This is a genomic window from Pseudomonas helleri (genome assembly GCF_009600315.1).
Classification (GTDB): domain Bacteria; phylum Pseudomonadota; class Gammaproteobacteria; order Pseudomonadales; family Pseudomonadaceae; genus Aquipseudomonas; species Aquipseudomonas helleri_A.
The window spans coordinates 1-56103 of sequence record NZ_WIWC01000009.1 but is presented as its reverse complement, the minus strand read 5'-3'; the positions used below and the strand labels follow the sequence as shown (position 1 = coordinate 56103).

Below are 56103 nucleotides of genomic sequence, written 5' to 3'. Positions count from 1 at the left end.
CTAACGCCGCACCGGGCCAGTCTGCCCATGACATCGTTTCTGATACGACCACCCGGCTGCTGGCCGACCTGGCGGCTAATAAAGAGCAATACAAGCAAAGTCCTGCCAAGTTTTACGATGCGCTGAATAACATCGTTGGCCCGGTTGTGGATGTTGACGGTATTTCGCGAAGCATCATGACCGTTAAATATTCGCGTAACGCCACCCCTGCGCAAATGCAGCGCTTTCAAGAGAACTTCAAGCGCAGCCTGATGCAGTTTTATGGCAACGCCTTGCTTGAGTTCAAGAACGAAGGCATCACTGTTTCTCCTGCCAAGGATGAAAGTGGCGATCGCACCAGCGTTGATATGACCGTGAAAGGTGAGAAGGGCGCTATCTACCCGTTGTCCTATACCCTTAATAAGGTAAATGGCGAGTGGAAGGTGCGTAACGTCATCATCAACGGTATCAACATCGGCAAGTTGTTCCGCGATCAGTTCGCTGATGCCATGAGCCGTAACGGCAACAATCTGGACAAGACCATCGATAACTGGGCGGGCGAAGTCGCCAAAGCCAAGGAAAAAACCGATGAGAAGTTGAGCCAATGAGTGACGCCGCCATCACCCTGGCCGGCGAAAGCGAATTGCGCCTCAGTGGCGTGCTCGACTATCAGACCGGTCCTCGTTTGCGCAAGGAAGGTCAGGCGTTGATCAAAAAAGCACTGGCCAAAGCCTTGGTGGTGGATTGCTCTGCGGTCAGCAAGTCCAGCAGCGTGGGTTTATCGCTGCTGTTGTGTTTTATCCGGGACGCAGACGCCCAGAACAAGTCATTAAGCATTCGTGGATTACCCGAAGACATGCGCGAAATCGCTCAGGTTTCGGGTTTGACCGAGTTGTTGGCACACCATTAATCGCCATATACAGCAAAGCCCCCCGTCAGAGTCCTGCTAAGTGGGGTTCGCAGGCGCGGGGCTTTTTTGTATGATGGCCGACCCGCGCGCGTTAGGCGCCGATTGAGGTTGAGCATGCAGGCCGTAGAAGTGAAGAGCTTTCTTGAGGGAAAGCTGCCTGGAATCCAGGTAGAAGTTGAGGGCGAAGGCTGCAACTTTCAGCTGAACGTGATTAGTGACGAACTGGCGGCCTTGAGCCCGGTTAAACGTCAACAAAGCATCTATGCCCATTTGAACCCTTGGATTGCTGATGGCAGCATCCACGCGGTCACTATGAAATTCTTCAGCAGCGCGGCCTGGGCCGAGCGCACCTGAGCCCCCTGAGCCCATTGGCGTCGAGATTGTTATGGATAAATTGATTATTACCGGCGGTGCCCGTCTTGATGGCGAAATCCGTATTTCCGGTGCGAAGAACTCTGCTCTGCCTATCCTGGCAGCGACCTTGCTGTGTAATGGCCCGGTCACCGTTGCCAACCTGCCGCATTTGCATGACATCACCACCATGATCGAGCTGTTCGGTCGCATGGGCATTGAGCCGGTGATTGATGAAAAGCTCAGCGTCGAAATCAACCCGAACACCATCAAAACCCTGGTTGCGCCGTACGAACTGGTTAAAACCATGCGTGCGTCGATTCTGGTGTTGGGCCCGATGGTTGCTCGCTTCGGTTACGCCGAAGTTGCATTGCCAGGCGGTTGCGCCATTGGTTCGCGTCCGGTCGACCTGCACATCCGCGGTCTTGAAGCCATGGGCGCGGTGATTGATGTTGAAGGCGGCTACATCAAGGCCAAGGCGCCTGAAGGCGGCTTGAACGGTGCCAACTTCTTCTTCGATACCGTGAGCGTGACCGGTACCGAAAACATCATGATGGCTGCAGCACTGGCCAATGGCCGCAGTGTATTGCAGAACTCTGCTCGCGAGCCTGAAGTCGTCGACCTTGCCAACTTCCTTAACGCCATGGGCGCCAAGGTCAGCGGTGCTGGCACTGACACCATCATCATCGATGGCGTTAAAGAGCTGCATCCTGCCACTTACCGCGTAATGCCGGACCGTATTGAAACTGGTACTTATCTGGTGGCTGCTGCCGTGACCGGTGGCCGCGTTAAGGTCAAGGACACCGATCCGACCATCCTTGAAGCCGTCCTTGAAAAACTCAAGGAGGCGGGTGCAGAAGTCACCACCGGTGAAGACTGGATCGAACTGAACATGCACGGCAAGCGCCCTAAAGCGGTGAATGTGCGTACGGCTCCGTACCCGGCATTCCCGACTGACATGCAAGCGCAGTTCATCTCGCTCAACGCCATTGCCGAAGGCACGGGTGCAGTGATCGAGACCATCTTTGAAAACCGTTTCATGCACGTGTATGAACTGCACCGCATGGGCGCCAAAATTCAGGTTGAAGGCAATACCGCCATCGTAACCGGTACTGAAACGCTGAAAGGCGCGCCAGTGATGGCCACGGACCTGCGTGCTTCGGCCAGCCTGGTCATTTCGGCACTGGTTGCAGAAGGCGACACCCTGATCGACCGCATCTACCACATAGACCGTGGTTACGAGTGCATCGAAGAAAAACTGCAAATGCTGGGTGCCAAAATTCGCCGCGTTCCGGGCTAGTTTTTGGCGTTTGGCCTCATGGGCACACGGATCGTGTCCAGCCGCCAGGTGACGTAATGGCGCTCACGCGTTATCTTGCCTGGCCTTGAATCGTTCAAGTCGAGCCTGATCATCAGGCTCGAAGCTTGTCCGGCGCCGATTGCGCACGGGCAAAAGTACCCTGATAAGGACTTACGTTTCCCATGTTGACCATTGCACTGTCCAAGGGCCGTATCCTTGACGACACCCTGCCGCTTCTGGCTGAAGCGGGCATTGTGCCGACCGAGAATCCGGACAAAAGCCGCAAGTTGATCATCCCGACCTCACAGCCAGACGTCCGCCTGCTGATCGTACGTGCCACCGATGTGCCGACTTACGTTGAACATGGTGCTGCCGACCTCGGTGTGGCCGGTAAAGACGTGCTGATGGAATACGGCGGCCAGGGCCTTTACGAGCCACTCGACCTTCAGATTGCCCAGTGCAAGCTGATGACCGCCGGCGCCATCGGTGTTGCTGAGCCTAAAGGCCGCCTGCGCATTGCCACCAAATTCGTCAATGTTGCCAAGCGCTATTACGCCGAACAAGGCCGTCAGGTCGACATCATCAAGCTGTATGGCTCGATGGAACTGGCGCCTTTGATTGGCCTGGCCGACAAAATCATCGACGTGGTCGATACCGGCAACACCTTGCGCGCCAATGGCCTGGAACCCCAGGAATTCATTGCCGCCATCAGCTCCCGTCTGGTGGTTAACAAGGCTTCGATGAAAATGCAGCACGCCCGTATTCAAGCCCTGATCGACACCCTGCGCAAAGCAGTGGAGTCGCGACACCGCAGCTGACGCACTTGCGCGACAAGGGGCTGATCCCTGATGTCGCGCCCATCTATCCGCGTAATAACCAGAAATTTCAGGTACCCACGCGGATGGCTTGGTAGTCTTGCCGTGCCTGATCCTTGCAAAAAACCATTCCCAGCAAACGCCCATTACCGAGGCCCTCGCTATGACCGCTCCCACTGCAATTCGCCGACTCAACGCTGCTGACCCGGATTTCGCGCAGCATCTGGATCATCTGCTGAGCTGGGAAAGTGTGTCAGACGACTCGGTCAATCAGCGCGTACTCGACATTATCAAAGCGGTGCGCGAGCGTGGAGACGCGGCGCTGGTTGAATTTACTCAGCGCTTTGACGGGTTGACTGTTAACTCAATGGCGGACTTGATCCTGCCGCGTGAGCGTCTGGAACTCGCCTTGACCCGCATCACTGTGCCTCAGCGTGAAGCCTTGGAAAAAGCGGCTCAGCGCGTACGCAGCTATCACGAAAAACAGAAGCAGGATTCCTGGAGCTACACCGAAGCCGATGGCACGGTGCTGGGCCAGAAAGTCACGCCGCTGGACCGTGCGGGCCTTTACGTGCCGGGTGGTAAAGCCTCATATCCGTCCTCGGTATTGATGAACGCCATTCCGGCCAAAGTGGCCGGTGTCACTGAAGTGGTCATGGTTGTTCCAACACCGCGCGGTGAACTCAACGAGCTGGTATTGGCGGCGGCGTGCATCGCCGGGGTTGATCGGGTGTTCACCATCGGCGGTGCCCAAGCGGTTGCTGCACTGGCGTACGGCACCGAAAGCGTACCCAAAGTCGACAAAGTGGTTGGCCCGGGCAATATCTATGTGGCCACAGCCAAGCGCCACGTATTCGGCCAAGTGGGGATCGACATGATTGCCGGGCCATCGGAAATTCTGGTGGTGTGTGACGGTCAGACTGATCCGGACTGGATCGCCATGGACCTATTTTCTCAAGCCGAGCATGACGAAGATGCGCAAGCTATTCTGGTCAGCCCGGATGCCGAGTTCCTCGACAAAGTTGCGGCCAGTATTGCCAAGCTGCTGCCGACCATGGAACGTGCCGAGATTATCGAAACCTCGATCAAAGGCCGCGGCGCGTTGATTCTGGTGAAGGACATGCAGCAAGCGATTGACGTGTCCAACCGCATCGCGCCGGAGCATCTGGAACTTTCAGTGGCTGACCCGCAAGCCTGGTTGCCGCAAATTCGCCATGCGGGCGCCATCTTTATGGGTCGTCACACCTCTGAAGCTTTGGGGGATTATTGCGCCGGGCCTAACCATGTACTCCCGACATCTGGCACTGCACGCTTCTCCTCGCCGCTGGGCGTGTACGACTTCCAGAAACGCTCGTCTATCATCTTCTGCTCCGAACAAGGCGCATCGGAGCTGGGTAAAACCGCCTCAATTCTGGCGCGTGGCGAATCGCTGACCGGGCATGCCCGCAGCGCTGAATACCGAATCATGGCTGACACCGAGCAGGGGCAATAAGCATGAGTAAATTCTGGAGTCCGTTCGTTAAAGAACTGGTGCCTTATGTGCCGGGTGAACAACCGAAGTTGACCAAACTGGTCAAACTCAACACCAACGAAAACCCTTACGGGCCTTCGCCTAAAGCGTTGGCCGCGATGCAGGCCGAGATCAACGACGACCTGCGTTTATACCCGGACCCCAACAGCGACTTGCTCAAGCAGGCGGTGGCTGAGTATTACGGCGTACAGACCGATCAGGTGTTTCTGGGGAACGGGTCTGACGAAGTGCTGGCCCATGTGTTTAACGGATTGTTCCAGCACGACAAACCGCTGTTGTTTCCCGACATCAGCTACAGCTTTTATCCGGTTTACTGTGGTTTGTACGGCATTGAATTTGATGCGGTGCCGCTGGATGAGCAGTTCCAGATTCAGCCTGCGGACTATGCCAAAGCCAATGGCGGGATCATTTTTCCCAACCCCAACGCGCCGACGGGTTGCTTGTTGGCGTTGGAAGCCATTGAGCAGATTCTGGTGGCTAATCCAGACTCTGTGGTCGTGGTGGATGAAGCCTACATCGACTTTGGAGGGGAGACGGCCATCGGCCTGGTGGATCGTTACCCGAACTTGCTGGTGACACAAACCTTGTCCAAGTCGCGTTCGTTGGCCGGGCTGCGAGTGGGGCTGGCAGTTGGGCACCCTGATCTGATTGAAGCGTTGGAACGGATCAAGAACAGCTTCAACTCCTACCCGCTGGATCGCATCGCGATTGCCGGTGCGGCGGCAGCGTTTGCCGACCGTGAGTATTTTGAGCAGACGTGCCAACGGGTTATTGAGAGCCGCGAGCATGTTGTAGGTCAGTTGCAGGCGTTGGGTTTTGAGGTGTTGCCGTCGGCAGCCAACTTTATCTTTGCTCGTCATCCGGAGCATGATGCCGCGGCGCTGGCTGCGAAGTTGCGGGGGCAGGGTGTGATCGTGCGTCACTTCAAGCAACTGCGTATTGCGCAGTTCTTGCGTATCAGCATTGGGACGCCGGAGCAGAATGCGGCGTTGATTGAAGGGTTGTCAGCGCTGTAATCGCGCCCTCACCCTAACCCTCTCCCAGAGGGAGAGGGGACTAAGTCAAAAGCAGATTTACGTGACGACACCCATCCAGCTCCCTCTCCCAGAGGGAGAGGGGACTAAAGTCATAAGAAGATTTACGTTACGACACCCATCAAGCCCCCTCTCCCTCTGGGAGAGGGTTGGGGGTGAGGGTTGGCCTGCTTACTTGTCTTTCTGCGGCGGCTGCTCTTGCGGTGGACGCAGGCCTACTTCAGCGGTCAACTTCAACTCTTTGCCATTGCGCATGACCTGAATCGAGATTTTGTCCGATGGCTTGATTCGAGCCACCTGATTCATTGAGCGGCGCCCGTCGCTTGCCGGTGCGCCATCAATGCTCAAAATCACATCGCCCAATTGCAGTCCCGCTTTCTGCGCCGGGCCATCACGGAAAATACCCGCCACTACAATCCCCGGGCGGCCGCTCAAACCAAACGATTCGGCCAGATCCGCCGTCAACGGCTGCACTTCAATCCCCAACCAGCCACGAATCACTTGCCCGTGCTCAATGATGGCCTTCATGACTTCCATGGCCAGGTTGATCGGAATCGCAAAGCCAATACCCTGTGATCCGCCTGATTTGGAGAAAATGGCCGTGTTGATCCCGGTCAGATTGCCATTGGCATCCACCAGCGCACCGCCTGAGTTACCGGGGTTAATGGCAGCGTCGGTCTGGATAAAATCTTCGTAGTTGTTCAAGCCCAATTGATTGCGGCCTGTGGCGCTGATGATGCCCATGGTGGTGGTTTGGCCAACCCCGAACGGGTTACCGATGGCCAGGGCAATATCGCCGATACGTAGGGTGTCCGAACGACCGATGGTGATCGATGGCAGGTTCTTCAGGTCGATCTTGAGCACCGCAAGGTCAGTTTCCGGGTCACTACCAATCACCCTGGCCAGGGTTTCCCGACCATCCTTGAGGGCTACCACAATTTGATCCGCACCAGTGACCACGTGGTTATTGGTGAGCAGATAGCCTTCTGGGCTCATCAGCACTGCCGAGCCGAGGCTCGATTCCATGCGCTTTTGCTTGGGCGCGTTGTCGCCGAAGAAGTGCCGGAACTGCGGGTCTTCAAACAAGGGCCGGGCGTTTTTGTTCACCACCTTAGTGGTGTACAGGTTGGCCACGGCGGGTGCTGCACGGGTCACGGCGTCGGCATAGGTGACGGGACCCTGTTGCACATAATTGGTTTGTGGCGCTTGTTGCAGGTTGACGTCAAGGCTCGGCAGCCCGACCCACTGCGGGTAACGCTGAATAATCAGCATCGCGATAAGCACGCCAGCCAGTAGTGGCCAGCCAAAAAAACGCAAAGCCTTAAACATTGAACTCAGTCCTGAAGGTTGCAGAGCCATCTCGACGGCCCATAATGGCGGCCATTATACGAGGGCCGCACGGCTCTGAACGCTATATTTAGGAGTCTTTTATGGCTGTAGCCCTGAGCACGCTGGTAGAAGAAGCAAATCGTTACCTGAACTGCGCGGCAATCAGTGATTATTGCCCCAACGGCCTGCAAGTCGAAGGGCGCCCTCAGGTGATGCGAATCGTCAGCGGCGTGACGGCCAGTCAGGCGCTGCTCGATGCAGCCGTTGAAGCCCAGGCGGATCTGGTGTTGGTGCATCACGGTTATTTCTGGAAGGGCGAAGACCCGTGCGTCACCGGCATGAAGCAGCGTCGATTGAAAACCTTGCTTAAACACGACATCAGTCTGCTGGCGTATCACCTTCCCCTCGACGTGCATCCCGAGGTGGGCAATAACGTGCAGTTGGCGCGCCAGTTGGACATCACGGTCGAAGGCCCGCTGGACCCGACAAATGCCAAGGTAGTTGGGCTCGTAGGCTCACTGGCTGAGCCCATGACTGCCCGTGATTTTGCCCGCAAGGTGCAAGAAGCACTGGGGCGTGAGCCGCTGGTGATTGAAGGCAGTGAAATGATTCGCCGGGTGGGCTGGTGCACAGGGGGCGGGCAGGGGTACATCGATCAAGCGGTGCTGGCGGGGGTCGATTTGTACCTGAGTGGTGAAGCCTCTGAACAAACCTTTCACAGCGCGCGAGAAAACGACATCAGCTTTATTGCCGCCGGGCACCACGCCACCGAGCGTTATGGTGTGCAGGCATTGGGTGACTATCTGGCCCGACGTTTTGCCCTTGAACATCTTTTTATAGACTGCCCGAACCCGATTTAATTTGAAGCTGTTCAAAGATGACAGATTGAAAATCTACAGCGTCGAATTTCAATCTGTTTCCCTTCGCGTTTAGTGGTCGTTTATTGACGATCCAACAGTGTCACATGATGAAGATATTGCACTTAGGATCGCTTCCATTGCTTCTGTCGAATATGAATTCTACGTTTCCAGTTATTGTCCCTTGAGCATTGGCTACAGCGAGTCCCGTCAGGCCGAGCTGACGCCAGTTGTTATCTTGTTTCATTGCGTCAGGAGAGTGTACGGTTTGGGAAGTTTGCGATGAGGCAAAGGCATTGATATTAGCCTTATGTCCCAGAGTTTCATTGTCGGATTTTCCGCTGTACAAAATCTTGTACTTATTCACCATGTACCCGACGATGTTGTCGTGGCGAAACGCAGAAAGTTCAACCCAGCCTTGAAAGTCACCAGCCCTGCACTCAGCGGTGGTCGCACGTCCATCGAATCTTACCTGGGTATTGTTTTTCGTATCAGAGGCATTGGCCATGGAAGCATGAGCGGAAAGAGCAAGTGCCAAATGTGCAACAAGTACAGTTTTAGATAATGTATTAATCATAATGGTCTCGAAAAGTATTATTGCCTCAATCCCTGTGGCTTAAGGTGATTTTTTACGGCTTCAAAAATTGCGAATGTTACATAGTTAGGGAACGGTCCAATCATGCAGTCGAGTCATTAGAAAATGACAATACTGTGATGACCGATCGGGTGAAGCACGCAAGGCTTATAATCCGCACTACTCAAAAAACAATCTACTGGCTGAACTAATTGGAGTAGGTACTTAAATAAAGAAATTACAGAGTGGGTAAGGGGTGGGAAAGGAATGTGTCCGAGTGCATCACGCTGAGAGTGAAGTAAGAAAAAAAGGCGTCACACGGTGTGCGGGAGACGCCGTGGGGCCAAACCCACCGATCTATTCTTAGACCGTTTCGATCTAGTTGGCGCCCTCAATATAAGAAGGTGCTGTGCTAGGATTCGCCCCTCGAACACGGCCCGCAGGCCGTTCATAAGATAGCTTTCGTGAGTAGCCATGGTCGACAAACTGACGCACCTTAAACAGCTGGAGGCGGAAAGCATCCACATCATCCGCGAGGTGGCCGCCGAGTTCGATAACCCGGTGATGCTGTACTCGATCGGTAAAGATTCCGCCGTGATGCTGCACCTTGCCCGCAAGGCATTTTTCCCCGGCAAGCTGCCGTTTCCGGTGATGCATGTCGACACTCGCTGGAAATTCCAGGAGATGTACAGCTTTCGCGACAAGATGGTCGCAGAGCTGGGCCTGGATCTGATCACTCACGTCAACCCCGATGGCGTGGCGCAGGACATCAATCCCTTCACTCACGGCAGTGCCAAGCACACCGACATCATGAAAACCGAGGGCCTGAAGCAGGCTCTGGACAAGTATGGTTTTGATGCTGCCTTTGGTGGTGCCCGCCGTGACGAAGAGAAGTCGCGTGCCAAAGAGCGCGTGTATTCCTTCCGCGACAGCAAGCACCGTTGGGACCCGAAAAACCAGCGTCCTGAGCTGTGGAACGTTTATAACGGCAACGTTAATAAGGGCGAGTCGATCCGCGTATTCCCGCTGTCGAACTGGACCGAACTCGACATCTGGCAGTACATCTACCTGGAAGGCATCCCGATTGTGCCGCTGTACTTCGCGGCTGAACGCGACGTCATCGAGAAAAACGGCACGCTGATCATGATTGATGACGAGCGCATCCTTGAGCACCTGTCTGACGAAGACAAGTCTCGCATCGTCAAAAAGAAGGTCCGTTTCCGTACGCTAGGTTGCTACCCGCTGACCGGTGCGGTGGAGTCAGAGGCTGAAACCCTGACCGACATCATTCAGGAAATGCTCCTGACGCGAACTTCCGAGCGCCAGGGCCGAGTCATCGATCACGATGGTGCCGGCTCAATGGAAGATAAAAAACGTCAGGGTTATTTCTAAGGGGTTGTCATGTCGCACGTATCTGATTTGATCAGCGAGGACATCCTCGCCTACCTGGGCCAGCACGAACGCAAGGAAATGCTGCGTTTTCTGACCTGCGGCAATGTCGATGACGGCAAGAGCACCCTGATCGGGCGCCTGCTGCACGACTCCAAGATGATCTATGAAGACCATCTGGAAGCGATCACCCGTGACTCGAAGAAAAGCGGCACCACGGGCGATGATATCGACCTTGCGCTGTTGGTAGACGGCCTGCAAGCAGAGCGCGAGCAGGGCATCACCATCGACGTGGCGTATCGCTACTTTTCCACCGCCAAACGCAAATTCATCATTGCCGACACCCCCGGCCATGAGCAGTACACCCGCAACATGGCCACCGGTGCGTCGACCTGTGATCTGGCGATCATTCTGGTAGATGCCCGTTACGGCGTGCAGACCCAAACCCGTCGTCACAGCTTTATTGCGTCTTTGCTGGGTATCAAGCATATCGTTGTGGCCATCAACAAAATGGACCTCAAGGGCTTCGACGAAGGCGTATTCGAGTCGATCAAGGCCGATTACCTGAAGTTCGCAGAAGGTTTGAAACTCAAGCCCACCAGCCTGCACTTTGTGCCGATGTCGGCCCTCAAAGGCGACAACGTGGTGAACAAGAGCGAGCGTTCGCCCTGGTACACCGGCCAGTCACTGATGGAAATTCTTGAAACCGTCGAAGTGGCGGCTGACCGCAACCTCACCGACTTGCGTTTCCCGGTGCAATACGTGAACCGCCCGAACCTGAATTTCCGTGGTTTTGCTGGCACCTTGGCCAGCGGTATCGTGCGCAAGGGCGACGAAGTTGTCGTGCTGCCTTCAGGCAAAAGCAGCCGGGTCAAATCCATTGTCACCTTTGAAGGTGAGCTGGAGCATGCGGGGCCGGGTCAGGCGATTACCCTGACCATGGAAGACGAGATCGACATCTCCCGTGGTGATCTGTTGGTGCATGCCGACAACGTGCCCGTGGTGACCGACAGTTTTGAAGCCATGTTGGTGTGGATGGCTGAAGAACCCATGTTGCCAGGCAAGAAATACGACATCAAACGTGCGACAAGCTACGTACCGGGCTCGATCGCCAGTATCGTCAACAAAGTGGACGTGAACACCCTGGAAGAAGGGCCCGCCAGCGCTTTGCAGCTGAACGAAATCGGCAAGGTCAAGATCAGCCTGGATGCTCCGATTGCCCTGGATGGTTATGACAGCAATCGCACCACGGGTTCGTTCATCATCATCGACCGCCTGACCAATGGCACGGTAGGCGCTGGCATGATCATCGCTCAGCCATTGAGTCATGGCGGTGCCAGCCATCACGGCGACCTGGCCCACGTGACCACAGAAGAGCGCGCTCAGCGCTTTGGCCAACAACCGGCAACGGTCTTGTTCAGCGGCTTGTCGGGCGCGGGTAAAAGTACGCTGGCGTATGCGGTTGAGCGCAAGTTGTTCGACATGGGCCGAGCGGTGTTTGTGCTCGATGGCCAGAACTTGCGCCATGACCTGAACAAGGGTTTGCCGCAGGACCGTGCAGGGCGGACTGAAAACTGGCGTCGTGCTGCGCATGTGGCGCGCCAGTTCAACGAAGCAGGCCTGCTGACGCTGGCTGCGTTTGTGGCGCCGGATGCTGAAGGTCGCGAACAGGCTAAAGCGCTGATTGGTGATGACCGACTGCTGACGGTGTATGTTCAGGCTTCGCCAGCCGTGTGCGCCGAGCGCGATCCGCAGGGCTTATACGCGGCGGGCGGTGACAATATTCCGGGTGAGTCCTTCCCGTATGATGTGCCGTTAAATGCCGATCTGGTGGTTAACACGCAATCGTTGTCACTCGATGAAAGTGTGAAATTGGTGCTGGATTTGTTGCGTCAACGCGGCGCGATTTGAAAAAGGCAGCCGTAAGCGTTTTGCTTTAAACGACAAGCAAAAGCCCGCCACTGAGAGATCGGTGGTGGGCTTTTTTGCGGGTGTGTCCCGTATTCGCTGTCTAGGAACGAAGGCTGGGAGCTTTATTCAATCCAATCGTGCTGAAAATTTAAGGGTTGGTAAATCACTGTGTCGACGACTATACGTCTGATCCACAAGTAATCACCTCATTCTGATAGATCGAACCAAGTTTGATACCGGACGAACCTCTGCAGAGGTAGTTTTCGAACAGTCTGTTAAGCCAATATTCAGCCAGCTCGAAATAGTTGTAGGTAAACCCTTGTTAACCTTGGATTACGGCATGGTCATCCGCAGTATCTGTGAAAACATTAAATTACTCCCGGTGCTGTTCCGCTTAATTGAGTAATTGATTAAGACCTCTTTTCCAGCGTTCTCGGCTAGCCAGTCGCTGGGGATTGAGAACGTATTGGGTTTCCCAGGGATCACGTTTTGGGTTGCCGTGTCATGGGTGGTTGTACCTGCCCAGCGAAGTTTAATAGTATCGCCTGTTTCTCCAGCATAGTTCGTGGATACAGTTGAATCGGAATAGGTAGGGGGCGGCAATGGATCAACAGCTTGTGGGTCGATGTATAAAATCAAACTGGCAGATTCTTTGGTGTCTCCGATTCCGTTTTCTTTGACTGAATACTTTACATTCACGGACCTCCCAATATTATCAATCACCTCAGAGCGGGGTATTAAAATCTCTGTTTTTGCGGGAGGATTTGCGGCCGTGATAATGCTGCTGATGTAGTTAACTCTGCCAGTCCAGTACACTCGAATTGTATCTTTGCCGCCGTTGATTCCTTCGTATTCTGGTATTTCCACGGTGATATGGGTGGCATCATAAATATCACTCATACGCAGGTGATCACCCTCGATATTATACGTTTCGAGAACCGATGGTTTTATTTTATCGTCGGTGGGGAATTCGATTTGATCCGATTCTCGATATTCAAAAGTTGCATTTTTCTCAGGGGAACTTGGCAGTGTAATAAATATAATGGGTGCTGTAATTCCAGTGACATCATAGAAATCTCTTTGTTCAAATTGAGCATCTGCCAGTCCGTCATTTAGATAAAAAAAGGCTTCTATAGGTAGAGAGTTACCAATGTCTTGGTCCCACGTCGCCAAACGTAATTCGTTTTGCGTACTAAAGGATTCTGCCGCGTTCAAGGCCATGCCCTGCAAGCTGGCATTGAACGCGTCGGCTTGATTGGCCAATCCTGATCTTACATTAAAGCCACATTCGTGACTCCGTCGATCTGTAGGGACAGAAGTATAATGACTCATCCATTGGGAAGCAGTAGTGATACCTTGGCTTTGGCACTCTTGGCTGTTAGTCGGGAATGCAGTGTGAAAATCGCATCCTTGTTTGTCGGGTCGAGCACTGGTACCTGCATCAATGGGGAATGAACAGAGTACAGGGACATTAATTTTGCCCTCGGGAACATATTCCTTTGGGTAAAAAATAAAGCCATTGTTGTAACCGTATGCTAATTTGTCATATTTAGAGTCGGCGCGTAAGTAGGAGAAAGAAATGCCGCCGCTTTTGACGGAAGCAGGGCTTGGGTTCCAGGAGTGATACTCTGTTGATACTCCTGAAGTACCTCTCAATATCACACCGGAGCACTGGAACGCCGCGGCGCTGGACGTGCCGCAGTTAGAGACTGTATTGTTGTAGCGATCCGTTAAGTGACGGGCTGTATTCTCACCCTTCAGTTCGCGCGCACTGTAAGGGGCCATGTTTATATCAAAGGGAGGTGCTTTTAATGCGCAGCCAGCGAGTGCGACAAATAGGAGAGTCGTCAATGAGAAGGTTTTGAGCGTTGTATTGAAAATTAACTTGGCAATGGTCATTTTTTAATCCTTGGTTTTGTTAAAGGGTGTACGCAGTCAGCCACGGCAATTATGACTGTCTGCGAACAGCCTTAAGCAGGGCGCTCGCCAGGACGTTGAAAGTTGTTTAGGTTGGCTATAGATTGATTCTCAATACGCGTGAGAACATAAGTCGTTCGCTATCCCTATCTGTTAATACGCTGTAGTTAATAAGTACCGCTGTTCCTTCGCTCTCGGAAAACCAAGCGCTGGGTATATTGAATTCCTCAACTCTGCCAGCTTCGAGATATTGCTCTTGGGTGTCATGAACCACTACGCCTGACCATCGAACGCGGCCTTTATCGCCATCTGTAATATCAGGATAATACACAGTTACTTTGAGATCGTTAATTCGGGGGGCGGGCAAGTCAATAGGGTATGCATCTAAATGTAATATCAATTCGTCGGATTCGTACGCTGTTTTGTCAAGATGGTAAAGTGTGTAGGTAATGCGGGCCGACCGACCAATTATATCGATAACTTCAAGTCGGGGGATCGTGAATGTTAAGGTGTCAGGCTCATTAATGGTTATTGTGTCACTGTGATAAATAACACTTCCTTCCCACGTAAGCCTAACTTTGTCATCTGGGAGCATGTGAGTGGAATACGGGACTTCGACAGCAAGGAATATATCGTTATACATATCGTCGAAGTTCAATCTGTCAAGATCGGCACCATAGGCCAGCGGGACGTTTGGTTTTATTAGTGCCCTTTGTTTAACGTCATAGGTGACTGGCGCTGAAGAGCGTAATCCCTCGCTGAGGGCAAAGATAACGATGTAAAAGAAGGTAAGTTTAGTTGCGTCACCTAAAAGTAATAATTCACTTTTGTCAATGGTAAAAATAAAGGTTGTGCCGACATCAGAATCTTCCAATGTCTGGTCATCACTGCCGTGCAGTGGCTCACCTTTGCTGTTCAGGCCCTTCCAAGAAAGAATAATGCGGTCGTCTGCCGCCATGCCCGGATAAGGCGGCAGGGAAATGAGGGCACCGGTACTCGGCAAGGTGACAGGCTCAAATACACCGCCCACCAAACCGTTCTCCAGTTGGGGGGCAGGCAAGTTTAACTGAGTGCCGATCACGGCAAACATAAGGCTGCGGGAAACCTCCAGCTCACCTGTAAAACTTGACGCCAAGGTGTAAGACACCGAGGTCACAGAACCGCCGATAAACAGTGCAACGTCCGCGTTGGGCACTTTGAATTGAAGCCTGCCGGTTGTACTGGTCACGCCCAGTTCGTAGCTTTTCTCAATCGCGGCGCCTTGTGCGTTGGTGCCTTTCCAATAGAGGGTGACCGCATCACATACAGAGAATGTCGGAGCCGGTGTTTCAATGATGGTAATGCTGACTTTGCCTTCTAAGGCGTCGAAGTCCAGTTTGCCTGCATCGACATCAATCACATCTGGCGCATCAAGCAAGTTCAGGTCGGTGTTGACGTCTACCAGTGTGGCAGGTGAGTTCAGCGACCAATTGTTTACCAGGTCACGAATCTCATAACTGACCTGCACCTCTGCTGAGTTGCCAGCCGCGCGTATATCCTCTTCAGAGACCTTGATGACTAACGGTTGACCGGGTTGAGTGTCGCTCAGAGCCGGCTGTTTGATGGTGTAACCACCCCAGTTAAGGGTGAGAATGTCCCCCTCAAACATGTTGGTCCAAGCAGCAATGGTGACTGTCGCGCCGAATCCTACGTTCTCTTGATCAATTGCTAATGGGACGACGGTCGGTGCCAGCATGGCTTCGTTGATGTAGAAGGTCTCCGGCAGATTGGGGGCGCTGTAGGGATTACCGGGCACCGTGGTTTTTATGAGGCATTCCAGCGGTTCTGCAGGGTAAGTGGCAGCCGAATCCGTGTAGGTGTAACGAATTTCTCCGGGCCCTTCTTGTGCCTGCAACGCCACAGCAACAGGAATGGGGAAGGACGCCATAATTTCCCCAACATTAAAGGTTCGAGATGCAACTTTCCGTTCAATGCCATCACTGCCTTTCCAATACAAATCAATACGATCTCCGGTCACTGCCGGCAAGAAGGGGCCGCAATTGACTATCACCTCAAGGGTTGGGTCGGCTTTCAATGCGAGGTAATTGAGTCCTCCGTTAATAGATACATCGTCAATGAAGGGCAGCGGATAACCACTTATGCTATTAACCCGCAAACCGGAAGGACGTTTTTTTTGCGTTTTAAATGACATGCTATTGACTCCAAAAATGGAGGGCTTCCACCCATCGTGCCCTTAACCCAATACAACTACTCTCCGAACTACAGATCTATCTCGTCAAACATTGCCGTGCGAGCATCTTCTGAGGGATTAATCACAGAGATTGGCTGGGTAGTCTCTTCAAATAAATTAAATGCTAAACACCTCAATCCGAAAAGCTGTCAACTTTTACACTGGACAAAAGATTGATTATGATCATTGTGTTGTGCAGTATATAATTGAGTTCAAAAAACAAGGCTAACCCATTGATATAAGAATCTTTCGAATTCAGTCGGCATAAATCGGCCAGGACGTATTAATAAAAAAAGACTCGGAACTCTGGAAAGTTATCGCGTTTTAATTTGAGCAAGAGTTATAGATTGCCGTAGCAAAACTATTGATTCTGCTCCCAGTCATGCCTTCACTTTCGGATATGTGTGGGTCGCGTAGATGTCAACGACCCAAATCAGCTGATGCGATTTTGGCGTTTCGCGATTGATTTTGTTGAGAAAACCCAACCATCCATGATGTCGGTGCTGCCCCGTAGTGCTGTGGAAGGAGCGAAGGCTGTGAGCTGTTTAAATATGCAGACAATTCAACCCTTGGCACAAAGACCCGCTCTCTCCAGAATGCTTTTTTGCCTTGCAACGACCTGAAAGAGAGCCTGTATGACCTGCATCAATTACAGCCAAATCATCGATCTCAGCCACGTCATTACCCCATCCATTCCCTTGTGGCCTGACGACCCCGCTGTGTCATTTGAAGTAGTGGCGTCACAAGAGCAGGATGGTTATTACCTTCGCCGTTTCAGCATGGGCGAACACAGCGCAACGCATATGAATGCGCCGAATACGTTTTATCCGGATGGCATTGCTATAGATGGCTATTGCCCTGAGTCATTGGTGCGGCCTGCGGTTGTGATTGATGTGCAAGACAAGGTGCTGGAAAACGCTGACTATGTGATCACCGTTGAGGATGTCATGGGCTGGGAGCAAGTACATGGCCGAATTGAGGCGGGGTCAATCGTCGTCTTTTATACCGGCTGGCAACGGCTCTGGCACGATCCCGAGCAGTTCATTAATGAGGACGAGCACGGTCTGCATTTCCCCGGGGTAGGGGCCAGGGCTGCACAGTTTTTGTTGGATGAGCGTCAAATAGCAGGTATCGGAATTGATACTCACGGCGTTGATCCAGGCCAGGACACCACCTTTGCCAGTAACCATTTGGTGTTGGCCAAGGCGGGCATCATCCTTGAGTGCCTTACCCGGCTAGACCAACTGCCTCCAAAAGGGAGCACCCTAGTTATCGGCATACTGCGATTGGAGGCTGGTTCCGGTTCACCAGTCAGTGTGTTGGCGTTTGTGCCCTGACAGGTGATCAGGTTTGAGTGTCACCGCAATCCAGTCCCCTCTCCCTCTGGGAGAGGGCTAGGGTGAGGGGGCTTCTAATATTCGCGATGCAACTGTTCCAACAAACGATCCTTGTCTTCCCAAAGCCGATTGATCCAGCCTTGGAATGCTAATCGGTACTCGGCATCCTGGTCGTAGTTTTTGCCCAAAAACTCATGCGGGATATGCAGTTCTTCAAATACCACAACCACGTCCTTCACATTGCCACACAACAAATCCCAGTACCCAGGACGCCCCCCAGGGTAATGGATGGTCACGTTAACGATGGATTTCAGTTGTTCGCCCATCGCGTCCAGCACAAAGGCAATCCCACCCGCCTTTGGCTTGAGCAGGTAGCGAAACGGTGATTGCTGTTGCGCGTGTTTAGCCTCGGTAAAACGCGTGCCTTCGACGAAGTTGAAAATGGCCACGGACTGGTTTTTAAACTTGGCACAGGTTTTACGCGTGGTCGCCAGATCGGCGCCTTTCTTTTCCGGGTGCTTGGCCAGATACGCCTTGGAGTAGCGCTTCATAAACGGGAAGCCCAGTGCCCACCAGGCCAAGCCAATAACCGGCACCCAAATCAACTCTTGCTTGAGAAAAAACTTCAACGGGCGAATACGTTTGTTGAGTACGTATTGCAGCACCATGATGTCGACCCAACTCTGGTGGTTGCTGGTCACAAGGTAGGAGTGCTCGTAGTCCAGGCCTTCAAGGCCTTTGACGTGCCAACGGGTTTTACGGATCAAGTCCATCCAGCGCGAGTTATTGCTGACCCACGCTTCGTGAATACGGCGCATCAACTCGTCAGTTACCCGCTGCGCGGCCGGGAAGGGCAGGCACAGCTTGAAAATGGCCACGATGAATAACGGCGTGCAACACACGATGGTGTTGATCGCCAGCAACAGCGATGCAATAACGCCACGAACTGGCGCAGGCAGAGAATCCAGCATTTACACATCCATAGGTCGGTTGGCCGCTTGAATCGCCGTAAGGGCGATGGTGTAGACGATGTCGTCCACTTGCGCGCCGCGGGGCAAATCATTCACCGGTTTACGCAGGCCTTGTAGCATTGGCCCCAGGCTGACGCAATCGGCGCTGCGCTGCACGGCCTTGAGCGTGGTATTGCCGGTGTTCAGGTCAGGGAAAACAAACACCGTGGCCCGGCCTGCCACTTGGCTGTCAGGGGCCAGTTGTCGGGCGATCTTGTCGTTGGCGGCCGCGTCGTATTGCAAGGGGCCGTCGATTAACAACGCATGTTGCGCTTCATGGGCCAGCAAGGTGGCTTCTCGCACTTTTTCAACCTCTTCACCGCTGGCAGAATCGCCGCTGGAATAGCTGATCATGGCCACGCGCGGGGTGATCCCGAACGCGGCAGCCGAGTCGGCACTTTGCAGGGCAATTTCGGCCAGCTCGGTGGCTGACGGGTGCGGGTTCATGATGCAGTCGCCGTAAACCAGTACTTGCTCCGGGAAGAGCATAAAGAACACAGAGGACACCAGGGTGCAGCCGGGCGCGGTTTTGATCAGCTGCAAGGCCGGGCGAATGGTGTTGGCTGTGGAGTGCACGACGCCTGATACCAAGCCGTCGACTTCGTCCAGCGCCAGCATCATGGTGCCGATCACTACCGGGTCTTCCAGTTGCTGCTCGGCCATTGGTGCGTTAATGCTTTTGCTCTTGCGCAGCGCCACCATCGGTTCAACGTAGCGTTCGCGAATCAGGTCCGGGTCTAGAATCTCCAGACCTTCAGGAAGTTCGAAGCCATGCGCCTTGGCTACCGCGTGAACGTCATCGGGCTTTGCCAGCAAGACACAGCGAGCAATTCCACGGGCATGACAAATAGCCGCTGCTTGTACGGTTAATGGTTCATTGCCCTCGGGTAGCACGATCCGTTTATTGGCTTGCTGGGCGCGCTGTATCAGTTGGTAGCGGAATACCGCCGGGGTCAGGCGCATTTCCCGCGGAGTGCCACAGCGCTGATGAAGCCAGTTGGCGTCCAGATGGCTGGCGACAAAATCGGTGATGATCTGCGCCCGTTCGCGGTCATCAATGGGGATTTCCTTGTTTAACTGATTAAGCTGGTTGGCCGTGTCATAAGAACCCGTGCTCACCGACAGCACCGGCAGTCCGGCTTGTAAGGCTCCGCGGCACAGCTCCATCAACCGTGGATCAGGTGTGGTGCCGCTGGTCAGCAGCAAGCCGGCCAGCGGAACGCCGTTCATCGCCGCCAGACTAACGGCGAGGATGATGTCGTCTCGATCGCCGGGGGTTACCACCAGCACGCCGGGTTTAAGCAGTTGCAGGGTGTTGAGCACGGTACGCGCGCACAGGATTATTTTGGACATGCGCCGAGTCTCGTAGTCTCCGGCGTTCAGCACCTGAGCACCGAGCAATTCGGCCACATCGCGGGTGCGCGGTGCATTGAGTTCGGGTTGGTACGGAATACAGCCCAGCAGCCTGAAATCCCCACTGCGCAGCAAGGGCGAATGCTCTTTAAGTCGCGCAGCAAACACGTCCATGCTTTCGTCGGTGCGCACTTTGTTGAGGATGACACCCAGTACCTTCGGGTCTTTAGGGCCGCCAAACAACTGAGCCTGCAATTCAACACGACCCGACAGTTCGGTCAGCACTTCATTTTCAGGGGCCGAGACCAGAATCACCTCGGCATCCAGGCTCTTGGCCAGGTGCAAGTTGACGCGTGCGGCATAACTGGCAGTGCGAGTGGGCACCATGCCTTCAACGATCAGCACATCTTTGCCAATGGCCGCCTCTTGATAAAGACGGATGATTTCTTCGAGCAGTTCATCCAGTTGGCCATCCCCCAGCATTCGCTCCACGTGGGCCAAACCCAATGGCGTCGGCGGTGTGAGACCGTGGGTGCGGGCCACGAGTTCGGTCGAGCGCTCGGGGCCGACATCACCGGGATGAGGCTGAGCAATCGGTTTGAAAAAACCGACTTTCAAACCCGCGCGCTCCAGTGTGCGAACGAGACCAAGGCTGATAGAGGTCAAGCCCACACCAAAGTCAGTGGGGGCGATAAAGAAAGTTTGCATGCTAGCTTCCTGACGTGGCAGTACTCAGGCAATCCCTTTAAAACGGAGGGCGTGTGTCTGAGTCAATGGTGCAGATTAGCGCTATCTGCCGCTTGAGCACACCAGCCACAGTCAAAGGGCTGGCCTATTTTTTTACGTCGTAGTTCGGGGTCAAGTACCCAAGGGCGTGATTGCCACGGTGGTTGGTGTCGATGATGCTGAGTGTGGCCGCAAGAAAGGATGGCAACCCAATGTTGCTCCTCGTCCTGACGCCAGCCAATGATCATTGATGTTTTCAAAATTATCCGTTGGTCTTGGTTGTGTTCGCTTTCGGGCGTTTGCTTGGTTAGACTTGCGCACTCTTTATTATTTTGCAAAAGGTCTCGCCCCATGACGATCGCCACCAACAAGGCAGTCTCCATCGAATATACCCTGACCAACGACGCCGGTGATGTCATCGACAGCTCTGCTGGCGGTGCTCCACTGGTTTACCTGCAAGGCGCAGGTAACATCATTCCAGGTCTGGAAAAGGCACTGGAAGGCAAGGCTGTTGGCGATGAGCTGGACGTGACCGTTGAACCGGAAGACGCTTACGGCGAATACTCGGCTGAACTGGTCAGCACTTTGAACAAAAGCATGTTCGAAGGCGTTGACCAACTGGAAGTGGGCATGCAGTTCCACGCTTCTGCGCCAGACGGCCAAATGCAAATCGTGACCATCCGTGATCTGGACGGCGACGACGTCACTGTAGACGGCAACCACCCGTTGGCAGGCCAGCGTCTGAACTTCAAAGTCAAGGTTGTTGCTATACGTGACGCCAGCGAAGAAGAACAGGCCCACGGCCACGTTCACGGTGAAGGCGGTCACCAGCACTGATAAGTGCTGCTACGCTCATTTTCGAGCTAGCCAGAAAAAGGCGCCTACGGGCGCCTTTTTCATTTTTGGTCATTACCGCAGTCGGCGTATCGTGCGATTGCTTGAATGTTGGAATGCGAATTGCGGAGTCGGTCATGAGTGCTTTTCACGAACTTACCTTGGACGCGCTGGATGGCAAGTCTCTGCCTCTGGATACCTTTAAGGGCAAGGTGGTACTGGTGGTGAACGTCGCCTCCAAGTGTGGCTTGACCCCTCAGTACGCCGCACTGGAAAACCTCTACCAGCAATTCAAGGACAAGGGTTTTAGTGTTCTGGGCGTGCCCTGCAATCAGTTCGCAGGCCAGGAGCCAGGAACCGAACAGGATATTCAGGATTTTTGCAGCCTCAACTACGGGGTGACTTTCCCTTTGAGCCGCAAACTGGAGGTCAACGGGCCTGATCGTCATCAGCTGTACCGTTTGCTGGCGGGTGAAGGTGCCGAGTTCCCGGGCGACATCACCTGGAATTTCGAGAAGTTTTTGATGGGCAAGGACGGCCGGGTGCTGGCGCGCTTTTCACCCCGTACGGCGCCGGATGACCCATCGGTTATTCAAGCCATTGAAAAAGCGCTGGCTTAAGGCCCTATCTGAGCCGGTATTTCCTCAGCATCGCCTTCACGATGACAGACTCGCCGTAATTGAGATTCAAATTGCTCAATGCTCTGTGCCCAGTTCTGACGACTGGCGTGTCTGCGGGCATTGAGTCGTATGGTGCGCAAAGTCTCCGGGGCTTCCAGCAACCAGCAGGCGGCCTCGATCCAGGCGTCTTCATCCCCCGGCATGGCCAACACCCCGCTGTAGCCATGGCGGATATGCTGCCCGGCTGCGGCTTCGTCATAGGCCACCACGCCCAAACCAGAGGCTTGCGCTTCAAGCACGGCATTGCCAAACGTCTCGAACAGGCCTGGAAATAAAAACACATCGGCGCTGGCGTAATGATTGGCCAACGCATCGCCGCTCTGTGCCCCGCAAAATAGTGCTTCGGGCAGAGAGGCCTCCAGCGTGACGCGTTTCGATCCTTCACCGACCACAATCAACTTGAAACGTCGGGAGGGATAGCGGGCTTCAAGCGCATCAAGACCTCGCCTGAGGGCCCCCAGATTTTTTTCCGGGGCCAAACGTCCCACATAGAGCAATGCAATGTCGTGTTCTCGCAGGCCCCAGCTTTGACGCAAGGCTGTTTGCCGTCGACAGGGATTGAACAGTTGGCTGTCGACCCCGCGCGAGAGCAGTTCCAGGCGCTCAAAGTGACGTCGTGCAAGCTCTACGCGCTGGCTGGCGCTGGGCACCAGCGTCATGAGCGAGCGGTTATGGAACCAGCGTAAATAATGCGTCAGCGCACGAGAAAAGAGCCCGAGACCGTGTTGGTTCACGTACTGCTGAAAGTTGGTATGGAAACCGCTGACCACAGCAATGCCCAAACGTCGTGCGACACGCAGGGCGCATAACCCCAACGGCCCTTCGGTAGCGATGTACACCACATCCGGGCGCTGTTGCTGCCAGCGCCTGCTCAGGCGTTGTGTTGAGGCCATGCCCCATTGCAGACCCGGATAACCCGGTAAAGGCCAGCCTCGGCATAACATCAGTTCTGGGGTGCTGCGCTGGCTGCCATCGTCCGATTGACGTGGGCGCACCAGTTCGACGAAATGCTTGCGTGCGCGCAAACCTTCGAATAAATGGCCAAGGGTATTGGCCACGCCATTGTTTTCGGGGGCGAAGGTGTCGCTGATCAGGGTTATGTGCAGGGCTGTTGTCATGGTCCCAGTATCGGCTGGAGCCATGACGAAGCTGTTTCACCGACATGATGGATTGATGAACCCGTCAGCCACGGCTTGAGGCGGCCAGCGCCTCTTCACCGCGCTCTCGAACCCAGAACAATGTGGCGCCCGCCACGGCGGCAGGCATCATCAGGATATTGACCACCGGAATGAGCAGCGCCAGGTATACCACGCCGCCGAAGCTCATGCTCTGCCAGCGCTTTTCGCGCAACCAGGCGAGCATTTCGTTCCAGCCCAGCTTGTGGTTGTCCGCCGGGTAGTCGATGTACTGAATGGCCATCATCCAGATCCCGAAAATCAGCCACAGTGGAGCTGCAATCAGGTTGAGCACCGGGATAAATGACAGGATCAGCAAGGCAATGGCCCGGGGTAGAAAGTAGCCCAGTTTGCGCATTTCACGTGCCAGCGTACGCGGCACCATCGCCACCAGCTCGCCCCAGCTAAAAGGGGGGGCATTGTCGGCGCCGCGCACCACCGCTTCGACTTTTTCCGAGAGGAAGCCGTTAAAAGGGGCCGCAATGATATTAGCCAGCATGGTGAAAGTGAAAAACACCATCAAGGCGACCAGCACTACAAACAAGGGCCATAGCACGTAGTTGAGAAAACTCAGCCAGCTGGGCAGCGTTGGCATCAGAGTGTCGACCCACAGGCTGAACTGATGGCCGGCGAAGTAGATCAGCCCGACGAACAGCACCAGATTAATCAGCAATGGCAGGAGTACGAACAGGCGAAGTCCGGGGCTGAGGACTAACGTCAACCCTTCACGCAGGTACTGCGGGCCAGAAAGAACGGGGGCGGGCATAGTGTGCTCCGAGCAGTGGTAAACGGGGCGACCTTAACGGCTTTATCTGTAGGACGAAAGCCTTGAGTCCGGATCGACAATTACTGTAACAAAGACGCTTAAACATCACGTTGCCTGCATAGAGACCTGCTATGAGCTGGATTGTTATTGCGTATTTCCTTACTCTCTGCGGCCTCTATACGCTGCACCTACTTTTCCAGGATCTGCGGATTTCAGGCACAGCCTGAGCAGATATGCGGTTTTTTTTTATTCCCGCCGCCTACGCGGCGTTCCGACCCGGTGTCGATACGGGCGGTCATAGGAGTGAGTCATGTCTGAAGTACGTCATTCGCGAGTGATTATTCTGGGTTCCGGCCCTGCCGGTTACAGCGCTGCAGTCTACGCGGCCCGCGCCAACCTCAAGCCACTGCTGATTACGGGCATGCAGGCGGGTGGTCAATTGACCACGACCACTGAAGTCGACAACTGGCCGGGTGATGTTCACGGCCTGACCGGCCCTGTGTTGATGGAGCGTATGCGTGAGCACGCCGAGCGTTTCGAAACCGAGATTGTGTTTGATCACATCAACGCTGTTGATCTGAAAAATAAACCGTTCAGCCTGACCGGCGACAGCGGCACTTACACCTGTGACGCGCTGATCATTGCCACGGGTGCGAGCGCTCGTTATCTGGGCCTGCCTTCTGAAGAAGCATTCATGGGCAAAGGCGTTTCGGCCTGTGCGACCTGTGACGGTTTTTTCTACCGCAACAAACCTGTTGCCGTGGTCGGTGGTGGTAACACCGCTGTTGAAGAGGCGTTGTACCTGGCCAATATCGCCAGCAAAGTGACGTTGGTTCACCGTCGTGAAACCTTCCGCGCCGAGAAAATCCTGATCGACAAGCTGCACGCTCGTGTTGCTGAAGGCAAGATCGAGCTGAAGCTGAACGCGACCCTGGACGAAGTGTTGGGCGACAACATGGGTGTGACCGGCGCCCGTCTGAAAAACAACGACGGCAGCTTCGATGAGCTGAAAGTCGACGGCGTGTTCATTGCCATTGGCCACACACCGAACACCTCGTTGTTTGAAGGCCAGCTGGCGCTCAAAGACGGTTACATGGTTGTGCAGGGCGGCCGCGAAGGCAATGCGACGGCGACCAGCATCGAAGGCGTGTTTGCCGCGGGCGACGTGGCTGACCACGTTTACCGTCAGGCCATCACCTCGGCGGGTGCCGGCTGCATGGCCGCATTGGATGCCGAACGTTACCTGGACGGCCTGCAGAACGCCGAATTCAAGTAAGCATTAGTCCAAAAAAAAACCGGCTTCGGCCGGTTTTTTTATGCTTGGCAATCTGAGGTTTCGTAGCAGCTGACGAGTAATGCGAGGCTGCGTTCGACGATGCAATCGTCGCAAACGCTATGTACGCGACGTATCTATTACGACACAGGCGGGCATTTTGTCGTGCCTGATGTACTGACTTGAATGGTTTTGCGACGGCTTCGCCGCCGATCGCAGCCTCGCAGAGCTCGACAGCTGCTACGAGGGCATAGACTCAGGCTTTACGCGTCAACGGCTGGGCGTCGAATTTTACCCCGGCCAGGCCGTGAGCAATCAGGGCGCGAATATTGCTGTGATCCGTGCCTTCGGGGGTCGCCAGCACTGAGCGGTAGTACTCGCCAAAAGCCAGCAGGGCCTCTTGATCACTCAAGCCTTCGAGCAATGCCATACCTAATGTTTTGCACGAGCCTTCATTTTGCCCGGCTGCGTTTTCAACACCACCGTTGGTGAACGCTTGTGGCTGGTAATCATAGTTCGCCGCAATAAAGGCCAGAGTGTCTGCGAACAGGTGCTCGCCGCTGATAAGGCTGGCGCGCAGGGTATTGAAATCAGTCATGCTTTTTTCCTTGGGCAAACGCTTGTGCTTGTTCGGCGCTGGCCTCTTTCTGGTAGAGGGATTTCCATTCGGCGTACGGCATGCCGTACACCGCTTCACGGGCGTCATCGAGGCTCAGCTCAATGTGACGCTCGTCGGCTTCGGCTTTGTACCACTTGGACAGGCAATTGCGGCAAAACCCGGCGAGGTTCATCAAGTCGATGTTTTGCACGTCTTTACGGCTGTCCAGATGCGCGACGAGGCGACGAAAGGCGGCGGCTTCGAGTTCCAGTTGTTCTTGAGGCGTCATGGTGTTCACCGATGTTTAGAGAGTTGCAGCCTGGCGGCTGGCCGCCAGCGTAATCGACACCGATTCGGCAAAGCGCAGGGCATGCGGTTTGTCGACTTCGACTTCGGCATACAGCACAGCCGTGTTGGTCATCACCAAATCCAGCAGTTCCTGGGTCAGGCGTTCCAGCAAGGCAAAACGGTTTTCCTCGACATGCTGAATGACCGCTTTGGTAATCGTGCGGTAGTTCAAGGCGTGGTCGATGTCGTTATCGCGCACGGCCTCTTGGGCGGCATAGAGGATGGTCAGGTTGATCAGCACATCCTGCTTGTTGAGGATTTCGTCTTCATTAATCCCGATATAGGTGCGAAGGCACAGGTCCTTGACGCGGATGCGGGCCATTCCTGGCTCAAGCTGTGGCATTACGACTTGCTCCGTCCAATCAATTGCAGAAACTCCATGCGGGTGCTCGGCTCGCGGAACGCGCCCAGCATGACCGAGGTGTTCATGGTCGAATTCTGTTTTTCTACGCCGCGCATCATCATGCACATGTGCTGGGCTTCAATCACCACAGCAACCCCGGCAGCCTGGGTAATGCCCTGAATCGCATCGGCGATTTCACGGGTGAGGTTCTCCTGAATTTGCAGGCGGCGGGCAAACATGTCGACGATGCGAGCCACTTTTGACAGGCCCAGTACTTTGCCGGTCGGTATATAAGCCACATGGGCCTTGCCGATAAATGGCAACAGATGGTGCTCGCACAGCGAATACAGCTCGATATTGGCCACGATCACCATTTCGTCACTGTCAGAGGCAAAGAGTGCGCCGTTGACGATCTCTTCCACACTTTGCTCATAGCCGTGACACAGGTATTGCATGGCTTTGGCGGCACGCTTGGGGGTGTCGAGCAAGCCTTCGCGGTCGGGGTCTTCGCCAAGTCCCAGAAGAATCTCGCGGTAATGTTCAGGCAGTGTAGTGCTCATGAAAGGGTTTCCTCGCGGACGACTTACTTAAGGTGGCGTCCGCCGTTGACGGTCAGGGTGGTACCGGTCACATACGGGTTGTCCAGCAGGTAGCGCAGGCTTTGGTAAATCACCTCGGCGCCCGGCTCGATGCCCAGTGCAGACTTGGCCAAGGCTGTGGCGCGATACGCCGCGTCGTCGTCGGGGTTGAACATCAGCAAGGCCGGGGCGATGCCGTTGACTTTAATATGTGGCGCCAGTTTAGCTGCGAATGACAGGGTCAGGCTGTCCAGACCAGCCTTCGTGGCGCAGTAAGCAATGTGTTTGCGGCTGCCCTTGCGCGTGACATCGTCGCTGATATGGATGATATCCGCGGGTGTCGAACGCATCAGCAACTCGCTGCAATGCAGGTTGATCAAGTAGGGGGCGAGCATATGCACGCTGAACATTTGCGTGAAAGCACAGGCTTGGGTGTCAGCGGTTTCAGCTAGCCATGCTGAAGCATTGTGGACAATCGCACGCAGGCAGTCGGTGTGGGTTTTGAGCTGTTGAATAAAATCGAGAATGCCGTTTTCGCTGGAAAAGTCCGCAAACAGTCCGATGGCGCCCTGTTCGCGCAGTGCCTGAACACCGGGTTTTTCACTGCGATAGCTGAAAATGACCGGATAGCCGTCAGCCAACAGTTGTTGGGCACACTGCAGACCAACGCGTTGGCCTGCACCTGTGATCAGAATAGGGGCAGATGAAGAGGGCATGACGGACTCGGTGCTGGTAAGGCGCTAACAGTCGCGGCGCAATGGCAAAACTATACCAGCGTCCGCGACCTCACGGCCAAGTCCGAGTTTAGTGACGATGGCTCACTAAGGTATTTCGCACAGTTTTCCCGGGAGCGCTGTGCAGCCAGCCGGAGAGCATATGGGTAGAAAGTGGAATAAACAGATAAACCATCAAAGGTGTCAGGGCTAGCGTGCTGACCAATACCCGTGGCAATAAGCTCAAGTCGTTCAGTAACGGGCTCAGAATAAAGTTGAATAAGAGCGAGACCGGGAAAAAGGCCAGCCAGATGGCGACGGCTTGTTTCCAGCGGGGTGGACGTTGCCCGGCAGCGCCAAACCAACCGTCAATACCGCTGACACGGTGCTCTGAAGGGTGAGCAAACAAATCACTGCCGCGCAGTAACCAGGCCTTGCGCGAGACGGAATGCTCCCAGCTGAGCAGGGTGGTTTCATCGGCAAAGCGAAAAATAATCTGAAATTCATCGTCGCCGGGAGGCGGGGCCAAGACACCGGAACCCAGATAGCCGGGAAAATCCGTGGCCAATTGTTCGCCCTCGTGCAGCCAGGCGATCAGTTCCTGATAGCGGCCTTTGGTGACACGGCGCGCAACGAGCAAGGTGACAGGGGAGGTAGACATTGTGTATCTCCATGAGGCGGATGCTGTCCGGGTAGGCCAGGCATTAAACACAGCTCCGGGGTGATGGGCTGTGTGGCAATAAACAAGCAAGGATTGTTCCTGGGATGGTCATCCGACGAGGTGGATGGATGTTGAGCAGGGCGCGCGCTAATCTCACAACGCGTAGAATGCCCCCATCCCCTTATAGGTACGTGCCCTCCCATGCCCGTGATTATTGATATCGAGTCCGTAGCGGTGAACGTTGATACCACTGAATCGAACGGTTTGTACCCGATCAGAGAAGTGTCTCGTCTCACCGGCATCAACCCCGTGACATTGCGTGCCTGGGAGCGGCGGTATGGCTTTATCGAGCCAAAACGCACCAATAGTGGGCACAGGCTGTATTCCTTGACCGATATTGAAACGGTCCGCCGCGTACAAGGCTGGATCGAACGGGGTGTTTCCGTCAGCAAAGTGGGTGAACTGCTCGCTCGCGGCACGCCAGCCATTTCGCAGCATGAGGGGGTCCAGTCAACTGAATACCGCGAATGGCAATTGCAGATCAGCGCAGCACTCAGCGCCTTCAATGAGGCGCAACTGGAGCGTCTGTACGGGCAGATTTTTTCCAGTTACCCACCTGAAGTCGTGTTTCAAGACATCCTCATGCCGCTATGGCATCAACTCTCCAAAACGCGTGATGAGTTTGGCCGCACCAGTGAGTGGCTGCTGCTGGATGGGTTCTTGCGGGGAAGGGTGCTGCATCGGCTCCAATTTCAGTTGCAGGGGGCTTCTGCATCGACGTGTGTCGTGGTCGTTGCGCTGCCTGACTTGTGCCGTGAACTGGAGTTGTTGGTCACAGGTCTGCTGCTCAGCCGCGCGGACCGTGTCATCCGCGTGTTACCGATGGGGCAGCCGTTGGATGAACTGGCTCTGGTCTGTGAAAAAATCCAGCCTGCCGGCGTTGTTGTTTTTGCCCAGCGTGCGTTGAGCACGGCTCACCATCGACGTCTACTGAAGCTTGGGCAGACCTTGGACTGTCCAACGTTATTGGCAGGGGAGGCTGCGAATGTCGCCCAACCTGCGCTGTGCGACTCTTCTATTGGCTGTCTGGGGCACGACGCCCGCGTGATGAGCCAAAGGCTCGACGCCGAACTCAAAGGGCATGTGGCTTTTTAGACCCGGTCAGGCGTGCAGGGCGGGGTGCGCCAAGCGATGCTGTTGCAAGATGAATTGGCGCAAGCGCTCGGTTTCGTCCACGTCACGTTGGCTGAGGCGGTAGGCATAGAAGCCATCTTCGGTTTTGCGCTCTAGCGTGGCCCGTATGGCGATGCGCTCATAGCCGACGGGGCTGAACCACTGGGAAAATTGGCGAGGCGGGCGTCTGTTGTTACGCACATCAACCAGCAGTCCCTTGAATGAAACCTCAGTAATCCACAAGTGACCGGGCCTTGCCCGAACGTCCTCCAGCGCTACCGGCTCAGCCAGTGTCAGGCGCCAAGGGCGAATTACCGGTCCTTCTTCGAAAATACTCGGCGCGCCCAGCTGCAAGTGTTGAGCATGAAATTCATCTTCAACAAGGCGCAGTGGAAAGCTCATTTTCTGATCGGCAACCTGCGCTTGAATGGTGACGTGTTCGTGTGCAGCCAGACGGGTCAGAAGATCACGCACTTGCGTGCCGCCTTTAACCGTAAGGCTCGACAAGACGTCCCGCGGATTAAGCAGCGGGTTTTGATGCACTGATTGAATAAAGTCCAACTCATCCTGAGTCAGAAGGGTCTCGTAAGACATGGTCCGGCTCGAATTTTTATCAAGGCAGCAGGGATCGTGATCGTCAGACCATTAAATTGGCGATTGGTTTAAACCATTTGTCATTTTTAACGCTTCAAGTTCAGCTTTGACCGCCGCGAGTTCGGCTTCGAGTTGCTGAACCTTTTGCTGAGCTTTGACTTGCGCGGTGACATCTTTTTGCACGCCAATAAAGTAGGTCAGTTGATCGGCCTCATTGAACACCGGCGTGATCGACAGCTCATTCCAGAAGTGTGAGCCGTCCTTGCGGTAATTGCGCAGGATCTGGCGGGTGGGCAAACCGCTGGCAATGGCTTCGCGAATCAATTGCAGGCCAATCTGATCGCGGTCGCCTGCCTGTAAAAAACGGCAGTCTTGATAGAGGATGTCGTCACGGCTGTAACCTGTCAGGGTTTCAAATGACTTGTTTACATAGATAAGGATGTTGTCTTCGCCCTCTTGTTCGGCGACCACAATACCGTCTTGAGACGCGTCAACCATGCGTTGTAACAAACGAGCGTTGATCATCGTGTTGTTCTCTGGATCTGCGAGGTGATTGACGCATAGTAAGGCATGACCGAAAGCCGTGCCTCACCTGTTAATATCCAGCCTTTAAGTCTGTTACAGGATCAGTTAGATGAAAGTAGCCATCCTATGCGGCTCGGTGTACGGCACCGCTGAAGAAGTAGCTCGCAACGCCAAACAACTGCTGACCGCTGCACAGTTTGAGGTGCTGCTTAACCCTCGCGCCACACTGGCGGATGTACAGGCCTTTGCTCCGGATGCTTTTCTGGCCGTGACTTCAACCACCGGCATGGGTGAGCTTCCGGACAATCTCATGCCGCTGTATTGCGCGATTCGCGACCAGTTGCCTGCAGCTTGGCGTGGTCTGCCGGGCGCCGTGATCGCGCTGGGTGACGAGAGTTATGGCGACACCTTCTGCGGCGGTGGCGAGCAAATGCGCGAGCTGTTTGCCGAGTTGGGCGTGCGAGAAATTCAGCCCATGCTGCGACTGGACTCCAGCGTCACCGTCACCCCGGAAAGCGATTCCGAGCCTTGGGTTGAAGACTTCATCCGGGCACTGACGCAGTAACCGGTCGTTCACGCAGCAGCTCAAGCCAGGCTTGAGCTGCGCGTGACAAATAAGCGCCATCGCGCCAGATAAAAGCAATATCCCAGCGCAAGTAGTCGGGTGCTACCAGCTTCAGGCGCACGACCCCCGGCCGTACCAAGGCGCGTGCGACCACACTGGGCAGCAGCACTACACCCTGACCTGCGGCTACCAGAGCCACCAGAAAATCTGATTGGCCGCTGCGGCCGCCTTCTTTTGGCGTGAAGCCCAGTTGTTGGCAGGCGAGCAAAAGACGGTCGTTCAGCACAAAGCTGCGCTGATAGAGCAAAAAGGGCGTTTCGGCCAGTTGCTCCAAACGTACGCTGCCACCCTGTGCCAGCGGATGATCAGCCGGTAGCAATGCGTCCAGCGGCTCATCACAAAAAGGCTGATAGGCAAACAACGGATTCTTCGGCGTCAGACTGCCCCCCAGTTCCAGCTCGCCACTCAATACCGCCTGCTCAATATTCAGGGTGCCTCCTTCGAGCAGGCTTACCTGAATATTCGGATAACGTCGTCGGTACTCGGCTATCAGGTTGGCAAACAAGGTGCTGCTGCCTAGTAAAGGCAATCCAAGGCGTAACTCGCCCCGTGATAAATGGGTCAGATCATCAAGCTCGCTGAACAGTTCGTTGTGCAGGCGCAGCATAGTGTTGGCGCGTTGTAGCACCACGCTGCCCGCTGCTGTCAGACGAACATGTGACCCAAGTCGGTCAAACAGCGGGGTGCCCAGGCTGTGTTCCAGTTGCGCGACCTGTTTGCTGACGGCTGACTGGCTGATATGCAGTGAATGCGCCGCTTGTGTGAAGCCACCTAAATGCGCGACTTCAACAAAGGTACGCAGGTGTTTGAATTCCATGTGTGTGATTCCGTTTTGGAATGGATGGCAGTCTAACAATTCGTTTTCGGGATGGAAGGGCTGTCTTTAAACTGAAGCCCAGTCTGCGATGGAAACAACATGAAACGCTTCGATGTAAAACAGGTGGCAAGGGTGGTCAGTGAAATGGCCGTGTTACTGGCTATTTACTTTATCGGTTGCCAGATAGCAGCAGGGCTGCAGCTGCCGATACCCGGAGGGGTTATAGGCATGGCCCTCTTACTGCTGGCGTTTGCCACGGGCTGGGTCAAACCGGCGACCTTGCAATTGGGCGCTGGAGTATTGATGACTGAAATGTTGCTGTTCTTTATTCCTGCGCTGATGAGCCTGCTCGATTACGGCGCGCTGGTGCGCACTGAAGGCTGGCGGATCTTGCTGGTTATCGGCGTGAGCACGTTACTGGTCATGGTAGTGACAGCCTTTACTGTTGAAGCGGTGTGCCGCTGGAGAGTGCGTCATGACGTTTGAATGGATGCCTCTGTTCTGGCTGTCGCTCACGCTTGGCGCCTATGGATTCAGTCGCTGGATCTATCGGCGCACCGGGCGGTATCTGCTGTCGCCGCTGATTCTGGTGCCGGCATTATTGCTGGCGGTGGCCGTGCCGATGCACACCGCGTATGCCGAGTACGCTGCCGATACCCATTGGCTGATGCTGGTGTTGGGGCCGGTCACTGTCGCGTTTGCCGTGCCGATCTGGCAACAACGTCAGCTGTTGGCGCGGCACTGGATGGCCTTGTTGCTGGGCATGATGGCAGGCAGTGCGGCGTCCATCGGCAGTTCATTCTGGCTGGCCAAGGCGCTGGCCTTGGACACCTCGCTGGCGATGTCATTGGTGCCGCGCTCCATCACCACACCCTTTGCCATGCCAATGGCGCAAAGCCTGGGCGGCGTGCCGGAACTCACAGCCGTATTTGTGATGTTCACCGGCGTGTTCGGTGCGCTACTGGGCGGTATTTTGCTCAAGTGGCTACCGCTTCGCAGCAGTCTGGCGCGTGGCGCCCTGTTCGGTATAGGCGCTCATGGAGCAGGTGTCAGCCGTGCCCGTGAAGTGGGCAGTGAGGAAGGTTCGGTGGCGGGGCTGGTGATGGTATTGACCGGCATTCTCAACCTGTTCGCAGCACCGCTACTGATGAAGCTTTTGTAGGCCAAGGGGTTGTCGGTATTGCTCGCATAAAAAAGGCCGCTGCAAGGCAGCGGCCAAAGAAGACGTTCATCAAGGAGCTACAAATCAACGTCAGGGTAAAAGAGGCAGGCAGAGTCTGTGTGACTCGATGCGTGTACCAGCATAGCTGCTGGAAAGTTCGACAAGCATAAAACCTAGCCCCAAGCAGAGTAAGCCTGCTTTGGGACAATCACTTTTACACGTTCGGCAACAGTTTTTAGATGTCTCGAAGGCTCTGGAGCAAGGCTTTGTCAGCCCACTAAATACCCATATAACTATGTAGTGCCTCGCGTAGGGGCAGTACAGGTTGAATGCGTGCTACAGGGTTTCTTTCGGCAGACTTCATCGCGGCAAGACGCTGGGATGGGCCGAGAGCAATGACAGGAGCTACATTATGAAAAAAGTAGACAACCATATATTCGATACTCACTTCACTCTTAAATCCAGCCCGAAAGTCGTCGAGCGGGCGCGTGACTTTCTAAATGAGCAACTGCAGGCCTATGCAATAGATTGCCAAAGTCTTCATATCAATACAGTGAAGGACATTGTTGAACTTCGCGTGGTCTTCAGCCAGACCTTGCTGGACTTGGGTATGGATACGTTGGAGTGGGGCAAGGTGCAGTCGTTTGATGATTGGTTGACTGGGGTGTTCTCGAATGACTGGACTTTCGATGACCGCTATAGGGTGAAATCACCGTCGATTAAGCAGGTCGAATCAATCATGAGCGACTTGCTCGATGCCGCCAAGTACGAGTGGCTGGAGTGATGAGATTCCCCTCTAGCCCGGCTGATACCCCATCCGCCAACTGACTGCCTGGCTCGCAGCCAATAGCTGTTTGGCTGCGGGTCCATGCTCATCCGCATGAAACAGGGAAGCAGGGCCTACAACGGTCAATACACCAGCGACCTGGCCTGTGGCATCAAAGATCGGGGCCGATAGAGCATCAACGCCCGGCATCAGCAAACCGTGTACGAAGTGCAAACCGCGCTGGCGGATCTCCTCACTCAGCACCGCATAGGCAGCGGGTGTTTGCAGTGGATGAACCTGATCACTGCTTAATTCCTGCTCGCGCAGCTCTGCGGTTTCGCGGTCGGGTAAAAAGGCATTGAACACAAGGCCGGTGGATGAACTCAGCAAAGGCAAAACTGATCCTGGCTTGGTCACCACCGTGACAGCGCGCACGGCGGCTTCAATGCGTACCACGGTCGCACCTTGATTACCCCACACCGCCAAAAAGCAGGTTTCGTTCAAATCGTCGCGTAATTGGGCCAAGGGCGCAGCCGCTACTTTCAGTACATCCATACTGTTCAGCGCAGCCAGCCCTACGCGCAACGCCTCGCGCCCCAGCCCGTAATGATTGGTGGCCACATTCTGCTCAGCAAAGCCACTGGCAATCAGCGCCTGTAAATAGCGGTGCACTTTGCTCGCGGGCATTTGCACGTGCTCGGCCAAGCGTGACAGTGAGGTCGACGGTGACAGTTGTGCCAAGGCCTTGAGGATGTCTGTACCCACCTCGGCGGAGCGCACTTTTTGCTTGCCAGTGCTGTCGTTGCTGCTGCGGGGCTTTTCCATGGTGGCGCTGTTACCTCGGTACGGGAGGGCGTCTTTATAGCTTGACGCTTAAAAGCAATCAAATTACGTTATGCGTAATTGGATTACGATAATAACAACGCAGTGACGCTCTGGCCTGTTTATCGCCGTGTGCAGTCTCTGTCTTCTCCATTTCGGAGGCTTCATGAACCTAGACACGCCTGCGCCAGCCTTGGCCTATCAGTCCGGTTTTGGCAACGAATTCAGCAGTGAAGCACTGCCCGGCGCCTTGCCGATTGGTCAGAACTCCCCGCAAAAAGTCCCCTATGGTTTGTACGCCGAGTTGCTGTCGGGTACTGCGTTTACCATGGCGCGCAGCGAATCGCGGCGAACATGGATGTACCGCATCAAGCCGTCAGCCAATCATCCCGCATTCGTCAAGCTGGAGCGGCAATTAGCAGGCGGTGCATCAGGTGCTGTCACACCCAACCGCTTGCGCTGGAACCCTCTGCCCATTCCAGAAGAACCCACCGATTTTATCGATGGCCTGGTGGCGATGGTTGCCAACAGTAGCCCGGAAAAACCCGCCGGCATCAGCATCTATCACTATCGCGCCAACACATCCATGCAGCGCGTGTTCTTCGATGCCGATGGTGAACTGCTGCTGGTGCCCGAGCAGGGCCGTTTGCGGATTGCAACCGAATTGGGCTACCTGGAGATTGAGCCTCTGGAAATGGCCGTGATTCCGCGGGGTATGAAGTTTCGGGTTGAACTGCTCGATGCGAACGCCCGCGGTTACGTGGCCGAGAATCATGGCGCGCCGCTGCGCCTGCCTGACCTGGGCCCGATCGGCAGCAACGGTCTGGCCAATCCACGAGACTTTCTGGCGCCGGTTGCCTGTTACGAAGACGGGCAGCAATGCACCCGTCTGGTGCAGAAATTCCTGGGTGAACTGTGGGGCTGTGAGCTGGACCACTCGCCTCTGAACGTTGTCGCCTGGCATGGCAACAACGTGCCCTACAAATATGACCTGCGCCGTTTCAACACCCTGGGCACGGTTAGCTTCGATCACCCGGACCCGTCGATCTTCACCGTCTTGACCTCGCCCTCCAGTGTGCCGGGAATGGCTAACCTCGATTTCGTGATTTTCCCGCCGCGCTGGATGGTGGCTGAAAATACATTCAGGCCGCCGTGGTTTCATCGCAACCTGATGAACGAATACATGGGCCTGATTCAGGGCAGCTACGACGCCAAAGCAGAAGGCTTTCTGCCGGGTGGCGCCTCGCTGCACGGCTGCATGAGCGCCCATGGTCCGGACGCTGAAACCTGCACCAAAGCCATTGCCGCCGACCTGCAACCGAGCAAGATCGACAACACCATGGCCTTTATGTTTGAAACCAGCCAAGTGTTGCGCCCCAGTCGGTTCGCCCTTGAGTGCCCGCAATTGCAATCCAGTTATGACGCGTGCTGGGCCTCGCTGCCTGCAACGTTCAACCCGAATCGGAGATAACCCATGACCCAGTTCTCACTTGCCCGCAGTTGGGTGGCGTCTGCCAACGGACACAGTGACTTCGCACTGCAAAACTTGCCGCTGGGCGTGTTCAGTCACAAGGGCTCAGCGCCTCGTAGCGGTGTTGCCATTGGCGAGCACATTTTTGATCTGGAAGCGGCGCTGGCTGCGGGTTTGTTTGAAGGTGAGGCTAAAGCGGCGGTTGAAGCTTCGCTGGGTGGCGCGCTGAACGCTTTCTTTGCATTGGGCCGCAGCGCTCGAGTCGCGTTGCGCGAAAGATTGCTGGAACTGCTCAACGAAGGCAGCACCCTGCGCGGCAAGATTGAAGCTCAAGGTGCGCGTCTGCTGCCTTTAGCCTGCGAGTGTGAAATGCACCTGCCAGCCAAAATTGGCGATTACACCGATTTTTATGTCGGTATCGAACACGCAAAAAATGTCGGTAAATTGTTCCGCCCTGATAATCCGCTGCTGCCTAACTACAAGTACGTCCCTATTGGTTACCACGGTCGTGCTTCGACCATACGTGCGTCGGGTGTCGAGGTACGGCGCCCAAAAGGTCAAACCTTGCCGGCAGGTCAGACAGAACCGAATTTTGGCCCGTGCGCCCGGCTGGATTACGAGCTGGAGCTGGGTATCTGGATAGGGCAGGGCAATGACATGGGCTGCGCGATCCCTGTGAGTGAGGCGGGCGAGCACATTGCCGGATTTTGCCTGCTGAATGACTGGTCAGCGCGTGATATTCAAGCGTGGGAATACCAACCGTTGGGGCCGTTTCTGTCCAAGAGCTTTATCACCAGCATTTCACCGTGGGTGGTGACAGCCGAAGCGCTGGAGCCGTTCCGCCGTCCACAAACGGCGCGTCCTGAAGGCGACCCGCAACCGCTTGCCTACTTGCTGGACTCCAAGGATCAGGCCGGGGGCGCGCTGGACATCGAACTGGAAGTGCTGTTGCTGACCGAGTCAATGCGACAACGTAACCTGCCCGCCTATCGACTGGGTTTGAGCAACAGCCTGAACATGTACTGGACCGCTGCGCAGTTGGTGGCGCATCACAGCGTCAACGGTTGCCAGTTGCAGGCGGGTGATTTGTTTGGCTCAGGCACATTGTCGGGACCGCAGCGTTCACAACTGGGCAGCCTGTTGGAAATCACCGAAGGCGGTAAGCACCCGATTGAGCTGCCTGGCGGCGAGACTCGGCGGTTTCTGGAAGATGGCGACGAAATCATCCTTCGTGCGCGCTGCGCCCGTGAGGGTTTTGTCTCCATCGGCTTTGGCGAGTGTCGTGGCAAGGTGGTGGCCGCGCTATAAGGGAGTGTGTCATGCAGCTCTTTACCTATTATCGCTCCACATCGTCTTACCGGGTGCGCATTGCACTGGCGCTTAAAGGTCTGGATTATCAGTCGATACCGGTCAATTTGATCGCGCCGGGCGGTGGCGAGCATCATCAGCCTGAGTATCTGGCGATCAACTCGCAAGGCCGCGTTCCGACGCTGCGTACCGACCAAGGCGGATTTTTAAGCCAGTCACCGGCCATCATCGAATACCTGGAAGAGCGTTATCCTCGGAGGCCCTTGCTGTCTGCAGACTTGATTACCCGCGCCCATGAGCGCGCGGTGGCGGCATTGGTGGCGTGCGACATTCACCCGCTGCACAACGTCAGTGTGCTTAATCAACTGCGTCAGTCGGGGCAGGATGAAGCGCAAGTGATGCAGTGGATCAGCCTTTGGATCAGCCAGGGGCTGGCGGCCATCGAAAACATGATTGGCGATAGCGGTTACTGCTTTGGTCCTGAGCCTGGACTGGCAGATGTGTACGTGATTCCACAGGTATACGCCGCTGAACGGTTCAAGGTCTCGCTGGCCACCTTCCCACGTATTGCGCGGGTGGCGGCACTGGCCCACAACCATCCGGCCTTTCTGAAGGCCCATCCCTCGCAACAGCCCGATACACCTGTTTAGATAGTAGGGTTGGGCTTTCGATCGCTTCTCGACCGATCGCAGCCTTCGTTCCTCGGCAGCGACTACAGGTTTGATGCCAGCGGGTAGTCGCTGCCGAGGAACGAAGGCTGCGATAAGGCCCAAAGGGGCTTCAACCTGCCTGCGGGTTATGTCCGAATCTCTGAAAAGGGTGCTGACTTATTCCTGCGTACTTCGGCGAAGTTTTACCTGCCGCCTATACTGCCGATTACCTGAAATCGTTCGAGGGCTTGTGAATGTTTGCTCTCATGCAAAGCGCTCACGTTGAGTCGCTGCACCTTAGTGTTGATCCCGTTACGGGGCTCAAAGCCGTGATCGCCATTCATAGCACCCGTTTGGGGCCAGCGTTGGGGGGGTGTCGCTATTTGGCGTATCCCAACGATGACAGTGCGGTCAGCGATGCCATTCGCCTGGCCCAGGACATGAGCTATAAAGCTGCGCTCGCCGGTCTGGCGGTGGGAGGAGCCAAGGCCGTGATCATGCGCGCGCCCCATGTTGAAAGCCGTGCTGCCCTTTTTGAAGCTTTTGGGCGCTGCGTTGAACAACTCGATGGCCGTTACATCACAGCCATCGACAGCGGCACTTCCACCGTGGACATGGACTGCATCGCCCAGCAGACCCGACACGTTGCCAGCACCACGGCGGCGGGTGATCCTTCGACGCATACGGCTATGGGTGTGTTTGCCGGTATCCGAAGCACAGCCTCTTCGCGCTTGGGCAGCGACAACCTTGAAGGTTTGCGTGTGGCAATTCAGGGGTTGGGCAAAGTAGGTTTCGCTCTGGCTGAGCAACTGCACATGGCTGGGGCGGAGCTGCTGGTGTGCGACATCGATCCCGCAAAAGTGCGAATGGCCATGGAGCAGTTAGGGGCACACCCCATCGCGTGCGAAGCCTTGCTCAGTACACCCTGCGATATTTTGGCACCCTGTGGTTTGGGCGGAGTGCTCAACTGGCACAGCGTGGCACAACTGCGTTGTTCAGCAGTGGCTGGATGCGCCAATAACCAGCTGACCAACCTGCAAGTAGCCGATCAGCTGGAACGCCGGGGCATTTTGTATGCGCCCGACTACGTGATCAATTCGGGCGGGTTGATCTATATGGCTCTGACCTATCAGGGCGCTGCCCCTGAGGCAATCAACCAACAGTTGCTACGTATCAGCGAACGGTTGACGGGTATTTATGCTCACGCTCAGGCTGAAAAACGTTCACCGGCCAGGGTGTCCGATGAACTGGCACAGCGCCTGCTTTACGGCAAAGGAACGGGCTAGCGACTCTGGGGGACTCAAGGCAGCGCCCAACCTGAAAGAACGACTTTCAGGGTAGGGGCAGCGAGCGAATACGCGGTGTGGTTATTCGCTATCGACCAGCAACTCGGACAGGGCGTCCGGCTGGCTTTTAAACGCCTTGGCAAACACATCGCGATTTTTCGCCATGTAAATACCGGCTTCTTCAACTTGCTGCTCGCTCAACGATGGCACAGCTTTTTGCAGCACTTCGGCCAGCAACTCGGCCAACTCCAGCATTTTGTCATGACGGTCAGCTTCGGCTTTATCCATGAACAAACGCTCCAGATCTCGGCTGCTGCGGTATACCACTTCGACGGCCATTTACCACCTCGTATGCCTTCACGATAATTTATCCAGGATCTGTACGGAATGTATCTGCACTCGGTTATGCGGCGTTGAAAACAGGCTCGGAATGCTCATTTACAACCCGTAGACTCCGCTTCCTCGCCTGTTTTCACCTTGCCTAACCTTCGCTCGAAAACATTTCGTACAGATCCTAACGATTACTGTATTTATATACAGCTAAAAGGATAAGCCAATCCTTCAGGTTTGAATAGTGCCTTTTTAATCTAGCTGCAATTGATGTCTGCAACGGCAGCTGACGTGCCTAATCGACGCCGTCCATCATCTCATTGGCGATGGCTGGCCTTTTTTCTGCATGCAGAAAGTGTCATGTGCATCGCGGATGATCCGTTCGAGTCGATTCAAGGAGCTGCATCGTGAGAGTAAACAAAGCTGAAAAGCTACGTCGTCAGGTACATGAGCTGGCGGAATCGATGGGCAATTTGTTCGTTGAAACCTTCCACTACTTGGCGTTGTTCGCCATTGGTGCGGTGACCGCCTGGGCCGCGGTGATGGAATTTTTGCAGATGGTCGAGAAGGGCAATATCTCAATCGACGATATTTTGCTGCTGTTTATCTACCTTGAGCTGGGCGCCATGGTGGGGATTTATTTCAAAACCAACCACATGCCTGTGCGCTTCCTGATTTATGTGGCGATCACGGCTTTGACCCGCTTGTTGATTTCCAACGTGTCTCACCACAACCCGCCGGACATGGGCGTGGTGTATTTGACCGGGGCAATTCTGCTGCTGGCAATTGCCATCCTGGTGGTGCGCTATGCATCTTCGCAGTTCCCATCGGTAAAGATCGAGAACCCGCGCCGCAAAACCGGAGCAGGCTCCAGTGAGCATCCGGAAGTGGAGAAGGGCGAGCTGTAGTGGTTCGCCTCAGGCGATAAAAAGGGCCGGCCTACCGAAGTAGGCCCGCCCTTTTTTATACGTCCTGAGCGATGAATCAGCTGATTTTATCGAGTTCTTTTTCTTTCTCTAAAAACTCTTCTTCGAGCAGGTCGTCAGCAGATTGCTTGGGTTCTTTCTCTTCGAACCCTTCAGCGGGAAGTTTTGGCGTGTGCTTGCCGCGCAGTTTGCCGAACAGGTGTTCCAGAGCGTGCTCCAGTTTTTCAGAAGCGCCCTCCACCGCTTGGGTCAATGTGTTTGCATCCTGAGTCACCACAATAGGCTGGTGGCCTTTAGGTCGAGCCTCCATTTTGCAGCGTTTATCTCCAGGGCCTGACTTACCAGCGTTTTCGTCGGTGAGATGTACGATTACTCTGGACAAGTCTTCCAGGTGACGTTCGAGCGTAACTTCTACTGTTGCTGTAACCCACTGTTGGGTACGTACGTCAACGGCGATGTTCTTATCGGAAAAGACTTCAGTTTGCATAATTCTTCCCTTATATAGCGTGCTCGTGTGAGGTCTGACGGCCTCGCGTAGTCAAAGGTTCATCGTCATCGCTCAATTACAGTGTTTGGGCCGACGAGGAAATATTTCAAGCACTATTTTCAGGAAGTCTCGCAGGTTGTGACCGGCGTCAGTCTTTGACGCAAGCCAAGTCCCGCGTGGGCGGGACTTTGCCGATTCATATCAAAATGCAACAGAGGTCTGGACGTATAGGGTTCGTGGCTCACCCACGTATTTACCTTTGTTGTTGTCGTCAAACGAGCGGGTGTAATACTCGTGATTGAGGATGTTTTTGACCCCGAAGGCCACATTCAAGTCTGCCAGTTTTGGGCCAAAATCGTAGGCGACACGGCTGTTAAAGATCATATAGCCAGGGATCAGGCCCGTGCTGCCGTCGGCACTTTCGGCGCGGGTGTTGGCGTTATCGGCGAACTGGTTGCTCTGGAAATTACTGTCCAGATTCGCCTTCCATTGGCCCTGAGTGTAACCAACCCCCAACGTGCCTTTGTTTTTAGAGGAGAACGGCACACGATTGCCCTTGTTTGGCCCATCTTCGCGGATAGTGGCGTCAACATAGGCGTAGCTGGCGTACACATCAAAGCCGGACAGGATCGGGCTGACGTCGTCGAGCGCGTAGTTGATGCTGGCTTCAATGCCTTGATGGCGGGTTTTGCCGCGCGCGATCACCGTGTCGGTGGTCTGGTTGCTGTCATATTGGTTGTTGAAGTTGATCAGAAAGGCGCCGATCTCCGCTCGCAGGTTGCCATTGTCGTAGCGTGTGCCGATTTCCCATGTGCGGGCTTTTTCCGGTTTTACTTCACCACCGGTGACACGGTTGGGCATCTGGCTGTACTGCACGCTGCCGAAGGAGCCTTCGGTGTTGGCGTAGATATTCCAGCTGTCGGTCACGTGATACATCACGTTCAGCGCCGGGAGGGGGGTGTTGTAATCGCCTTTGTACTTCACGTTCGTCAGCAGGTTGGTTTGCTGCTGCTCAATCATTTCGTAGCGAATGCCGGGTGTGAACGTCCATTTGCCGATGTCGATTTTGTCGTCGATAAAGAACGCGTGGGCTTCAGTGGCACCGCGCGTGTCGCGGTCATTGCGGCTGCTGGTGGTCGGCAGTTCGTTGGCGGCTATCGGTGTGCGGTAGCGCAACTCGTGACCGGCTTCGTTGATGTAGCGGTAGCCCATGCCCACTTCGTGGCTGGTATTACCCAGATCGAAGCCTTGTGCTAATCGGGTTTCAATCCCGCGTACCCAGTACTCGCGCGGTGACAGCGACAGGAAGGTGCCCTGATCCAGATAACCGCTGCGCAAGGTTTTGGTGAAGAAGCTGTTGACCGTAAATTCGCGGCGGTCCTGCTGGTAGCGATAGCCGAAGTTGACCAGCGTGCGACGGCCCCAGAACTTGTCGTTCGGGCGTGTGGACTGATACGGGTCAGCCTTGAAGGCCGCTGTGCTCAGGCCGCCGGGCATGTCGGCTTCGCCATCGTAATACTGGGCCATCGCATTGAAGCTGTTGGCATCGTCGAGCTGATAGTTGCCCTTGAGGATCAGGTCGTCGATGCGCGTGTCACTGTGCTGACGCCAATCGCCGCCGCGCACGCCGGAATACAGCAAAGCGCCGCCCAGCCCATTGTCGGCGGTGCCGCCCGCCAGCAGGTTGGCGGTTTTTTTGAAGCCGTCTTGAGTTGAGGACGGGCTGGTTTCAGTCTGAAAACCTGCTTTTACCGTGGGTTCGTCGGGGGTGGCGCGGGTTACAAAATTGACGATACCGCCCACGTTTTGCGGGCCATACCGTACCGCGCCGCCGCCACGTACGACGTCCACGGCATCCATGTTGCCCATGCTGATGGGGGCGAAGGACAACTGCGGCTGACCGTAAGGAGCGAAGGGCACGGGAATGCCGTCCATCAGTACGGTGGAGCGGGTGGCCAGGCGAGGGTTTAGCCCGCGTATGCCGAAGTTCAGCGCCATATCGTGGCTGCCGGTGCCGTTGTTTTCTGGCGCGTTGACCCCCGGGATACGGTTAAGCACTTCACGGGCGGACGTCGCGCCTTGACGCTCAAACTCCTCACGGCGGATCACGTCACGCGCACCGGCGTGCTCAAATACGTTGGTTTGTGCGGCATCGCCCAGCCAGTCGCCGACCACTGTCGAGGCGCTTAATTCGACGCTTTGCGGAGCGCTCTGCGCAGGCACGGGTTGCAAGCTGAATGCGCCTTGCCCTTCGGCGCGGGCTTGCAGGCCGGTGCCCTCAAGCAGTGTCTGCAAGCCCAGCTCAGGGCTGTAATCGCCATCCAGGCCTTTGCTCTGGATTCCGCTGGCGACTTCAGAGCTGAACGAAATCATGACGCCAGCTTCACGTCCGAATTGGTTCAGCGCGTTTTCCAGCGAGGACGGTGCGATGTGGTAGCTTTTTGCCGAATCGGCAAAGGCCATGGGCAAGGCGCTGAAACTCAAGCTGGCGCCTAACAACAAGCGGGCCAAAGACGTGAGGCGAGAAGACTGGGCGGGCATGAAAACATCCTGAGAGGGTCAAAATTGAAGGGGCTTACCTTCTCTGTCACGCCAGATTTGAAAACAGCTCATGTTCGCCAAAAATTAGCTCCGTAACCCGTAGCAGCTGCCGAAGGCTGCGTCCGGCGGCGTAGCCGTCGTAAAGCCCAAATCCGCGTGCAAGGTGAGCGAGTGCTTCGCCCTCGGACGCAGCCTTCGGCAGCTGCTACGGGGATGTGCAGCGCATTTGCTCAGGCTTTTGCTTCAACCGTCACCCAATACCGGGTAAAGCGTTTGACCCTTACGGGCAAGCTGACAGCCAGCAAGTCGAGTACCCGCTCGCTGTCGTCTACCGGGTAGGTGCCGGAAATCAGCAAGTCAGCCACCTTGGGATCGCAGTTGAGCTGGCCACGGCGATAACGTCCCAGCTCTGCCAGAAAGTCGCCCAGACGCATGTGCGCGGCCACCAGTATGCCGTCAGCCCAGGCACCACTGCTGGCGTCCAACGGGCGCGGAGTGGTCCATGCCTGACGGTTAAACCTCAGTTGTTGATGGGCTGACACACGCAGCGGACTCCCCGAGTGGGCCGTTGGCGCAAGGGCGACCTGACCGTCAAAGACCGCCAACTCTGTGCGGTCGGCAAACTGACGCACGTTGAGGCGTGCCACCTGCGGCTGCACGCTGCCGTGGTCCGTCAGCACCTGCAACGGGCGAGCATCCTGCGCTGCCGTGAGCAGCATCTCGCCTTCGAGCAGACGAATCACACGTCGCTGTGCATCAAAACGCACATCCACCGCGCTGGCGGTGTTGAGGTGAATCTGGCTGCCGTCCTGCAGGTGCAACTTGCGCCGCTGGCCCACCGGGCTGCTGTAGTCCGCCATCAGGGGCGTGATGGGCAATTGATCGCGCAAGCCGTAGGTCAGTGCCGAACCGGCGCCCAACAGCAGCAACAGTTTCAATGCCTGACGCCGACTGCGACTTTGCGGTGCATTGAGGGCGGCGTGGGCCAGCGGTGACGATAAACCGCGCAAGCGCTGGTTGATCCGTTGAATATGTTCCCACGCGCGCTGGTGTTCACTGTGGGCCTGCAGCCAATGTTCCCACGCGTGTTGACGGCGTGGGCTGAGGGGGCCTTCCTGCATTTCCACCAGCCAACTGACGGCTTGTTCGGCGACGCCCGAGGAAATGTCCCCCGGGCTATTGAACGCGCCGTTCATAGAGCGAAGTAGCAGCGCAGGGCGGCTTTATTCAAATGGCGTTTGACCGTGGCAATCGAAATGCCGAGTTGGGCACCGATGTCGGCGTAGCTCATACCGTCGACCTGAGCCAGTAAAAAAGCGCGCTTGACGGGGGTGGGCAGGCCATCGAGCAATTGGTCCAGCTCCATCAGCGTTTGCAGAATGATGGCGCGTTCTTCTTCAGAGGGCGCGAGCTGTTCGGGCATGTCAGCCAGCGCTTGCAGGTAGGCACGCTCCAGATCCTGACGGCGGTAATGGTTAAACAGCACCCGTTTCGCGACCACGGTCAAAAATGCACGAGGCTCGGTAATGCTCGGTGTTTCGCGAGCACTCAGCAGTCGCATGAAGGTGTCTTGCGCCAGGTCGGCGGCGCTGTGCGGGCAACCCAGCTTGCGCCGCAACCAACCCGTGAGCCAACTGTGGTGGTCCAGATACAGGACTTCAACGGTATTTGACGGCGGCAACGACGACTCCATGCTGCGTTGATAACGCTTTAGAGAACAAGAATTGTTCGCATTGTAGGGGCGGGTGATTGTATTGAGCAATCACCACTGATCAAACACGGGGATGCAGACCGTCATCTCACTTTGCCTATGAGAATATTTATCATTAGTATCGCTTTCCCTTTTGACCTGTACCCCGACGCTCATGACCCCTCCCGAACTCAAGGATGGCCCCGGCCGTGAAGCGCGCCACGGACGCGCGCATTTTTTGCAGGTGTTTTTATCCCAGCGTCCGCAAATGGAAGCGCTGGTAAGCCGCCGCGTGGGCTGTCGGGCCACGGCGGCCGATCTGGTACAGGATTTGTTTTTGCGTTTCTGGCGTCGGCCGCTGGTGCATGTCGAAGAACTCAGCACCTACCTGCTGCGCAGCGCCGGCAATATTGCGATTGACCATCTGCGCAGCGAAGGCGTGCGCGGGCGGGTCAACCAGCACTGGCAGATCGAGCCGGACGACCATGGCTGCGAACCTCAAGCGGCGCTGGAGGCGGGCCATGACTTACGTCAGGTCGAAGCCGCCTTGCGCGGTTTGCCTGAGCGCACGCGCCACATTTTTCTTCTGAACCGCATCCACGGGCGTACCTATGCCGACATCGCCAAGGTCATGGGCGTGTCCCAAAGTGCCGTCGAAAAACATATGATGCGTGCCCTGGAGGCCTGTAAGGCCAGTTTGCGTGAGCCGAGTGCAGGGACCGTGTCGTGATCAACCGTTCAAGTATCCCCGTCACCCCGGAGCAGGAACGCACGGCGCTGGCATGGCTCAGTGTGCTGCACGACCAGCCCGACAGCGGCGATCAGGCCACGTTCAGTCGCTGGCTTCAAGCAGACCCTGCGCATGCCCAGGCCTATGCCCAGGCGCAAGTGCTGTGGGAAATGAGTGAAGTGGCGGGCAGTACGCTGGCCGATGAAGAGGCGCTGGTGTTGCAGCGTTATCTGTCATCGATGGATGCGCCTCGACGCCGCTGGTTGCCGCGCGGGTCCAGCAGTTTGGCCGTTGCAGCCTGTCTGTTGATGATGGTGGGCGTGTTTGCGGGCTGGCAGCCGTTGCGCTGGATTGATGATCTGGGCGCTGATTACGTCAGTGCGCCGGGGCAAGTACGCACCGTGACGCTGGCCGATCAATCGCAGGTCACGCTGGATGCCGACAGTGCCATCGCCATTCACTTTCGCCGAGGCGAGCGGCATGTCGAGCTGCGCCGGGGTGTGGCGTTTTTCCATGTCACTCATACGGGCGAACCCTTTGTCGTGGATGCCCACGGCGGTGAGGCGCGGGTGCTGGGCACAGAGTTTGAAGTGCGCTTGCAGCCTCATGGCGCGCAGGTCACGGTGTTGTCAGGGCGGGTCGGGGTCAAGGCGGATAAAGAGGCGGCGCAGCAAATTGTGACCGCCGATCAGCAAGTGGCTTACGACGCCGGGGTGGTCGGTGAGGCGGTTCATCGAGTCGACAGTCAGGCCCGACTGGCCTGGCGTACAGGCTGGCTTACGTACGCCAGCACGCCGTTGGCGGAGGTTGTGGCCGATCTTCAGCGTTATTACCCGGGGCAGATTGTGTTGCTCAACCGCCCATTGGGTGAGCGGCGTATCAGTGGCAGTTTTCCCAGCCAGAACCCGCAGGCGGTGCTTGATTCGTTGCAGGGCGTGCTCGGGTTTGAGCAGCACCGGCTGTTTGGGCTGATTGTGTTGCGTTGACTTTAACCCTCACCCTAACCCTCTCCCAGAGGGAGAGGGGACTGACCGCATGCACATTCAAGAACACCGCACATCGGCCCCCTCTCCCAGAGGGAGAGGGGACTGACCGCATGCACATTCAAAAACACCGCACATCGGCCCCCTCTCCCTCCGGGAGAGGGCTAGGGTGAGGGGTTGGGGTGAGGGTAATAAATTATTTTCACTGCGCAAGTGAGGTAAACCCAGAGCCCATCCGTGTAGTGCTTGAAAATGCGAAAAATTCGCATTCCGTATCGAGTCGACACACAGGTCATGAGCATGAAGTCCAGGGCAAGTTCGGTGAAACAGTGGTTCGGCGCGTCGGCAGTCGTGATGGCCGGGTTGGCGCTCAATCCGCTGTACGTGGCAGTGGCCGCCGAGGTGCCACAACAGCAGGCCAGTGCGCTGTTTGATTTCAATCTGGCAGCCAAACCGTTGCCGCAGGCCCTGAACGATTTCAGCCGCTTGACCGGTCTCAGCGTGGTCTACACCGACGATGCGCCTTTGGGCCTGCAAGCTCCAGCCGTCAAGGGACGCTTGAGTGCCGATAAGGCCTTGCAGCAGTTACTTGCCTTGTCCGGCTTCAATGCTCGCCGCACGGACGCCAACACCTTTGCACTTGAACCCCAGCCTACGGACGGTGCGCTGAACCTCGGCGCCACCAGCATCACTTCGCAAACGTCGATCGACACCAGCTATCAGCCGCCGGCCACTTCGTCCGTCATGCGCGGCACCGGTTCGTCCATGGAAGTGCCGCAGACCATCAATGTGGTTGCCGCTCAGGTGATTCGCGATCAAGCGCCGCGCAATCTGGATGACGCGCTGAATAACATCAGCGGTATCACCCAAGGGAACACGCTGGGCGGTACTCAGGATTCGGTGATGAAGCGCGGTTTTGGTGACAACCGTGACGGCTCGATCATGCGCGATGGCATGCCGCTGGTGCAGGGCCGGGCGCTGAACGCTACCACCGAACGAGTCGAAGCCCTCAAGGGGCCAGCCTCGCTGTTGTATGGCATTCAAGACCCCGGCGGCGTGGTCAACGTGGTCAGCAAAAAGCCACAACTGGAGCAATACAACGCGCTGACGGTGCGTGGCTCCACCTACGGCTCGGGTAAAAACGGCAGTGGTGGCAGCCTCGACAGCACCGGCCCGTTGGGGGATTCGGGGCTGGCTTACCGGATGATCATCGATCACGAAGATGAAGACTACTGGCGCAACTTTGGCTTGCACCGCGAAACCCTGATTGCCCCGTCTTTGGCCTGGTATGGCGATAACACCCAAGTGCTGCTGGCGTACGAACACCGCGAATTCCTCGTTCCGTTCGATCGCGGCACGGCGATCAACCCGGCCACCAATCACCCTTTGGACATTCCGGCCACGCGCCGTCTCGATGAACCCTTCAATAACATGGAAGGGCGTTCTGACCTGTACCGTCTTGAAGTCGATCACGACCTCAACGACGACTGGAAAGCCCACCTGGGCTACAGCTGGAACCGCGAAACTTACGATGCCAGTCAAGTGCGAGTGACGGCGGTCAATCCGACGACGGGCACCCTGACCCGGAAAATGGACGGCACCCAAGGCGCGATCACCACTGACCGATTTGCCACCGTCAGTCTGCAAGGCAAGGTGCAAGCGGCTGGTATGCAGCATGACCTGGTGTTCGGGGTGGATGACGAGTACCGCAAGATCTACCGCGCCGAATTGATCCGGCAAAACAGCACGTCCACTTTTAGTTACCTGAATCCGGTGTACGGCAATGAAGTGGCGGGCACGACGGTGAGCGCCAGTGACAGCAACCAGACCGACCTGCTGCGCAGCGACTCGCTGTTTGCACAGGATTCGATTCATCTGACCGATCAATGGATTCTGGTGGCGGGTGCGCGCTTTCAGAAATACGACCAACTGGCGGGCAAAGGCATTCCGTTTACGGCCAACACCGACACCAACGGTGTGAAGTGGATACCGCGAGCCGGTCTGGTGTATCGCTACACCGATGAGCTGTCGTTCTATGGCAGCTACACCGAGTCATTCAAACCCAACTCCACCATCGCGCCGTTGACCGGCGGTGTGGTGCTGGATTCGGCCATCGCCCCGGAGCAATCCAAGTCCTGGGAACTGGGCGCCAAACTGGATATTCCGGGACGTATCACCGGCAGTGTGGCCCTTTACGACATTAAAAAGCGCAACGTCTTGGTGTCGACGACAGTGGGCGAGGATACCGTTTACTCAACGGCTGGTCAGGTGCGTTCGCGGGGGCTGGAGCTGGACGTCAGCGGCCAGTTGACCGATCAGTGGAGCTTGATCGGCAGCTATGCCTACACCGATGCCGAAGTCACCAAAGACGCGACCTATCAGGGGATGCGCTTGCAGAACGTGGCGAAAAACAGCGGCTCGTTGTCGGCGGTGTATGACTTCGGCAATGTGGTCGGTGGAGACAAATTGCGCGTGGGCGGTGGAGCGCGTTATGTGGGAGAGCGCGCGGGTGATGCGTTGAATGACTTCGAACTGCCGGCCTACACCGTGGCGGATGCCTTTGCCACTTACGACACCCATGTTGAAGGGCAAAAAGTCAAAGTGCAGCTCAACGTCAAAAACCTCTTCAATCGGGTGTATTACACCTCGGCTGCCAGCCGCATGTTTGTCTCGATGGGCGATTCGCGGCAAGTGTCCATTTCCAGCACGTTGGAGTTTTAACCTCGGGTTCAGGGTTTAAACGCCGCGCGGTATTCGCCCGGCGTGGCCCCCAGGCTCTGTCTGAACCGATTGGCAAAATGGCTGGCGCTGGCAAAACCGCACGCCAGCGCTACATCCCCCAGGCTCAAAGGGCTGTTGCGCAACAATTCGCGCGCTCGGGTCAGTCGCCGGGCCAGCAGGTATTGATGCGGCGGCACACCGAAGCTCTCTCGAAACATACGCGCAAAGTGATAAGGCGACAGCGCACACTGGGCGGCCAGTTGGCCAATGCTCAGTGGCTCGGCCAACCCGTGTTCAATGCGTTCCACCAACTGGCGGCGTTGATAAGCGGCCAGCCCACCCTTGAGTTGCAGCCCGCTGCGCATCCCCACCTGAGTCAGTACCGCATGATCGAGCAGGGCGCTGGCCAAACTGCTGGTGAGCAATCGCTCGCCCGGTTCATTCCAGTTCAAGGTCAGCAGTTGATGAAATCGCTGAGTCTGGCGCGCATCATCCAAAAACGTAAACTCACGCAGTTGCAGGGTACGCGGCTCTTTATCCAGCAGGCTGATACAGCCCAGGGCGAACTGCTCCTGACTGACATACACATGGGCCAGGCGGATCTCGCCGTTGATGACCCACGCCGATTGATGCTCGGCAGGCAACACGCATAGCTTGCCCGGCGCGCCCTTGGCACTCGGCTGGTCGCGGCGAAAGGTGCCGGTGCCGCCCGAGATGTAGCAAGACAAGGTGTGATGAGTCGGCGCCTCATAATCGCGGGCGTCGTGATGGTTGGTCCACAGGGCCGCAGCCATTCCGTCACCGAGCTCGGCACAGTGCTCAAGGCGAGCATTTGGCGAGCGGCTCATGGATTGAAAGACTTGCAGGGTATCGAAAGCGGGCATGTGGCCATCGTACTCCCTCGCCCCACGACTGCCAGCCCCGGCGCCACAAAAGCGCAAGAATCTGCAACTGCATGCGCAGCCCAGGACGCACACTGAAAGCCATCTTCAGGAGCGTGCCATGAACTTATCCTTGTACTTGTTGACGGTGTTGATTTGGGGCACCACCTGGCTGGCGCTCAAGCTACAACTAGGCGTCGTGGCCATTCCCGTGTCCATCGTGTACCGCTTTGGACTGGCGGCACTGGTGTTGTTTGCCCTGTTGCTGCTGAGCCGCAAATTGCAGGTGATGAACAAGCGCGGACACTTGATTTGTCTGGCGCAAGGGTTGTGCCTGTTTTGCGTGAACTTCATGTGTTTTCTGACGGCCAGCCAGTGGGTCACCACCGGTTTGATTGCCGTGGTGTTTTCCACGGCCACGCTGTGGAATGCCTTGAATGCGCGCATCTTCTTCAAACAAAAGATCGCCCGCAACGTTCTGCTGGGCGGTGGGCTGGGCTTGCTGGGACTGGGCTTCCTGTTCTGGCCGGAATTGAGCGCACACACCGCCACCCCTCAAACGCTGCTCGGGTTGGGATTGGCCTTGCTCGGTACGATGTGTTTTTCAGCAGGCAACATGCTGTCGAGCCTGCAACAAAAGGCTGGCCTCAAGCCGCTGACCACCAACGCGTGGGGCATGTTGTATGGCGCAAGCATGCTGGCGGTGTACTGCGCGGTGAGCGGCATCCCGTTCACGATGGAGTGGAACGCGCGTTATATCGGCTCTTTGCTGTATTTGGTGATACCGGGTTCGGTGATTGGCTTTACCGCCTACCTCACGCTAGTGGGCCGCATGGGCCCGGAGCGGGCGGCGTATTGCACCGTATTGTTCCCCTTGGTGGCATTAAACGTGTCGGCCTTTGCTGAAGGGTATCAGTGGACGGCACCTGCGCTCATGGGGCTGGTGCTGGTGATGCTGGGCAATGTGCTGGTGTTTCGTAAACCCAAGCCGGTAGCCGCGCCGCTGAATGTGGCCCCGGCTCGCTAAGTCACTGCGGTCGATCAGGGCCATGACGATGGCCCTGTGCGCTTCACCCTCCCTTCCAATCCCCCCCCCCATTGACCGCCGAAACGATACATTTTCAAGACCGAGATTCAGGTCGTTAATTTCAATTGACGGCAAACGCAATGATCACGGGACTTTTAAGTCGACGGTATAACTTTGTATATAGCGCTATTTAATAAGTTAGTGTTGGCTTAAAGGCGTGTTGAATGTGCGTTTTATTATAATCGGATGAGTTTCTGTGTGCGTTGTGTGCCAATACGGTTAGGCGTGTATGTGGCGTGCGTGTGCGCTTTTTAAGGCGTCTGCTTTAAAGCTGTCTGCAGCCGTTTTGATATTGAGACTCATCTGGCTAATATGTTTGTACTTTCCTGTGCGTCGTTTGGTCGCACGGTGAACGCTCAATGTTTATCACCGTGATTCATCGCGTGCAGTACAGGTGTAAACGGAATGGATAATGAATGGATTCGAATCAATGCTTATGTCGCGCAGTTATTTTCTGCGGTGCTATGCCCGCCCTTGGCGCAGAACTCCGCGCGCTTGTTCAACCCCCCAGCATGCCTTGAACGGCCTATCAGACCACGATGCAGACGTCTCGTGGCCCGAGGTCGACAAGAGCCCGCGGGCGTCGGTTGACACCTCAATACTGTTCTGACGCCTCAATCGCTAATTATTTAAACGTAGGTTCGGTGTGAACGCCGACGCTGGGTAGTTGCTCGCATTGAATTTAACAATGCGTTTGCTTGCCGCGTATTAATCCATGGAAAACAAGGTGGGATATGAACAATATAAAGGTTGTCGATAAGGCGACGGGGGCGGTGACAGAAGCGGCGGGCAGTGTCAGTTTAAAAGGCACCAGCATTGTACAGTTACCCTTTGGCCCTGAAAGTATTCAGTCTTCCCAACAAATAGGGAATGACCTGGTTGTTGTGCTTAAGTCTGGCGAGACGGTAACGGTTCAGAATTTCTTTGTAGCGGGCGCGGAGGGTGCGCAGAGTCAGCTGGTACTGGAGAACGCTGACGGTAGTTTGATGCTGGCCAAGTATTCGTCGCCCTACAGCGGTTTCACGTACACCCCCATTTCTGGACTCGATGACCTGACACTGGCTGCTGCAGGTGAAAGCAGCGTGCCGGACTGGGTCGTGTGGGGCCTTAGTTTGCTCGGCGCGGCCGGTGCAATCGCGGCGGTTAGCGGCGGCGGTGGGGGCGGCGGCGGAGGCGGTGACACGCCAGCCGATACCACGGCGCCCTCGGCCGCAACCGGTCTGGAAGTCAGTAAGGATGGTACTTTTTTAACGGGTAAAGGTGAGGCCGGAACCCAAGTCACCGTCAAGGACGCCGCCGGTAATGTCATCGGTAAAGGCACTGTCGGAACGGACGGCAATTTTCAGGTCAATCTGGACCCACCCAAGACCAATGGCGAAAAGCTTGAGGTCACGTTGACCGATGGCGCGGGCAATCAGTCGCCTGCCAGTGAAGTCACAGCGGGCGATACCACAGCGCCCGATGCGCCGACAGAACTGGCCGTCAGCACCGACGGCCTGAGCGTAACCGGCAAGGGTGAGCCCGGCGCATCAGTCACGGTCAAAGACAGTGCCGGGAATGTCATCGGCACCGGTACGGTGGCGGCTGACGGCACTTTTGCAGTCACCCCGAATACCCCGCAGACCAACGGCCAGCCCCTCGATGTAACCCTGACCGACGCTGCGGGCAATCAATCACCGGCCACGAATGTGGTGGCGGGCGATACCACAGCGCCCGATGCGCCGACAGAACTGGCCGTCAGCACCGACGGCCTGAGCGTAACCGGCAAGGGTGAGCCCGGCGCATCAGTCACGGTCAAAGACAGTGCCGGGAATGTCATCGGCACCGGTACGGTAGCGGCTGACGGCACTTTTGCAGTCACCCCGAATACCCCCCAAACCAACGGCCAGCCCCTCGATGTAACCCTGGCCGACGCTGCGGGCAATCAATCACCGGCCACGAATGTGGTGGCGGGCGATACCACAGCGCCCGATGCGCCGACAGAATTGGCCGTCAGCACCGACGGCCTGAGCGTAACCGGCAAGGGTGAGCCTGGCGCATCAGTCACCGTCAAGGACAGTGCTGGCAATGTCATTGGCTCCGGCACAGTGGCCACTGATGGCACCTTTGCGGTCATCCCCAACACCCCGCAGACCAATGGTCAGCCCCTGAACGTGACGCAAACTGACGCGGCCGGTAATCAATCGCCGTCCACTCCGGTGACCGCGGGGGATACTACGGCCCCAGACGCTCCGACTGTTCTAGCCGTTAACGTTAATGGCGGGACCCTCACAGGCAAAGGCGAGCCAGGCACGACAGCCACCGTCAAAGATGCCGCTGGCAATGTGCTCGGCACAGGCACTGTGGCGGCCGACGGCACTTTTGCAGTCAAACTGGGCACGTCCCAGACCAACGGCCAACCGCTTGACGTGACCCTCACAGACGGTGCCGGTAATGAGTCGCCCGCCACCAACGTGTTGGCGGGCGATACCACGGCGCCTAATGCCCCGACCGAGCTTGCACTGGCGGCTGACGGGGTGTCTTTCACCGGCAAAGGTGAAGTGGGCAGCACTGTTCACGTCAGAGACAACAACGGCAATTTACTGGGCACTGGCACTGTAGGTGCCGACGGCAACTTTGCCGTGACCCTGAACCCGGCGCAGATTGCCGGCAATCAAACGGGCACCACACTGACAGACGCCGCGCTGAATCAGTCGTTGGCGACCAGCTTTCTGGTGTTGGGTGGCGGCACAGGGGGGGAGCCAGTTATTCCTCAGGCGCCTACTGATCTGGAGGTTACGCAGGATGGGCTGAAGCTGACCGGCAAGGGAGAACCCCAGGCGCTGGTCATCGTCAAAGATGCAGCGGGAGCGGTGATCGGTACCGGTTTTGTCGGTGCTGACGGCACTTTCAACATCACCTTCGGCACCGCACTGAGCTCCGGCGATCGAGTGGATGTCACCTTGACCAACGCCACCGGTGGCGTTGGTCAAGGTGACATCCACTCGATCGCCGGAGCTCAGTGCGGTGCCGAAGGTGATGTTGAAAGTGCCGTCAGCACCGACAAAACCGGTACCGATCACCGCTCCCGCTGCATCTTTGACGATGACCAGCGCCTGGGGTTCTCCCTTGCCGGTCAGCTTCAGCCCATCCTGCGTAACCTCCAGATCAGTAGGCGCCTGAGGAATAACTGGCTCCCCCCCTGTGCCGCCACCCAACACCAGAAAGCTGGTCGCCAACGACTGATTCAGCGCGGCGTCTGTCAGTGTGGTGCCCGTTTGATTGCCGGCAATCTGCGCCGGGTTCAGGGTCACGGCAAAGTTGCCGTCGGCACCTACAGTGCCAGTGCCCAGTAAATTGCCGTTGTTGTCTCTGACGTGAACAGTGCTGCCCACTTCACCTTTGCCGGTGAAAGACACCCCGTCAGCCGCCAGTGCAAGCTCGGTCGGGGCATTAGGCGCCGTGGTATCGCCCGCCAACACGTTGGTGGCGGGCGACTCATTACCGGCACCGTCTGTGAGGGTCACGTCAAGCGGTTGGCCGTTGGTCTGGGACGTGCCCAGTTTGACTGCAAAAGTGCCGTCGGCCGCCACAGTGCCTGTGCCGAGCACATTGCCAGCGGCATCTTTGACGGTGGCTGTCGTGCCTGGCTCGCCTTTGCCTGTGAGGGTCCCGCCATTAACGTTAACGGCTAGAACAGTCGGAGCGTCTGGGGCCGTAGTATCCCCCGCGGTCACCGGAGTGGACGGCGATTGATTACCGGCCGCGTCAGTTTGCGTCACGTTCAGGGGCTGACCATTGGTCTGCGGGGTGTTGGGGATGACCGCAAAGGTGCCATCAGTGGCCACTGTGCCGGAGCCAATGACATTGCCAGCACTGTCCTTGACGGTGACTGATGCGCCAGGCTCACCCTTGCCGGTTACGCTCAGGCCGTCGGTGCTGACGGCCAATTCTGTCGGCGCATCGGGCGCTGTGGTATCGCCCGCCACCACATTCGTGGCCGGTGATTGATTGCCCGCAGCGTCGG

53 protein-coding genes and 3 pseudogenes (1 of these 56 only partly in view) are annotated in these 56103 nt (G+C 56.1%); 29 read left to right on the top strand and 27 right to left on the bottom strand.

Annotation, left to right across the window (positions count from 1 at the left end; all coding sequences use genetic code 11):
* The 7 genes from GHN86_RS07925 to hisC all read left to right on the top strand — a co-directional run.
* Nucleotides 1-587: the 3' portion of an MlaC/ttg2D family ABC transporter substrate-binding protein gene (locus GHN86_RS07925; RefSeq protein ID WP_153378542.1), read on the top strand. 61 nt of this gene lie to the left of the window's left edge; only the last 587 of its 648 coding nucleotides appear in the window; its start codon lies off the left edge, out of view; the stop codon is at nt 585-587.
* The gene (locus GHN86_RS07920; RefSeq protein ID WP_153386349.1) at nt 584-889 is read left to right on the top strand and encodes an STAS domain-containing protein; all 306 of its coding nucleotides are present in this window, start codon (nt 584-586) and stop codon (nt 887-889) included. Before GHN86_RS07925 ends, GHN86_RS07920 begins: the two co-directional genes overlap by 4 nt.
* 114 nt (nt 890-1003) lie before the next feature.
* Nucleotides 1004-1243 carry a BolA family protein gene (locus GHN86_RS07915; RefSeq protein WP_008070578.1) on the top strand — a complete coding sequence of 80 codons (240 nt, stop codon included), beginning with the start codon at nt 1004-1006 and terminating at the stop codon, nt 1241-1243.
* 31 nt (nt 1244-1274) lie between these two features.
* Nucleotides 1275-2540 (top strand): UDP-N-acetylglucosamine 1-carboxyvinyltransferase, encoded by a 1266-nt coding sequence (murA, locus tag GHN86_RS07910; RefSeq protein WP_153378546.1) that lies wholly within the window; start codon nt 1275-1277, stop codon nt 2538-2540.
* A 182-nt stretch (nt 2541-2722) separates the two neighbouring features.
* Nucleotides 2723-3358, top strand: a complete 636-nt coding sequence (gene hisG, locus GHN86_RS07905; RefSeq protein ID WP_153386347.1) for an ATP phosphoribosyltransferase — start codon at nt 2723-2725, stop codon at nt 3356-3358.
* A 160-nt stretch (nt 3359-3518) separates the two neighbouring features.
* Nucleotides 3519-4847: a histidinol dehydrogenase gene (gene hisD, locus GHN86_RS07900; protein ID WP_153386345.1), complete on the top strand. Its 1329-nt coding sequence runs from the start codon at nt 3519-3521 to the stop codon at nt 4845-4847.
* A 2-nt stretch (nt 4848-4849) separates the two neighbouring features.
* Nucleotides 4850-5902: a histidinol-phosphate transaminase gene (gene hisC, locus GHN86_RS07895; protein ID WP_153386343.1), complete on the top strand. Its 1053-nt coding sequence runs from the start codon at nt 4850-4852 to the stop codon at nt 5900-5902.
* Nucleotides 5903-6091: 189 nt separating this feature from the next.
* Here hisC and algW read toward each other — a convergent pair whose 3' ends face one another.
* Entirely contained in the window at nt 6092-7249 is a 1158-nt protein-coding gene (gene algW, locus GHN86_RS07890; RefSeq protein WP_153378553.1) for a Do family serine endopeptidase AlgW, read from the bottom strand.
* Between the two features lie 101 nt (nt 7250-7350).
* Between algW and GHN86_RS07885 the strand changes: the two genes are divergently transcribed.
* On the top strand, nt 7351-8109 hold the full coding sequence (locus tag GHN86_RS07885; protein WP_153378554.1) for a Nif3-like dinuclear metal center hexameric protein: 759 nt from the start codon (nt 7351-7353) through the stop codon (nt 8107-8109).
* 100 nt (nt 8110-8209) lie between these two features.
* Here GHN86_RS07885 and GHN86_RS07880 read toward each other — a convergent pair whose 3' ends face one another.
* Entirely contained in the window at nt 8210-8683 is a 474-nt protein-coding gene (locus GHN86_RS07880) for a hypothetical protein (protein WP_153386341.1), read from the bottom strand.
* 471 nt (nt 8684-9154) lie between these two features.
* Here GHN86_RS07880 and cysD point away from each other — a divergent pair, with 471 nt between their 5' ends.
* Nucleotides 9155-10072, top strand: coding sequence for a sulfate adenylyltransferase subunit CysD (cysD, locus tag GHN86_RS07875; RefSeq protein ID WP_153378556.1), 918 nt, complete (start codon nt 9155-9157; stop codon nt 10070-10072).
* A 9-nt stretch (nt 10073-10081) separates the two neighbouring features.
* Nucleotides 10082-11980, top strand: coding sequence for a sulfate adenylyltransferase subunit CysN (gene cysN / locus GHN86_RS07870; RefSeq protein ID WP_153378557.1), 1899 nt, complete (start codon nt 10082-10084; stop codon nt 11978-11980).
* Between the two features lie 333 nt (nt 11981-12313).
* Here the strand turns inward: cysN and GHN86_RS07865 are convergent, their stop codons facing one another.
* The 3 genes and pseudogenes from GHN86_RS07865 to GHN86_RS07855 form a co-directional block, all read right to left on the bottom strand.
* Entirely contained in the window at nt 12314-13879 is a 1566-nt protein-coding gene (locus tag GHN86_RS07865; protein ID WP_153386339.1) for a hypothetical protein, read from the bottom strand.
* 115 nt (nt 13880-13994) lie between these two features.
* A complete protein-coding gene (locus GHN86_RS07860; RefSeq protein ID WP_153386337.1) occupies nt 13995-16088 on the bottom strand; it encodes a hypothetical protein in 2094 nt (697 codons plus the stop codon).
* Nucleotides 16089-16510: 422 nt separating this feature from the next.
* Nucleotides 16511-16633 (bottom strand): annotated as a pseudogene (locus GHN86_RS07855) (IS630 family transposase); the annotation flags it as partial.
* A gap of 129 nt (nt 16634-16762) precedes the next feature.
* On the opposite strand from GHN86_RS07855, the gene GHN86_RS07850 reads away from it, so the two are divergent.
* On the top strand, nt 16763-17464 hold the full coding sequence (locus tag GHN86_RS07850) for a cyclase family protein (protein ID WP_153386335.1): 702 nt from the start codon (nt 16763-16765) through the stop codon (nt 17462-17464).
* Nucleotides 17465-17538: 74 nt separating this feature from the next.
* Here the strand turns inward: GHN86_RS07850 and GHN86_RS07845 are convergent, their stop codons facing one another.
* From GHN86_RS07845 to GHN86_RS07835, 3 genes are all read right to left on the bottom strand, one after another.
* Entirely contained in the window at nt 17539-18435 is an 897-nt protein-coding gene (locus tag GHN86_RS07845; protein ID WP_153378560.1) for an acyltransferase, read from the bottom strand.
* A complete protein-coding gene (gene pta / locus GHN86_RS07840) occupies nt 18436-20535 on the bottom strand; it encodes a phosphate acetyltransferase (RefSeq protein ID WP_153378561.1) in 2100 nt (699 codons plus the stop codon).
* 62 nt (nt 20536-20597) lie between these two features.
* The gene (locus tag GHN86_RS07835; protein ID WP_153378562.1) at nt 20598-20936 is read right to left on the bottom strand and encodes a DUF3565 domain-containing protein; all 339 of its coding nucleotides are present in this window, start codon (nt 20934-20936) and stop codon (nt 20598-20600) included.
* On the opposite strand from GHN86_RS07835, the gene GHN86_RS07830 reads away from it, so the two are divergent.
* Nucleotides 20905-21390, top strand: a complete 486-nt coding sequence (locus tag GHN86_RS07830; RefSeq protein WP_153378563.1) for an FKBP-type peptidyl-prolyl cis-trans isomerase — start codon at nt 20905-20907, stop codon at nt 21388-21390. The genes GHN86_RS07835 and GHN86_RS07830 overlap by 32 nt on opposite strands.
* A 134-nt stretch (nt 21391-21524) precedes the next feature.
* Nucleotides 21525-22007 carry a glutathione peroxidase gene (locus tag GHN86_RS07825; protein WP_153378564.1) on the top strand — a complete coding sequence of 161 codons (483 nt, stop codon included), beginning with the start codon at nt 21525-21527 and terminating at the stop codon, nt 22005-22007.
* Here GHN86_RS07825 and GHN86_RS07820 read toward each other — a convergent pair.
* Together GHN86_RS07820 and cysZ are read right to left on the bottom strand one after the other, a co-directional pair.
* Nucleotides 22004-23209 carry a glycosyltransferase family 4 protein gene (locus tag GHN86_RS07820; RefSeq protein WP_153386333.1) on the bottom strand — a complete coding sequence of 402 codons (1206 nt, stop codon included), beginning with the start codon at nt 23207-23209 and terminating at the stop codon, nt 22004-22006. The two genes, GHN86_RS07825 and GHN86_RS07820, sit on opposite strands and share 4 nt — an antisense overlap.
* A 40-nt stretch (nt 23210-23249) precedes the next feature.
* A complete protein-coding gene (cysZ, locus tag GHN86_RS07815; protein WP_153378567.1) occupies nt 23250-24008 on the bottom strand; it encodes a sulfate transporter CysZ in 759 nt (252 codons plus the stop codon).
* Between the two features lie 310 nt (nt 24009-24318).
* Between cysZ and trxB the strand changes: the two genes are divergently transcribed.
* Nucleotides 24319-25284, top strand: a complete 966-nt coding sequence (gene trxB / locus GHN86_RS07810; RefSeq protein WP_153378568.1) for a thioredoxin-disulfide reductase — start codon at nt 24319-24321, stop codon at nt 25282-25284.
* A 253-nt stretch (nt 25285-25537) separates the two neighbouring features.
* On the opposite strand, the gene GHN86_RS07805 is transcribed toward trxB, so the two are convergent.
* The 6 genes from GHN86_RS07805 to GHN86_RS07780 all read right to left on the bottom strand — a co-directional run bounded on the left by GHN86_RS07805 (nt 25538) and on the right by GHN86_RS07780 (nt 28522).
* On the bottom strand, nt 25538-25879 hold the full coding sequence (locus GHN86_RS07805) for a HopJ type III effector protein (protein WP_153386331.1): 342 nt from the start codon (nt 25877-25879) through the stop codon (nt 25538-25540).
* On the bottom strand, nt 25872-26168 hold the full coding sequence (locus GHN86_RS07800; RefSeq protein ID WP_153378571.1) for a DUF1244 domain-containing protein: 297 nt from the start codon (nt 26166-26168) through the stop codon (nt 25872-25874). The genes GHN86_RS07805 and GHN86_RS07800 overlap by 8 nt, the downstream gene beginning before the upstream one ends.
* A gap of 15 nt (nt 26169-26183) precedes the next feature.
* Nucleotides 26184-26570 carry a dihydroneopterin triphosphate 2'-epimerase gene (folX, locus tag GHN86_RS07795; RefSeq protein ID WP_153378573.1) on the bottom strand — a complete coding sequence of 129 codons (387 nt, stop codon included), beginning with the start codon at nt 26568-26570 and terminating at the stop codon, nt 26184-26186.
* Nucleotides 26570-27130, bottom strand: a complete 561-nt coding sequence (gene folE / locus GHN86_RS07790; RefSeq protein ID WP_153378574.1) for a GTP cyclohydrolase I FolE — start codon at nt 27128-27130, stop codon at nt 26570-26572. The genes folX and folE overlap by 1 nt, the downstream gene beginning before the upstream one ends.
* 23 nt (nt 27131-27153) lie before the next feature.
* Nucleotides 27154-27864 (bottom strand): dihydromonapterin reductase, encoded by a 711-nt coding sequence (folM, locus tag GHN86_RS07785; protein ID WP_153378576.1) that lies wholly within the window; start codon nt 27862-27864, stop codon nt 27154-27156.
* Nucleotides 27865-27952: 88 nt separating this feature from the next.
* A complete protein-coding gene (locus GHN86_RS07780) occupies nt 27953-28522 on the bottom strand; it encodes an antibiotic biosynthesis monooxygenase (RefSeq protein WP_153378578.1) in 570 nt (189 codons plus the stop codon).
* A gap of 201 nt (nt 28523-28723) precedes the next feature.
* Here GHN86_RS07780 and GHN86_RS07775 point away from each other — a divergent pair, with 201 nt between their 5' ends.
* Nucleotides 28724-29677 carry a MerR family transcriptional regulator gene (locus tag GHN86_RS07775; RefSeq protein ID WP_153378580.1) on the top strand — a complete coding sequence of 318 codons (954 nt, stop codon included), beginning with the start codon at nt 28724-28726 and terminating at the stop codon, nt 29675-29677.
* Between the two features lie 6 nt (nt 29678-29683).
* On the opposite strand, the gene GHN86_RS07770 is transcribed toward GHN86_RS07775, so the two are convergent.
* Both GHN86_RS07770 and GHN86_RS07765 read right to left on the bottom strand, forming a co-directional pair.
* Nucleotides 29684-30289 carry a hypothetical protein gene (locus GHN86_RS07770; protein WP_153378582.1) on the bottom strand — a complete coding sequence of 202 codons (606 nt, stop codon included), beginning with the start codon at nt 30287-30289 and terminating at the stop codon, nt 29684-29686.
* A 51-nt stretch (nt 30290-30340) separates the two neighbouring features.
* Complete coding sequence (locus tag GHN86_RS07765; protein WP_153378583.1) at nt 30341-30814, bottom strand: PAS domain-containing protein; 474 nt, start codon at nt 30812-30814, stop codon at nt 30341-30343.
* A gap of 109 nt (nt 30815-30923) precedes the next feature.
* On the opposite strand from GHN86_RS07765, the gene GHN86_RS07760 reads away from it, so the two are divergent.
* Entirely contained in the window at nt 30924-31379 is a 456-nt protein-coding gene (locus tag GHN86_RS07760; RefSeq protein WP_153378584.1) for a flavodoxin, read from the top strand.
* Here the strand turns inward: GHN86_RS07760 and GHN86_RS07755 are convergent.
* Nucleotides 31357-32256, bottom strand: a complete 900-nt coding sequence (locus GHN86_RS07755; RefSeq protein ID WP_153378586.1) for a LysR family transcriptional regulator — start codon at nt 32254-32256, stop codon at nt 31357-31359. The two genes, GHN86_RS07760 and GHN86_RS07755, sit on opposite strands and share 23 nt — an antisense overlap.
* Nucleotides 32257-32355: 99 nt before the next feature.
* Here GHN86_RS07755 and GHN86_RS07750 point away from each other — a divergent pair, with 99 nt between their 5' ends.
* From GHN86_RS07750 to GHN86_RS07740, 3 genes are all read left to right on the top strand, one after another.
* Nucleotides 32356-32742, top strand: a complete 387-nt coding sequence (locus GHN86_RS07750; RefSeq protein WP_153378587.1) for a CidA/LrgA family protein — start codon at nt 32356-32358, stop codon at nt 32740-32742.
* On the top strand, nt 32732-33418 hold the full coding sequence (locus GHN86_RS07745; RefSeq protein WP_153378589.1) for an LrgB family protein: 687 nt from the start codon (nt 32732-32734) through the stop codon (nt 33416-33418). Before GHN86_RS07750 ends, GHN86_RS07745 begins: the two co-directional genes overlap by 11 nt.
* 412 nt (nt 33419-33830) lie before the next feature.
* Nucleotides 33831-34202 carry a hypothetical protein gene (locus tag GHN86_RS07740; protein ID WP_153378590.1) on the top strand — a complete coding sequence of 124 codons (372 nt, stop codon included), beginning with the start codon at nt 33831-33833 and terminating at the stop codon, nt 34200-34202.
* 12 nt (nt 34203-34214) lie between these two features.
* Here the strand turns inward: GHN86_RS07740 and GHN86_RS07735 are convergent, their stop codons facing one another.
* Nucleotides 34215-35009, bottom strand: a complete 795-nt coding sequence (locus GHN86_RS07735; RefSeq protein WP_153378592.1) for an IclR family transcriptional regulator — start codon at nt 35007-35009, stop codon at nt 34215-34217.
* A 163-nt stretch (nt 35010-35172) separates the two neighbouring features.
* On the opposite strand from GHN86_RS07735, the gene hmgA reads away from it, so the two are divergent.
* The 4 genes from hmgA (at nt 35173) to GHN86_RS07715 (ending at nt 39721) form a co-directional block, all read left to right on the top strand.
* A complete protein-coding gene (gene hmgA, locus GHN86_RS07730) occupies nt 35173-36477 on the top strand; it encodes a homogentisate 1,2-dioxygenase (protein ID WP_153378594.1) in 1305 nt (434 codons plus the stop codon).
* Nucleotides 36478-36480: 3 nt separating this feature from the next.
* Nucleotides 36481-37785, top strand: a complete 1305-nt coding sequence (gene fahA / locus GHN86_RS07725) for a fumarylacetoacetase (RefSeq protein ID WP_153378596.1) — start codon at nt 36481-36483, stop codon at nt 37783-37785.
* 11 nt (nt 37786-37796) lie between these two features.
* Nucleotides 37797-38435: a maleylacetoacetate isomerase gene (gene maiA, locus GHN86_RS07720; protein ID WP_153378597.1), complete on the top strand. Its 639-nt coding sequence runs from the start codon at nt 37797-37799 to the stop codon at nt 38433-38435.
* 254 nt (nt 38436-38689) lie between these two features.
* On the top strand, nt 38690-39721 hold the full coding sequence (locus GHN86_RS07715) for a Leu/Phe/Val dehydrogenase (RefSeq protein WP_153378598.1): 1032 nt from the start codon (nt 38690-38692) through the stop codon (nt 39719-39721).
* Between the two features lie 81 nt (nt 39722-39802).
* On the opposite strand, the gene GHN86_RS07710 is transcribed toward GHN86_RS07715, so the two are convergent.
* Nucleotides 39803-40060 (bottom strand): YebG family protein, encoded by a 258-nt coding sequence (locus GHN86_RS07710; protein ID WP_019410845.1) that lies wholly within the window; start codon nt 40058-40060, stop codon nt 39803-39805.
* Between the two features lie 398 nt (nt 40061-40458).
* Here GHN86_RS07710 and GHN86_RS07705 point away from each other — a divergent pair, with 398 nt between their 5' ends.
* A complete protein-coding gene (locus tag GHN86_RS07705; protein WP_323369260.1) occupies nt 40459-40959 on the top strand; it encodes a phosphate-starvation-inducible protein PsiE in 501 nt (166 codons plus the stop codon).
* Between the two features lie 76 nt (nt 40960-41035).
* Here the strand turns inward: GHN86_RS07705 and GHN86_RS07700 are convergent, their stop codons facing one another.
* From GHN86_RS07700 to GHN86_RS07685, 4 genes are all read right to left on the bottom strand, one after another.
* Nucleotides 41036-41464: an HPF/RaiA family ribosome-associated protein gene (locus tag GHN86_RS07700; protein ID WP_153378599.1), complete on the bottom strand. Its 429-nt coding sequence runs from the start codon at nt 41462-41464 to the stop codon at nt 41036-41038.
* Nucleotides 41465-41665: 201 nt separating this feature from the next.
* Nucleotides 41666-44005: a TonB-dependent Fe(3+) dicitrate receptor FecA gene (fecA, locus tag GHN86_RS07695; protein ID WP_153386329.1), complete on the bottom strand. Its 2340-nt coding sequence runs from the start codon at nt 44003-44005 to the stop codon at nt 41666-41668.
* Nucleotides 44006-44235: 230 nt separating this feature from the next.
* Nucleotides 44236-45201, bottom strand: a complete 966-nt coding sequence (locus GHN86_RS07690) for a FecR domain-containing protein (protein WP_153378602.1) — start codon at nt 45199-45201, stop codon at nt 44236-44238.
* Nucleotides 45198-45686, bottom strand: coding sequence for a sigma-70 family RNA polymerase sigma factor (locus GHN86_RS07685; RefSeq protein ID WP_153386327.1), 489 nt, complete (start codon nt 45684-45686; stop codon nt 45198-45200). Before GHN86_RS07685 ends, GHN86_RS07690 begins: the two co-directional genes overlap by 4 nt.
* A 184-nt stretch (nt 45687-45870) precedes the next feature.
* On the opposite strand from GHN86_RS07685, the gene GHN86_RS07680 reads away from it, so the two are divergent.
* The 3 genes from GHN86_RS07680 to GHN86_RS07670 all read left to right on the top strand — a co-directional run bounded on the left by GHN86_RS07680 (nt 45871) and on the right by GHN86_RS07670 (nt 50129).
* Nucleotides 45871-46425, top strand: coding sequence for an RNA polymerase sigma factor (locus GHN86_RS07680; protein WP_153378605.1), 555 nt, complete (start codon nt 45871-45873; stop codon nt 46423-46425).
* Nucleotides 46422-47411: a FecR family protein gene (locus GHN86_RS07675; RefSeq protein ID WP_323369261.1), complete on the top strand. Its 990-nt coding sequence runs from the start codon at nt 46422-46424 to the stop codon at nt 47409-47411. Before GHN86_RS07680 ends, GHN86_RS07675 begins: the two co-directional genes overlap by 4 nt.
* A 297-nt stretch (nt 47412-47708) precedes the next feature.
* Complete coding sequence (locus GHN86_RS07670; protein ID WP_153378607.1) at nt 47709-50129, top strand: TonB-dependent siderophore receptor; 2421 nt, start codon at nt 47709-47711, stop codon at nt 50127-50129.
* 8 nt (nt 50130-50137) lie between these two features.
* On the opposite strand, the gene GHN86_RS07665 is transcribed toward GHN86_RS07670, so the two are convergent.
* Nucleotides 50138-51013, bottom strand: coding sequence for an AraC family transcriptional regulator (locus GHN86_RS07665; protein WP_153378608.1), 876 nt, complete (start codon nt 51011-51013; stop codon nt 50138-50140).
* Between the two features lie 118 nt (nt 51014-51131).
* Between GHN86_RS07665 and GHN86_RS07660 the strand changes: the two genes are divergently transcribed.
* Complete coding sequence (locus tag GHN86_RS07660) at nt 51132-52037, top strand: DMT family transporter (protein ID WP_153378609.1); 906 nt, start codon at nt 51132-51134, stop codon at nt 52035-52037.
* A gap of 794 nt (nt 52038-52831) precedes the next feature.
* A pseudogene (locus GHN86_RS07655) lies at nt 52832-55054 on the top strand (Ig-like domain-containing protein); the annotation flags it as partial.
* 48 nt (nt 55055-55102) lie between these two features.
* Here GHN86_RS07655 and GHN86_RS24035 read toward each other — a convergent pair.
* A pseudogene (locus GHN86_RS24035) lies at nt 55103-56065 on the bottom strand (Ig-like domain-containing protein); the annotation flags it as partial.
* Between the last annotated feature and the right edge of the window lie 38 nt (nt 56066-56103).

Bases quoted from the DNA above. Each gene is read 5' to 3' on its own strand.
- GHN86_RS07845 (WP_153378560.1), bottom strand. From the start codon at position 18,435: ATGCTGGATTCTCTGCCTGCGCCAGTTCGTGGCGTTATTGCATCGCTG.
- GHN86_RS07710 (WP_019410845.1), bottom strand. From the start codon at position 40,060: ATGGCCGTCGAAGTGGTATACCGCAGCAGCCGAGATCTGGAGCGTTTG.
- hisD (WP_153386345.1), top strand. From the start codon at position 3,519: ATGACCGCTCCCACTGCAATTCGCCGACTCAACGCTGCTGACCCGGAT.
- GHN86_RS07865 (WP_153386339.1), bottom strand. From the start codon at position 13,879: ATGACCATTGCCAAGTTAATTTTCAATACAACGCTCAAAACCTTCTCA.
- fahA (WP_153378596.1), top strand. From the start codon at position 36,481: ATGACCCAGTTCTCACTTGCCCGCAGTTGGGTGGCGTCTGCCAACGGA.
- folE (WP_153378574.1), bottom strand. From the start codon at position 27,130: ATGAGCACTACACTGCCTGAACATTACCGCGAGATTCTTCTGGGACTT.
- GHN86_RS07885 (WP_153378554.1), top strand. From the start codon at position 7,351: ATGGCTGTAGCCCTGAGCACGCTGGTAGAAGAAGCAAATCGTTACCTG.
- hisG (WP_153386347.1), top strand. From the start codon at position 2,723: ATGTTGACCATTGCACTGTCCAAGGGCCGTATCCTTGACGACACCCTG.
- GHN86_RS07820 (WP_153386333.1), bottom strand. From the start codon at position 23,209: ATGGCTCCAGCCGATACTGGGACCATGACAACAGCCCTGCACATAACC.
- GHN86_RS07850 (WP_153386335.1), top strand. From the start codon at position 16,763: ATGACCTGCATCAATTACAGCCAAATCATCGATCTCAGCCACGTCATT.
- cysN (WP_153378557.1), top strand. From the start codon at position 10,082: ATGTCGCACGTATCTGATTTGATCAGCGAGGACATCCTCGCCTACCTG.
- GHN86_RS07690 (WP_153378602.1), bottom strand. From the start codon at position 45,201: ATGAACGGCGCGTTCAATAGCCCGGGGGACATTTCCTCGGGCGTCGCC.
- GHN86_RS07740 (WP_153378590.1), top strand. From the start codon at position 33,831: ATGAAAAAAGTAGACAACCATATATTCGATACTCACTTCACTCTTAAA.
- hisC (WP_153386343.1), top strand. From the start codon at position 4,850: ATGAGTAAATTCTGGAGTCCGTTCGTTAAAGAACTGGTGCCTTATGTG.
- GHN86_RS07780 (WP_153378578.1), bottom strand. From the start codon at position 28,522: ATGTCTACCTCCCCTGTCACCTTGCTCGTTGCGCGCCGTGTCACCAAA.
- maiA (WP_153378597.1), top strand. From the start codon at position 37,797: ATGCAGCTCTTTACCTATTATCGCTCCACATCGTCTTACCGGGTGCGC.
- GHN86_RS07880 (WP_153386341.1), bottom strand. From the start codon at position 8,683: ATGATTAATACATTATCTAAAACTGTACTTGTTGCACATTTGGCACTT.
- cysZ (WP_153378567.1), bottom strand. From the start codon at position 24,008: ATGCCCGCCCCCGTTCTTTCTGGCCCGCAGTACCTGCGTGAAGGGTTG.
- fecA (WP_153386329.1), bottom strand. From the start codon at position 44,005: ATGCCCGCCCAGTCTTCTCGCCTCACGTCTTTGGCCCGCTTGTTGTTA.
- GHN86_RS07835 (WP_153378562.1), bottom strand. From the start codon at position 20,936: ATGGAGACTGCCTTGTTGGTGGCGATCGTCATGGGGCGAGACCTTTTG.
- hmgA (WP_153378594.1), top strand. From the start codon at position 35,173: ATGAACCTAGACACGCCTGCGCCAGCCTTGGCCTATCAGTCCGGTTTT.
- GHN86_RS07800 (WP_153378571.1), bottom strand. From the start codon at position 26,168: ATGACGCCTCAAGAACAACTGGAACTCGAAGCCGCCGCCTTTCGTCGC.
- algW (WP_153378553.1), bottom strand. From the start codon at position 7,249: ATGTTTAAGGCTTTGCGTTTTTTTGGCTGGCCACTACTGGCTGGCGTG.
- GHN86_RS07755 (WP_153378586.1), bottom strand. From the start codon at position 32,256: ATGGAATTCAAACACCTGCGTACCTTTGTTGAAGTCGCGCATTTAGGT.
- GHN86_RS07830 (WP_153378563.1), top strand. From the start codon at position 20,905: ATGACGATCGCCACCAACAAGGCAGTCTCCATCGAATATACCCTGACC.
- GHN86_RS07750 (WP_153378587.1), top strand. From the start codon at position 32,356: ATGAAACGCTTCGATGTAAAACAGGTGGCAAGGGTGGTCAGTGAAATG.
- GHN86_RS07805 (WP_153386331.1), bottom strand. From the start codon at position 25,879: ATGACTGATTTCAATACCCTGCGCGCCAGCCTTATCAGCGGCGAGCAC.
- GHN86_RS07915 (WP_008070578.1), top strand. From the start codon at position 1,004: ATGCAGGCCGTAGAAGTGAAGAGCTTTCTTGAGGGAAAGCTGCCTGGA.
- GHN86_RS07660 (WP_153378609.1), top strand. From the start codon at position 51,132: ATGAACTTATCCTTGTACTTGTTGACGGTGTTGATTTGGGGCACCACC.
- GHN86_RS07825 (WP_153378564.1), top strand. From the start codon at position 21,525: ATGAGTGCTTTTCACGAACTTACCTTGGACGCGCTGGATGGCAAGTCT.
- GHN86_RS07745 (WP_153378589.1), top strand. From the start codon at position 32,732: ATGACGTTTGAATGGATGCCTCTGTTCTGGCTGTCGCTCACGCTTGGC.
- GHN86_RS07735 (WP_153378592.1), bottom strand. From the start codon at position 35,009: ATGGAAAAGCCCCGCAGCAGCAACGACAGCACTGGCAAGCAAAAAGTG.
- trxB (WP_153378568.1), top strand. From the start codon at position 24,319: ATGTCTGAAGTACGTCATTCGCGAGTGATTATTCTGGGTTCCGGCCCT.
- GHN86_RS07680 (WP_153378605.1), top strand. From the start codon at position 45,871: ATGACCCCTCCCGAACTCAAGGATGGCCCCGGCCGTGAAGCGCGCCAC.
- cysD (WP_153378556.1), top strand. From the start codon at position 9,155: ATGGTCGACAAACTGACGCACCTTAAACAGCTGGAGGCGGAAAGCATC.
- GHN86_RS07860 (WP_153386337.1), bottom strand. From the start codon at position 16,088: ATGTCATTTAAAACGCAAAAAAAACGTCCTTCCGGTTTGCGGGTTAAT.
- GHN86_RS07700 (WP_153378599.1), bottom strand. From the start codon at position 41,464: ATGCAAACTGAAGTCTTTTCCGATAAGAACATCGCCGTTGACGTACGT.
- GHN86_RS07760 (WP_153378584.1), top strand. From the start codon at position 30,924: ATGAAAGTAGCCATCCTATGCGGCTCGGTGTACGGCACCGCTGAAGAA.
- GHN86_RS07665 (WP_153378608.1), bottom strand. From the start codon at position 51,013: ATGCCCGCTTTCGATACCCTGCAAGTCTTTCAATCCATGAGCCGCTCG.
- GHN86_RS07770 (WP_153378582.1), bottom strand. From the start codon at position 30,289: ATGTCTTACGAGACCCTTCTGACTCAGGATGAGTTGGACTTTATTCAA.
- folX (WP_153378573.1), bottom strand. From the start codon at position 26,570: ATGCCACAGCTTGAGCCAGGAATGGCCCGCATCCGCGTCAAGGACCTG.
- GHN86_RS07670 (WP_153378607.1), top strand. From the start codon at position 47,709: ATGAAGTCCAGGGCAAGTTCGGTGAAACAGTGGTTCGGCGCGTCGGCA.
- GHN86_RS07775 (WP_153378580.1), top strand. From the start codon at position 28,724: ATGCCCGTGATTATTGATATCGAGTCCGTAGCGGTGAACGTTGATACC.
- folM (WP_153378576.1), bottom strand. From the start codon at position 27,864: ATGCCCTCTTCATCTGCCCCTATTCTGATCACAGGTGCAGGCCAACGC.
- GHN86_RS07765 (WP_153378583.1), bottom strand. From the start codon at position 30,814: ATGATCAACGCTCGTTTGTTACAACGCATGGTTGACGCGTCTCAAGAC.
- GHN86_RS07920 (WP_153386349.1), top strand. From the start codon at position 584: ATGAGTGACGCCGCCATCACCCTGGCCGGCGAAAGCGAATTGCGCCTC.
- pta (WP_153378561.1), bottom strand. From the start codon at position 20,535: ATGCAAACTTTCTTTATCGCCCCCACTGACTTTGGTGTGGGCTTGACC.
- murA (WP_153378546.1), top strand. From the start codon at position 1,275: ATGGATAAATTGATTATTACCGGCGGTGCCCGTCTTGATGGCGAAATC.
- GHN86_RS07715 (WP_153378598.1), top strand. From the start codon at position 38,690: ATGTTTGCTCTCATGCAAAGCGCTCACGTTGAGTCGCTGCACCTTAGT.